General features: G+C 32.9%; 51 protein-coding genes, 1 tRNA gene and 1 pseudogene. 14 read left to right on the forward strand and 39 right to left on the reverse strand.

All coding sequences use genetic code 11. The features are described from left to right. The 19 genes and pseudogenes from PW52_RS17645 to PW52_RS15790 form a co-directional block, all read right to left on the reverse strand. Positions 1 to 228, reverse strand: a pseudogene (locus PW52_RS17645) (esterase family protein); the annotation flags it as partial. Between the two features lie 133 nt (positions 229 to 361). Continuing rightward, a complete protein-coding gene (locus PW52_RS15715; protein ID WP_044633940.1) occupies positions 362 to 937 on the reverse strand; it encodes a hypothetical protein in 576 nt (191 codons plus the stop codon). 281 nt (positions 938 to 1,218) lie between these two features. Further along, positions 1,219 to 2,472 carry an alpha/beta hydrolase-fold protein gene (locus PW52_RS15720; protein WP_044633941.1) on the reverse strand — a complete coding sequence of 418 codons (1,254 nt, stop codon included), beginning with the start codon at positions 2,470 to 2,472 and terminating at the stop codon, positions 1,219 to 1,221. A gap of 132 nt (positions 2,473 to 2,604) precedes the next feature. Then, the gene (locus PW52_RS15725) at positions 2,605 to 2,961 is read right to left on the reverse strand and encodes a cupin domain-containing protein (protein WP_044633979.1); all 357 of its coding nucleotides are present in this window, start codon (positions 2,959 to 2,961) and stop codon (positions 2,605 to 2,607) included. A gap of 148 nt (positions 2,962 to 3,109) precedes the next feature. After that, positions 3,110 to 4,060: an alpha/beta fold hydrolase gene (locus tag PW52_RS15730; protein ID WP_044633980.1), complete on the reverse strand. Its 951-nt coding sequence runs from the start codon at positions 4,058 to 4,060 to the stop codon at positions 3,110 to 3,112. A 1-nt stretch (position 4,061) separates the two neighbouring features. After that, positions 4,062 to 4,922: an alpha/beta hydrolase gene (locus PW52_RS15735; protein ID WP_044633942.1), complete on the reverse strand. Its 861-nt coding sequence runs from the start codon at positions 4,920 to 4,922 to the stop codon at positions 4,062 to 4,064. 46 nt (positions 4,923 to 4,968) lie between these two features. After that, positions 4,969 to 5,535 (reverse strand): hypothetical protein, encoded by a 567-nt coding sequence (locus PW52_RS15740; RefSeq protein ID WP_044633943.1) that lies wholly within the window; start codon positions 5,533 to 5,535, stop codon positions 4,969 to 4,971. 178 nt (positions 5,536 to 5,713) lie between these two features. Continuing rightward, positions 5,714 to 6,316 (reverse strand): hypothetical protein, encoded by a 603-nt coding sequence (locus PW52_RS15745; protein WP_044633981.1) that lies wholly within the window; start codon positions 6,314 to 6,316, stop codon positions 5,714 to 5,716. 65 nt (positions 6,317 to 6,381) lie between these two features. Further along, a complete protein-coding gene (locus PW52_RS17580; protein WP_165586786.1) occupies positions 6,382 to 6,531 on the reverse strand; it encodes a hypothetical protein in 150 nt (49 codons plus the stop codon). A gap of 642 nt (positions 6,532 to 7,173) precedes the next feature. Continuing rightward, entirely contained in the window at positions 7,174 to 7,719 is a 546-nt protein-coding gene (locus PW52_RS15750) for a hypothetical protein (RefSeq protein ID WP_240475201.1), read from the reverse strand. A 190-nt stretch (positions 7,720 to 7,909) separates the two neighbouring features. Then, on the reverse strand, positions 7,910 to 8,383 hold the full coding sequence (locus PW52_RS15755; protein ID WP_240475202.1) for a hypothetical protein: 474 nt from the start codon (positions 8,381 to 8,383) through the stop codon (positions 7,910 to 7,912). A gap of 255 nt (positions 8,384 to 8,638) precedes the next feature. Further along, positions 8,639 to 10,372 (reverse strand): helix-turn-helix domain-containing protein, encoded by a 1,734-nt coding sequence (locus PW52_RS15760; protein WP_044633945.1) that lies wholly within the window; start codon positions 10,370 to 10,372, stop codon positions 8,639 to 8,641. A gap of 301 nt (positions 10,373 to 10,673) precedes the next feature. After that, the gene (locus PW52_RS15765) at positions 10,674 to 11,150 is read right to left on the reverse strand and encodes a thioredoxin family protein (protein WP_044633946.1); all 477 of its coding nucleotides are present in this window, start codon (positions 11,148 to 11,150) and stop codon (positions 10,674 to 10,676) included. A gap of 67 nt (positions 11,151 to 11,217) precedes the next feature. Beyond that, complete coding sequence (locus PW52_RS15770) at positions 11,218 to 11,784, reverse strand: CPBP family intramembrane glutamic endopeptidase (RefSeq protein WP_205618145.1); 567 nt, start codon at positions 11,782 to 11,784, stop codon at positions 11,218 to 11,220. Next, entirely contained in the window at positions 11,706 to 12,071 is a 366-nt protein-coding gene (locus PW52_RS17650; protein ID WP_205618146.1) for a hypothetical protein, read from the reverse strand. Before PW52_RS17650 ends, PW52_RS15770 begins: the two co-directional genes overlap by 79 nt. 64 nt (positions 12,072 to 12,135) lie before the next feature. After that, complete coding sequence (locus PW52_RS15775) at positions 12,136 to 12,897, reverse strand: NAD(P)-dependent oxidoreductase (RefSeq protein ID WP_044633982.1); 762 nt, start codon at positions 12,895 to 12,897, stop codon at positions 12,136 to 12,138. A 100-nt stretch (positions 12,898 to 12,997) separates the two neighbouring features. Further along, positions 12,998 to 13,429 (reverse strand): hypothetical protein, encoded by a 432-nt coding sequence (locus PW52_RS17745; protein WP_240475203.1) that lies wholly within the window; start codon positions 13,427 to 13,429, stop codon positions 12,998 to 13,000. A gap of 113 nt (positions 13,430 to 13,542) precedes the next feature. Then, positions 13,543 to 14,628 (reverse strand): acyltransferase family protein, encoded by a 1,086-nt coding sequence (locus PW52_RS15785; protein ID WP_044633948.1) that lies wholly within the window; start codon positions 14,626 to 14,628, stop codon positions 13,543 to 13,545. A 12-nt stretch (positions 14,629 to 14,640) separates the two neighbouring features. Continuing rightward, positions 14,641 to 15,234, reverse strand: coding sequence for an ankyrin repeat domain-containing protein (locus tag PW52_RS15790; protein WP_044633949.1), 594 nt, complete (start codon positions 15,232 to 15,234; stop codon positions 14,641 to 14,643). 236 nt (positions 15,235 to 15,470) lie between these two features. Here PW52_RS15790 and PW52_RS15795 point away from each other — a divergent pair, with 236 nt between their 5' ends. Then, complete coding sequence (locus PW52_RS15795) at positions 15,471 to 17,585, forward strand: helix-turn-helix domain-containing protein (RefSeq protein ID WP_044633950.1); 2,115 nt, start codon at positions 15,471 to 15,473, stop codon at positions 17,583 to 17,585. A 100-nt stretch (positions 17,586 to 17,685) separates the two neighbouring features. On the opposite strand, the gene PW52_RS15800 is transcribed toward PW52_RS15795, so the two are convergent. The 15 genes from PW52_RS15800 to mraZ all read right to left on the reverse strand — a co-directional run bounded on the left by PW52_RS15800 (position 17,686) and on the right by mraZ (position 34,095). Beyond that, positions 17,686 to 17,759, reverse strand: a tRNA-Arg gene (locus PW52_RS15800). Between the two features lie 11 nt (positions 17,760 to 17,770). Next, positions 17,771 to 18,220 carry a GatB/YqeY domain-containing protein gene (locus PW52_RS15805; protein ID WP_044633951.1) on the reverse strand — a complete coding sequence of 150 codons (450 nt, stop codon included), beginning with the start codon at positions 18,218 to 18,220 and terminating at the stop codon, positions 17,771 to 17,773. Between the two features lie 130 nt (positions 18,221 to 18,350). Next, positions 18,351 to 20,333, reverse strand: a complete 1,983-nt coding sequence (gene ftsZ, locus PW52_RS15810) for a cell division protein FtsZ (RefSeq protein ID WP_044633952.1) — start codon at positions 20,331 to 20,333, stop codon at positions 18,351 to 18,353. 57 nt (positions 20,334 to 20,390) lie between these two features. Further along, complete coding sequence (gene ftsA, locus PW52_RS15815; RefSeq protein ID WP_044633983.1) at positions 20,391 to 21,719, reverse strand: cell division protein FtsA; 1,329 nt, start codon at positions 21,717 to 21,719, stop codon at positions 20,391 to 20,393. A 54-nt stretch (positions 21,720 to 21,773) separates the two neighbouring features. Next, positions 21,774 to 22,466 (reverse strand): cell division protein FtsQ/DivIB, encoded by a 693-nt coding sequence (locus PW52_RS15820; RefSeq protein ID WP_240475204.1) that lies wholly within the window; start codon positions 22,464 to 22,466, stop codon positions 21,774 to 21,776. A 16-nt stretch (positions 22,467 to 22,482) separates the two neighbouring features. Next, the gene (murC, locus tag PW52_RS15825; RefSeq protein WP_044633954.1) at positions 22,483 to 23,829 is read right to left on the reverse strand and encodes a UDP-N-acetylmuramate--L-alanine ligase; all 1,347 of its coding nucleotides are present in this window, start codon (positions 23,827 to 23,829) and stop codon (positions 22,483 to 22,485) included. Continuing rightward, positions 23,829 to 24,932, reverse strand: coding sequence for an undecaprenyldiphospho-muramoylpentapeptide beta-N-acetylglucosaminyltransferase (gene murG, locus PW52_RS15830; RefSeq protein WP_044633955.1), 1,104 nt, complete (start codon positions 24,930 to 24,932; stop codon positions 23,829 to 23,831). Before murG ends, murC begins: the two co-directional genes overlap by 1 nt. A gap of 31 nt (positions 24,933 to 24,963) precedes the next feature. Further along, positions 24,964 to 26,160, reverse strand: coding sequence for an FtsW/RodA/SpoVE family cell cycle protein (locus tag PW52_RS15835; RefSeq protein ID WP_044633956.1), 1,197 nt, complete (start codon positions 26,158 to 26,160; stop codon positions 24,964 to 24,966). A gap of 102 nt (positions 26,161 to 26,262) precedes the next feature. After that, positions 26,263 to 27,600, reverse strand: a complete 1,338-nt coding sequence (murD, locus tag PW52_RS15840) for a UDP-N-acetylmuramoyl-L-alanine--D-glutamate ligase (protein WP_044633957.1) — start codon at positions 27,598 to 27,600, stop codon at positions 26,263 to 26,265. 57 nt (positions 27,601 to 27,657) lie between these two features. Continuing rightward, positions 27,658 to 28,899, reverse strand: coding sequence for a phospho-N-acetylmuramoyl-pentapeptide-transferase (gene mraY / locus PW52_RS15845; RefSeq protein ID WP_044633958.1), 1,242 nt, complete (start codon positions 28,897 to 28,899; stop codon positions 27,658 to 27,660). Between the two features lie 51 nt (positions 28,900 to 28,950). Continuing rightward, positions 28,951 to 30,414: a UDP-N-acetylmuramoyl-L-alanyl-D-glutamate--2,6-diaminopimelate ligase gene (locus PW52_RS15850; protein ID WP_044633959.1), complete on the reverse strand. Its 1,464-nt coding sequence runs from the start codon at positions 30,412 to 30,414 to the stop codon at positions 28,951 to 28,953. Beyond that, positions 30,411 to 32,366, reverse strand: a complete 1,956-nt coding sequence (locus PW52_RS15855) for a penicillin-binding protein (RefSeq protein ID WP_044633960.1) — start codon at positions 32,364 to 32,366, stop codon at positions 30,411 to 30,413. Before PW52_RS15855 ends, PW52_RS15850 begins: the two co-directional genes overlap by 4 nt. 57 nt (positions 32,367 to 32,423) lie before the next feature. After that, a complete protein-coding gene (locus PW52_RS15860; protein WP_044633961.1) occupies positions 32,424 to 32,741 on the reverse strand; it encodes an FtsL-like putative cell division protein in 318 nt (105 codons plus the stop codon). Then, complete coding sequence (rsmH, locus tag PW52_RS15865; protein WP_044633984.1) at positions 32,742 to 33,638, reverse strand: 16S rRNA (cytosine(1402)-N(4))-methyltransferase RsmH; 897 nt, start codon at positions 33,636 to 33,638, stop codon at positions 32,742 to 32,744. Continuing rightward, entirely contained in the window at positions 33,625 to 34,095 is a 471-nt protein-coding gene (gene mraZ / locus PW52_RS15870) for a division/cell wall cluster transcriptional repressor MraZ (RefSeq protein ID WP_044633962.1), read from the reverse strand. The genes rsmH and mraZ overlap by 14 nt, the downstream gene beginning before the upstream one ends. Positions 34,096 to 34,389: 294 nt before the next feature. Here mraZ and PW52_RS15875 point away from each other — a divergent pair, with 294 nt between their 5' ends. Continuing rightward, complete coding sequence (locus tag PW52_RS15875; protein ID WP_044633963.1) at positions 34,390 to 35,154, forward strand: alpha/beta fold hydrolase; 765 nt, start codon at positions 34,390 to 34,392, stop codon at positions 35,152 to 35,154. 44 nt (positions 35,155 to 35,198) lie between these two features. Next, on the forward strand, positions 35,199 to 35,813 hold the full coding sequence (yihA, locus tag PW52_RS15880) for a ribosome biogenesis GTP-binding protein YihA/YsxC (protein ID WP_044633964.1): 615 nt from the start codon (positions 35,199 to 35,201) through the stop codon (positions 35,811 to 35,813). Positions 35,814 to 35,854: 41 nt separating this feature from the next. Here the strand turns inward: yihA and PW52_RS15885 are convergent, their stop codons facing one another. Beyond that, a complete protein-coding gene (locus PW52_RS15885; RefSeq protein ID WP_044633965.1) occupies positions 35,855 to 36,541 on the reverse strand; it encodes a peptidoglycan DD-metalloendopeptidase family protein in 687 nt (228 codons plus the stop codon). 60 nt (positions 36,542 to 36,601) lie between these two features. Further along, positions 36,602 to 37,906, reverse strand: coding sequence for a 30S ribosomal protein S12 methylthiotransferase RimO (gene rimO, locus PW52_RS15890; protein WP_044633966.1), 1,305 nt, complete (start codon positions 37,904 to 37,906; stop codon positions 36,602 to 36,604). Between the two features lie 83 nt (positions 37,907 to 37,989). On the opposite strand from rimO, the gene PW52_RS15895 reads away from it, so the two are divergent. The 11 genes from PW52_RS15895 to PW52_RS15945 all read left to right on the forward strand — a co-directional run bounded on the left by PW52_RS15895 (position 37,990) and on the right by PW52_RS15945 (position 51,514). After that, positions 37,990 to 39,072, forward strand: a complete 1,083-nt coding sequence (locus PW52_RS15895; RefSeq protein WP_044633967.1) for a serine hydrolase domain-containing protein — start codon at positions 37,990 to 37,992, stop codon at positions 39,070 to 39,072. 158 nt (positions 39,073 to 39,230) lie between these two features. Then, a complete protein-coding gene (locus tag PW52_RS15900; protein ID WP_044633968.1) occupies positions 39,231 to 39,677 on the forward strand; it encodes a DUF4870 domain-containing protein in 447 nt (148 codons plus the stop codon). A 290-nt stretch (positions 39,678 to 39,967) separates the two neighbouring features. Continuing rightward, positions 39,968 to 40,312, forward strand: coding sequence for a PadR family transcriptional regulator (locus PW52_RS15905; RefSeq protein WP_044633969.1), 345 nt, complete (start codon positions 39,968 to 39,970; stop codon positions 40,310 to 40,312). Next, positions 40,305 to 42,101 (forward strand): PspC domain-containing protein, encoded by a 1,797-nt coding sequence (locus PW52_RS15910; protein WP_044633970.1) that lies wholly within the window; start codon positions 40,305 to 40,307, stop codon positions 42,099 to 42,101. The genes PW52_RS15905 and PW52_RS15910 overlap by 8 nt, the downstream gene beginning before the upstream one ends. Before the next feature lie 112 nt (positions 42,102 to 42,213). Continuing rightward, complete coding sequence (locus PW52_RS15915; RefSeq protein WP_044633971.1) at positions 42,214 to 42,930, forward strand: head GIN domain-containing protein; 717 nt, start codon at positions 42,214 to 42,216, stop codon at positions 42,928 to 42,930. Between the two features lie 190 nt (positions 42,931 to 43,120). Continuing rightward, the gene (locus tag PW52_RS15920; protein WP_044633972.1) at positions 43,121 to 44,218 is read left to right on the forward strand and encodes a prenyltransferase/squalene oxidase repeat-containing protein; all 1,098 of its coding nucleotides are present in this window, start codon (positions 43,121 to 43,123) and stop codon (positions 44,216 to 44,218) included. A 216-nt stretch (positions 44,219 to 44,434) separates the two neighbouring features. Beyond that, on the forward strand, positions 44,435 to 46,552 hold the full coding sequence (locus PW52_RS17255) for a cytochrome P450 (RefSeq protein ID WP_131454013.1): 2,118 nt from the start codon (positions 44,435 to 44,437) through the stop codon (positions 46,550 to 46,552). 3 nt (positions 46,553 to 46,555) lie between these two features. Then, positions 46,556 to 48,352, forward strand: a complete 1,797-nt coding sequence (locus PW52_RS15930) for an ABC transporter ATP-binding protein (RefSeq protein ID WP_044633973.1) — start codon at positions 46,556 to 46,558, stop codon at positions 48,350 to 48,352. 6 nt (positions 48,353 to 48,358) lie between these two features. Further along, positions 48,359 to 49,540, forward strand: a complete 1,182-nt coding sequence (locus PW52_RS15935) for a glycosyltransferase (RefSeq protein WP_044633974.1) — start codon at positions 48,359 to 48,361, stop codon at positions 49,538 to 49,540. Then, on the forward strand, positions 49,527 to 50,516 hold the full coding sequence (locus PW52_RS17260; RefSeq protein ID WP_052823535.1) for a glycosyltransferase family 2 protein: 990 nt from the start codon (positions 49,527 to 49,529) through the stop codon (positions 50,514 to 50,516). The genes PW52_RS15935 and PW52_RS17260 overlap by 14 nt, the downstream gene beginning before the upstream one ends. After that, positions 50,513 to 51,514, forward strand: a complete 1,002-nt coding sequence (locus PW52_RS15945) for a UbiA family prenyltransferase (protein WP_044633975.1) — start codon at positions 50,513 to 50,515, stop codon at positions 51,512 to 51,514. Before PW52_RS17260 ends, PW52_RS15945 begins: the two co-directional genes overlap by 4 nt. Before the next feature lie 17 nt (positions 51,515 to 51,531). Here the strand turns inward: PW52_RS15945 and PW52_RS15950 are convergent, their stop codons facing one another. From PW52_RS15950 to PW52_RS15960, 3 genes are all read right to left on the reverse strand, one after another. Continuing rightward, positions 51,532 to 51,861 carry an L-rhamnose mutarotase gene (locus PW52_RS15950; protein WP_044633976.1) on the reverse strand — a complete coding sequence of 110 codons (330 nt, stop codon included), beginning with the start codon at positions 51,859 to 51,861 and terminating at the stop codon, positions 51,532 to 51,534. Positions 51,862 to 51,872: 11 nt separating this feature from the next. After that, positions 51,873 to 53,213, reverse strand: a complete 1,341-nt coding sequence (fucP, locus tag PW52_RS15955) for an L-fucose:H+ symporter permease (RefSeq protein ID WP_044633977.1) — start codon at positions 53,211 to 53,213, stop codon at positions 51,873 to 51,875. A gap of 64 nt (positions 53,214 to 53,277) precedes the next feature. Continuing rightward, on the reverse strand, positions 53,278 to 53,550 hold a 273-nt coding region (locus PW52_RS15960; RefSeq protein WP_044633978.1), incomplete at its 5' end, for a fumarylacetoacetate hydrolase family protein.

A 53,550-nucleotide genomic window follows, 5' to 3' on the forward strand; every position in this document is an offset into this window, starting at 1 on the left:
ATGAGTATATCCATCCAATAATATGATAACTGGATATTTTTTATCAACTTCAGATGAATTATTGTATGAATCAGGAAGACTTATTAAACAGGTTCTTTCTTCATCTAAAATATTAGATTTAATAACGAACTTACTTCCTACTATAATATCATCTGTTTCATTCTGTCCAAATGTGGTTTGTACTCCTGAAAGAAGAATATATAAAATTACAAATGTCAAATTTTTCATAGTTTGCTTTATATGTTTGGTAACGGTTATGTATAAGATCATTTGCGTGGTTTAAGCAACTAATTTAGCAGATAAATTACGGGTAGAAAGTCCGCGAGAACTTTCATAAATTGGCTAAAACAAGCAATTAATTTTATACAGTGTCAGCCGTTTTTTTTCTGTTTAATATTTTAATTCCAAGTGTTACTAAGATGACTATTAATGCAATAAAAAATATACTTGTTGAAATGCTTTTTATAACTGAAAATATATTAGTTGTATAAACTGCAGTCTCATTCAATTCGGGATAGTTTTTAAGCATTGTGATAATTCCGATATTTTCCAAATAATCTGCAATTCCAGCAATTATCGGTATTACGCAGAGATAAATATATGGGGAATTTAATTTGTTCAATTTTTTTAAGAAATAACCCAAAAGCAGACAGTAAGAAAGTCCGAATAGCAGTGGGTAAAACATATCAACAGGTATTTGATTGGTTAGATACGTCAAACGTCCATTTTCTCCAAGCGAATTGAATAATTCACTAACATAATTCAAGTCATATCCTGTGGGCATCATATCCAATAATTTAATTCCGTTAGAGAATTCCATTGTTTTGGGAATGGTGACTGTCAGCATAAAAGTGTAAACAAGATTGGTCAAAATAAAAAGACTTAAAACCTTTTTGCCCGAAATATTCTTATCTATGAATTTTAATAATCGTTTCATTTTTTTCTCAAATAAGTGCTAACGATAAATTGGATAGTTAGTGTCAGATTGCTTAGTAGTTTCTTATAAGACTTCTACTTTAGCATTACTTAAATCCGCATTATGAATTAGAAAATCTATTACGAACCAAAAACACTGCAAATCAGCTACTTCGTTTCGTTATCTTCTCTAACCATAGCGATGCTATGCTTTTCAAATTTAACATCCTGATTTATTGTGTTTTTGATTCTCATAACAAAGTTCTAATGCATATTGCGGGTTATACAAAATGTTAGCCTTTGTTATTTGTTTTTTAGTTCTTGAATTCTGTTTTTATAGTATTCGTCATTACTTAATTCAGCAGCTTTTTGCACAAACCTTAGTGCATTAGTAATATCATTTTGAGCTTCATAATAGTCTGCCATTGAATTATAGGCACTTGCGCTGTTGGGGTAATAATCAATATTCGATTTGAAAAACATAAATGCTTTTTCAGGTTGCCCCATTTCTAAATTCATATAGCCATAGCCACTAAACATTTCCTCAATCATTGGAGGGAAGGGATAACCAAAATGCGTTGAATAGATTTCTTCTTGTTTTTCCAATAGCTTAACCAATTCTTCTACTGTCGTTTCAGGATTATTATATTTTTGCGGAGATTTAAACTGGTACCATTTAAAAAGAAAAATCAATCCATCTCTCATCGTTGGGAGCGGAACAGTACCATGTAAATCTTCATTGTACACCTTCCATGAGAAATTTAATCCACTCTGTTTTTGAGAGGTCGCAAAAGTTGAAAAGTCAACGATTGAACGTGCAAACAAAGTGAATTCTGAAGCGTCGTCCATAATATTCTCCATGGTTATTTCTTCATCCCACATGTGTAGCTGTTCTGCTGCTAAAGACACATAAAGAGATTTACCTTTATAACTTTCTGAACTCAGCTTTTCTTTTGCCTCCTTCAATAATTTTTGGTCGTCCCAATCCAAACTTGGATCTATGGCTATATAGTTTTGAAAGAGATGTTTATGATTAACCAACATATTTACCGTAAACAAACCGGCATAAGAATGCCCAATTAAGGTACGATAGGCCGTGGTTGGATATTTATTGTCAATGTATGGGATTAGTTCTTTTTCAATACTTTGGGTGAAGTTTTCCGCACCACCAGTTTCTTTATTCATTGCTTGCCCACGCCTCATTTTAATCTGAGAAGTAGTTAAGTCCCGTATCCTGTTAGTTTTGTTAGAAATTCCAATTAGAATCATATGAGGCAAATAATGTCCCCAATAATTATCATAAATTTCTTCTAAATTTTCTCTCAGAGAAAATCCATCTAACAAATAAACAACAGGATATTTTACACTACTATTTGGGTTATAATTATCAGGGAGTTTAACCCAAAACTTTCGATATTCTTTGAATACCTCTGAATAAACAGAATCAATAATTTCTGTTTGAAATTCACTCGATTGATTCAACTTCGATTGTGCCGATATACCTTGAAAGACAATAATGAGTCCTATTGTCAATACTATTTTTAATCCTTTGCTCATTTTGTTGTTTTTATTAATTGTTGTTTTTTTGTTGGTGGATAAAGTTCTACAGCTATCTATTTTAAAATAGCATGCTTCAGACCTAATATTATTTTAATCCTAAATTGAAATTCTGATGGCACTAGTGTTTCATTATTTTTGATTATTGATTGATTTTGTAATCTCAGAAATCACATTTCCTGTATGCAAAGCTGATTTATTTTCAATAAGCATTAAATGGCATTCCTTTTTAGAACTGACTTTATGATTAATTCCTTTTTTTACAATGAACAAATCCCCCTTTTTCATTGTAAATGGTTCTTGGTTTTCTATTTCAAAAACAAGACTTCCTTTAAGCACATAAAATAATTCATCTTCATTTTTATGGTGATGCCAAGGCACTTTGTTTCCCTGTATTTTTACAAGTTTTATAAAAACATCATTTACTTCACCAATTATTTTAGGAGAATAGTAGTCTTTTATGGTTTTAAGTTGCTCGTTTATATTCATAATATAAAATAATGAAGTTATGTGAAAAGGATATTTATTAATGAGTTTACGCTTATAAAATAGATTCAAAAATTAATGCTTGTTTATAGTCTCTAACAAATTCTGCTTCCTCTCTATAAATTACCATTCTTGTTTCCATTTCTCTTTTTTAGCCATTAAATTCTGCCAACCATTTTAAAATTGATTGATTAGTTTCTTGTGGTAATTCCTGTTGAATGTGATGGCCACAATCTAAACTAATAACATCTAAATTCGGAACGAAATCCTGTAGCCTTTCAAATTTTGGTATCATATCTAGATTGCCATAGATCATAAGAGTAGGCTGTTTGATGATTGGGTTAATATCTGCTAATAAGTGCCAGTTCCGGTCGAGGTTTCTATACCAATTAATAGCGCCATTAAATCCGGAATTGTTAAAGGCCTTTACAAAAACAGACAAATCATCGTCGTTCATAATAGACTCACCAAAAGGCTTTTCTGCTTTTGCAAGGTTCATCATTAACATTCCTGGTTCTGGTGGTGCAAGAGGTACATTCTTACGAAATAAATTACGAAGAAAATTTTCTGTATGGTTCTCTAATACAGCATCTGCAACTCCTGGGTGTTTATTAAAATGAACAAAATAGAAATCGTCTCCAAAAAACGCTTCCATCAACTCAATCCATGGTTTTTTGCCGCGTTCTTGATAAGGTAGTGCAAGATTTATGACTTTATTTACCCGCTCTGGATGTAAGAGTGCAAGGTTCCAAACTACATTTGCACCCCAATCATGACCCACAAAAACAGCATCTTTGTAGTTGTAATAATCAAGTAAAGCTACCATATCACCTGTTAAATGGGTGATATCATATGCTGTTACGTCTTTAGGGCAAGATGAATAACCATATCCTCTTTGATTTGGAACAATGACATGATAACCAGCTTTAGCAAGTGCTGAGATTTGATAACGCCATGAAAAAGCATGTTCGGGAAAACCATGACAAAGTACAATTGGATTGCCAATATTTTCTTTACCTGCTTCAAATACTTCTAACTCAATTCCATTTATTGAAATTATATTTGGACTAGGGAATTCTAAAGATTTTATTTCTGCTATCATTTTAGTATCTGTTTTTATCAATAATTAAATCCTCTATTTTTTTAAAACCTTTTGAATTTGGTACGTGTTTAGTATCTTCAATCAAAACAACGTCTTCTATAGAAGAAAATATTCGTTTGGCTCTTTTAATCAATTTTCTACCAGGAAACATAATATCGTTTTCACAGGCGAAAATGGTAATAGGTGTTTCAATTTGTTGAGCAGATTTTTTAGCTATTACAGGTAATGGTGAAAAGTCCATATTACAATTTTGAAAAGTGGTTCCCATAAACTGGATGGCAAAATTATCAGCATCACTAAAAAGAGCTTTAATGACTTTTTTTAGATAGTTATCATTACCCGTTTTTATAAATTTCTTTAAAGGAATAAACATCTTAAATAATCCTATAAAAGGATTTCCATTTACGATGTAAACTGGCGCTATTAAAAAAACGTTTTTTATGAGTCGTTCGTTAAATTCTAAAGTCTTTAGTGAAATAAGGCCTCCAAAAGAAAATCCTACTAAAGTAACGGCTTTCAATCCTAGTAAAATAATAACTTCCGTTAACCATTCTCCATAATCTAAAGTCTTCATGTCTAACCTGTTTTCAGCACTTTTATTAGGTTGGGCAAGTACGTCTATTGCATAGACACAATATGTTGAAGATAAATTAGGAAATGATTCTAATATTAATGGTGCACAACCGCCTGTGCCATGAATAAGGAGTAATGGAGGGTTTTTTACGTTTCCAGTAATAATAACATTTGTAACGCCAAACTTTGTTTCTACCGATTCTTCGGAATATTCAATATTTAGCTCATTTAACTTCTGGCTATACAGGGATAAGATTTTGTCTTTTCCTTCTTTTGATTTGAAAAACATATACTGTTCGTTTTTTGATTGATGATTGTGATTGGTTTTATCTATGCTAAAATTTATACCCTATTCGCAAGTGCATATTTAATTCCATTTCACTTTTGTTCTTTACATAACCAGCGCGTTTAGCAAATGTGTAACTAAATCCTGCACCAAGACCTGCTTCAAAATCAAAGTGTTTACCTAAATTTCGCCTAATTCCCCAAGTGGGTATAATGGAAAAGTCACTTACTATAGGCGCATCGTCAGTATTGAACAGTGCCAATTCTGGATGATAACCCATCTTTAAAGCAATAAAATTGCCACTATTTCCATCAATTGGTTTTGAGTGCTCTGAGCGTTTTTTGAGGTTGTAATAGAATCTTGGCTCCACAACTATCACAGGTGTGAGTAGAAATGGAGAGTCATAATCATCGTAAAACGTAGATTCCCAAATACCAAAATCAAAACCGAGCTCTGTTCTCAGTGCTATGGTATTTGATAGTTTTGCTTCATTATATGCCCAGATTCCTAGAACTCCAGTTTGTAATCCGAATATTGATTTTTCTACACTTGTGCTTTGAGCTTTGGCGATTAATGTTAGTCCGCACAAAGTCAAGGTAATTAAAGTTTTTTTCATGATAATATTTATTTTAGATACAATTGAACTTGTAAATATGATTTATGTTCAATTTTTTCTCATTACTCAGAACTTACTGTTTATGAAACGTAGCGTATAAATACACACTATATTTCACTTTAGTTCAGAGCTAAATTTTTATATTTTGTCAATAGATAAATTCACTATATATTAAAGTTTATAACCAGCTAAACCCTAATCCTACATTAAAGATTACTGCATCTCTGTGTGCATCTCCATCTAAAGACGCACGACCAAGCACTAATTTAGACTGAACATTAAGCGCAAAGTTTTTCTTTTTGTAAATTTCATAACCTGTACTTGCCATAACGGCGCAACCAAAGTTCCAATCATCATTTACATCATCTTTAATATCATATAGTGCGGGCGAATCTATGGCTAAACCAATTCCGCCATGAATCCACCAGTTGTCTTTTACCCAATATTGTACAGATGGTATAAAACCTCCAAAATTCCTGTCATTACCTTGAAATTCGTATATGTTTCCTGGCATAGCGGCAGTAATGGCAAGATTTTCATTCAACATATAGCCCAACTTTAGATCTGGAAAAACAAACGTTCCTTGAGCTTTATCAAAGGTTTGAATACCTTCACTATCTTCTAAACTGATTAGACCTCCACCTACTGAAAATTCAATAATAAAGCCATCTCGCTGTGTTGAGGTTTCTGGATTTGTGTTTTGAGCGTATGTTATACTTGATACTAATGCAAAGGCTACGCAAGCCATTCTTGATAAGATTTGTTTTTTGATTGTTTTCATTTTAATTAATTTCATAATTGTTCGTTTTTTGATTGATGATTTATTTTGTAATTTGAGTTGTTACATTAAGATTTTTTTGAGTATTCTAACGCGGCACCAATGGCAATTCCAATTGGAAGCCATAAAGCTATGTTTGAGGTTAATAAGCCTACTAATACTCCTGAAAATATGCCTATTGCAAGTCTAATTCCTTTTTTACTTTTAATTGAATTCATAATTGTTCACTTTTTGATTGTTTTTTTTTGATTAGGATAAACTTAAAAAAGGTCTTTAATCAATTAAACTTTATATGATATTCGAATGTTTGTTAATGATAAACTACCTCTTACTAGTTACAAACAGAATTTGTACCTTATAATCATTTGTTAGTACTTATTTTTCCTTAGTTCATCTAATACATAAGTGATTAAATCCATAATAATTAAAAACTTGATTTTCGTTTCTACAAAGATCGATCCAGAAGCAATATGCTTCCTACCCCTTATGAAGCCTTATGTATAAAGTTTGAGGATAGATTGAAAACTATGACGCAGTTATATAAATTATGATGCATATAAGGCTTTCTATCGCATCTTTTATTAATTTTTCTGACTTATATCCATTTTTGGCAGTAATTTATTTTTCAATGACTAAGTTTTCCAAATACCTTAGCGCAGTAGCTACCAAATTCTTTCGATTTATTGCATTTTCATTAAAAGAATCCAAGGTCTCTCTGTCTAGTTTTCGTCCTTTTAATCGCACTGCCGTCAACCTAATTGCTATCAACTTTATTAAATCCGTAGCTCCCATGAAAAAAGAAATATTTACTATTTGGAGTTAAGCTTGGATAGGTTTCGTCAAATTGAGTGTTGTTTTTGCTAAAACCTATATCCTATTCGCAAGTGCATATTTAATTCCATTTCACTTTTGTTCTTTAAGTAGCCAGCGCGTTTAGCAAATGTGTAACTAAATCCTGCGCCAAGACCTGCTTCAAAATCAAAGTGTTTACCTAAATTTCGCCTAATTCCCCAAGTGGGTATAATGGAAAAGTCACTAACTACAGGCGCATCGTCAGTATTGAACAGCGCCAATTCTGGATGATAACCCATCTTTAAAGCAATAAAATTGCCACTATTTCCATCAATTGGTTTTGAGTGCTCTGAGCGTTTTTTGAGGTTGTAATAGAATCTTGGCTCCACAACTATTACAGGTGTAAGTAGAAATGGGGAGTCATAATCATCGTAAAACGTAGATTCCCAAATACCAAAATCAAAACCGAGCTCTGTTCTCAGTGCTATGGTATTTGATAGTTTTGCTTCATTATAAGCCCAGATTCCTAGAACTCCAGTTTGTAATCCGAATGTTGATTTTTCTACACTTGTGTTTTGAGATTTAGAGATTAATGTTAGTCCGCAAAAAATCAAGGTTATTAAAGTTTTTTTCATGATAATATTTTTAGAATTATTTGAATTTGTAAATTCAACCTTATAACCAGCTAAATCCTAAGCCTACATTAAAGATTACTGCATCTCTATCTGCATTTCCATCTAAAGACACACTGCCAAGAACTAGTTTTGACTGCACATTAAGCGCAAAGTTTTTCTTTTTGTAAATCTAATAACCTGTACTTGCCATAACAGCGAAACCAAAGTTCCAATCGTCATTTACATCGTCTTTAATATCATATAGTGCTGGCGAATCTATTGCTAAACCAATTCCACCATGAATCCACCAACGATTTTTTACCCAATATTGTAGCGATGGAATAAAACCTCCAAAATTCCTGTCGTTATCTTGAAATTCATATATATTTCCTGGCATAGCGGCAGTAATGGCAAGATTTTCATTCAACATATAGCCCAACTTTAGATCTGGAAAAACAAACGTTCCTTGAGATTTGTCGAACGTTTGAATACCTTCACTATCTTCTAAACTGATTAGACCTCCACCTACTGAAAATTCAATAATAAAGCCATCTCGCTGTGTTGAGGTTTCTGGATTTGTGTTTTGAGCGTATGTTATACTTGATACTAATGCAAAGGCTACGCAAGCCATTCTTAATAAGATTTGTTTTTTGATAGTTTTCATTATAATTGATTTCATTATTGTTCGTTTTTTGATGGTGCAAATTTGAGGTATAAGAAAACTGTAAACGTCCGAGATTATAATTTCGGACGAATTCAAGTATTAAAATGAAAACTGTTTGAATTTTAAATTTGTTCGGTTAACTCTAGTGGTGTACAAGAGTAAAATAATTTTAAAATCTAAATATTAAGAAAGGATAAGGCATCTAAAAATTAATTTAAATTCTATTAACTGAGATAAAGGACTTGTAACTTTACGTTATTTAGTATTAGATTTTACCCATTTACTAGGTGTAGTGCCCTCTGTTTTTTTGAAGTACGTGTTAAATACGCTTTTAGAATTAAAACCACTGTCATAAGCTAAGCCAAGAATAGTTAAATGTGAGTTTTTTGGATCTATGGCTATTGATTTAAAATGATTTAAGCGATACGAATTCACAAAGTCATTAAAATTAAGATGAAAAGCTTTATTGATTACGTAGGATATTTTATTGGTATTTAATTCAAACACATCAGCCACGAATTTTAAACTTAATTGTGGATTTAAGAAAGGTTCATCCTCTTTAAAATAAGAACCTAATTCCTCTTTTAGCGTTTCTACTTGTTGAGCATCTAAAATGATTGGTGATGATTTTTCTTCGTCTGTTTGATGGCAATCAACGTCTTCAATGGACAAATTAGACTTGTGTAGCTCTGAAAATTCTTTGATATTATGTAACGGTTGTAAAAAAGGTTCTAGCCTATAGTTTATAACCTGCCCACGTCTTTGCTCAATCATTTCTTTTAAGCGTGTAAACCCTTGGTCTGTATAACTTGAATTGCTTAAAATAAACACATCATAGGGAACTGGCATCGTTTCTTCGTTTTGAGATTGTGACCATTTTGTCATCATTTGTTCCGGAACTTCAATATCCTTATTGTTGATAAGTTGAAATAATAGATTTTTCTCCTCTTTCAAGGTAGTATCCTGAATACAATATTGAAACTGTTGGCTTCTGTTTAGCCATATTAAACAGAAACATTTCAAATGATGCGCTAATGCTAAATCAGTATTAAGTGTTAGAGCGTAGTTTACATTTTCTAATGCTTTTTTAAACTTACGTTGGTAGTAGTAAATGCTAGCTAATGTGTAATGGTTATTTGCGGATAGCGGATCTACCTCTAATAATCTATTTGCATACGTTAAAGCCTTATCAAAAAAGCCAAGTGCTATAAAAAGCTCTGTCATAGCTTCTAATCCATCAATATAATTAGGATTCATATCTAAAGCTTTTTCTATATGTATAAATGCATTTTTAAAATCCCATTCACCCCAAAGAAACTTTCCTACAAAAGAGAGTGGATATTCGGGTAATGCTGTTTCTATTTCTTTGGCTATTAATAGATTGCCAACAGCTAAATCCATAGCTTCTTGGTAAGGCATATAACCCCAAACGGCCAATAACCCATAGCATTGTAAATTGGCATAATATGCTTTAGCGTAATTTTTATCTAAGTTAATAGCTTGATTATAGTATGATATGGCTTGATTTAGACTTTCTGGTGTCCATTTTAATTGCAATGAACGCCCTTGTAAAAATAATTGATAAGCCTCGACATTATTTGTAGGTTGTTTAATTAAATGGTCCTGCACTTCAAAATGCCCAAAATTGTTTCGGACTTCATCAGCTATGGCAAGACTCACTACATCTTCCAATTCGAAGATATCTATTAATTCTCTATCGAATTTTTTAGACCAATATTGCGTACCGTATTTTGTATCTATCAATTGCCCTGTTATGCGAATGCTATTGTTTGATTTTCTAACGCTTCCTTCTAAAACAGTAGCCACACCTAATTGATTACCAATATGTCGAACATCAATGTTTTTATTTTTAAATGCAAACGAAGACCGTCTTGCAATCACCTTTAAGCCTTTTATTTTTGATAAGGCATTAATTATTTCTTCTGCAATACCATCACAGAAAGATTCGTTATCAATATCATTACTCATATTGACAAAAGGTAAGACAGCAATAGATTTCTCGTTGATCAAAGTGATGAATTAATCACACAAATGTATAAAATTAAAACTTTAAATTTATGAGAGCCAACGATTGTTGCGCAGTATATTAACTAAGTTTAGAAATAAAAGAAAATAAGACTAAAAACAAATCGATAATTAGGACATTTACTCGTTCTTCTTGATAGGGGATGTTGAGGTATTGTAGTTTTAAAACTTTAGGACTTGTGTTTTTCCATTAAATTGCATGAATTGTTCGTTTTTGTGATTGATTGATGATTTCTGTTTTTAATTAAATGTTAAGAAGCATTTCAAGGAATTTTGATTTCTCCACTTTTCCAACAGCGTAATCAATTACCTCTCCCTTAGGATCAATGAAAATTGTTGTTGGTGTAGCACCAATATTATATTGTTTTACTAGTGCTTTAGAATTTGGGTCATCAATATTAATTTCTAGTGAGACAACTTTAGCATCCATAGCTTTTGTAACCTCATTATCAGCAAAGACTTCACGCTTCATAATGCGACAAGGTGAGCACCATTCCGTGGTAAAGAATACCATAATATTTTTATCAGAATTAAAAGCTAGCTTTTGAGCAGATTCCAAGTTATCTTTCCATGTAATATTATTTGAAGGTGCATAAAATGAGTACCAAGCATACCAAAGCGATACGACAAGAAATGTTAGCCAAAAAAATCGCCAAAAAGGATGGGATTTTCTTTTTATATGCTTTGGAGAATTGTTTGATGTGTTTTCTGAGTTATTCATTTGTATTTGATTTATTTACAGATTGAAAAATTATAATTACTCTGCAAAATCTAAGAGATAAGTTAATTTATATATGTTCCTTCAATCCTTTGTGCCAAAAGTAAATTCCAAAAACACAGGTCACAATTGCAAACATAATTCCGTTTTCACCAAGCCAATGTTCTGTTCCTTCATCTTTTATGGTTAGAGGCGGCATTATTTTTTGAATATACACATTACTGACTGCATGAAAAATGACTGCTGGCCATAGACTTTTAGATTTAAACGTGTAGTAAGTCATAATAAATGACATGGAGACAATTACGATAGTGAAGGTTGCAAATTCTAATAGGACATTGTTACTATAGTAAACTAGCAATGGCCAATGCCAAAAAGACCAAATCAATCCACTAAAAATTGCTACTCCAGTAAAAGACAGTACTTTTCTCAATTCGTAAATAAAAAATCCTCGCCATCCAATTTCTTCTCCCAAGGTGGTTGCAGAAGCTCTTATCACTTCAACAGTGCCTAATAAAAAAACAGCTATGATTGTTATCGCTGTTGGGTTTAAAGTGCCTATGCCAAATAAGCCAAGTTCTTTTCCCCATTCTGTAATGGCTTCGCTTTGGCTAAATTTCCAAAACCTAAAATCCAAATAAGCACATAAGTGATAATACCATATAAGGCAGGAACAACATAAGACCATCGGATATATTTCCAATTTCCCCAATTCCAGTTTAGGGATGATATTTTACGTCCTTTGATTTTTAAGGTTAAAAATGCAGCTATTGCAGGACACCACATGATAGCTCCAACACAGATTCTGGATGGGTATAAATTAACTATTGCATAATGAAATGGTGACGTAAGAGCAATTACCAAACCGAGAAATATAAAGATTGTATTCCAAGTGCTTTTTCCTTCTGTAAATCTTTCTGGCATTTGAGTTTTCATGTTATTATTTTTTGGTAAATGATTATTAAGTCTGCTTGATTTCTATTAAGGTCTAGTTTTTCTTACTTACCTCTATATTTTTTTCAATCAGTGATGATTTATTATAAATTACAGGCATTTGTCCTTTCCAAGTAATCCATAAACTGGCATTACTAATGAGCTTCATCATAAAATGCCCAACATTTATTCTACTTGTTTTTCCTGCATTAAAAATTGCGCTTCTTATTGGAGAAGGATAAATTTCGTAGTCTGAAACTTTATCATCATTAATTAAGCCATCTGGTCTCACTATTACCCATTCAATTTGTTTATTATTTTGCCCTATTTGGGTTCGTAAATAATCGGCTGCTTTTTCATTGTCTACATGAGGTGGTAATACTATGCGAAGTAAACCCACGACACATTTTTCAGCAAATGAAATGGTTTCGTTTAAGTCACGATTACGATTTCCTGTAGTGTTCATTAAAACAAACTTTGTTGGACTTTGAGCATTGTTTGATTTTATGGCATCACATAAGCGTTTCGTAGCATCTGTTACTAATCTTCTTGGTTCCCCATATACACCTTTCCATGTTAAATTGTGACCAAGACAAGATGCCACAGCATTGCAACCACTTGTAATAACACTCATTTCCGTATCGCTTAATTCTAATATACTTGCAGAGATAATTTGTAAGTTTTCATTAGCTTTCCACGATTCTGGTAATTTTTCTGGCGATCTTACAATCACTTTAACTTCGTATTCTTTAATTAAAAGTTGTTCTACTAACTTGCTACCTGTGGCTCCACTGGCACCGACGACTAATACTGTCATTTTGTTTTTATTTTTTATAATTTGCAATACTCAGTTTTCAATAATTTTTAAAAAAGAAATCAAAAGTTAAAGAATGGGTTAACTTATAGTCAAGCATTTTTTAATTTGTATTTCGTAATTCAGCATAAGTATATTTTAGGTTTTTTAATGATTCAATAACCTTACTGTAAGCCTCACGATTTTGCGCAAGCGTTGTCATTCTCGTTAAAACCATATTCTCAAAATAAATGTCTTTTCCGTAAGTGTCTGAAGACGTATCCATTTCCCTAAATTTAACGTTTGGCATCAAAGAATTCTCGTGATAATCTGCAAGGGTTGGTTGATCTGCTAATGAAACGGAGTTTTCATTACAAGATATTAACAATAAGATTAGCACTGGATATAGGCTTTTTATTAATTGAAATACTACTTTTAAATAACTCATAATAAGACTTTTAAAATAATTATAGCACAATGTAAAGCTTATGTCTCTATCACAAAAGGAAAAGTACATGAGCGTAAATAAATCTAATTGTACGTTAGAAAATTTCATAATTGTTCGTTTTTTGATTGATGATTGATTGATGATTGATTGATGAATTATATTTTATTGTTTTGATGTACTGATAACTATTATAAAGTGAAAAGATAAGTTTGAGTTAGATTCTAAATCCTTTTTAATTCTTTCTGTACGACCCTTTTAAATTTCCATTTCAAACCAAATAAAGGTCTCAAGATTGTAATTCTTTTTAAGGTGAATTCATAAATGAGAAAACAGACTATAAACGTAAATACTGTAATTCCTACAAACTCTAGCATAGGATGAAGATCTAATGGCAGAATGAGTAATGCACCTGCATATAAGACAAACATGTGAATAATATAAACTGGATAAACAGCTGCACTCAAATAGCTTAGTAAGGCACTTGGTTTATTAAGGTAACTATAGCCTATTCCAAATAAACCCAATATCCAAGAATTTGATTCTATGGTGGTGATATACATATTTGATAATGACTCAAACCCTGTGAAACGAATCACGAAGAGGATGGCTGCCAAACCGATATATAACCATTTCCACTTTGAAACGGTTTGCCAGAATACTTTACCGCTATATACAAACAGAAATCCAAAAAAGAACCCAAGCAACCCGATAAAAAATCCATGCCAGGTTTTAGCGTATAGTTCAAATAGCTGTGGTTTAACAATACCTATTTCTATCATAAAAAATACGGATATAGATAATGGTCCTAAAGCATAGGTCATCACTTTTGAAATGGCTTTTTTAAATTTTCCATTTCCATTTTTTTTCAAATAGTAAAAAACAGGTGACAACACTACGACATAGACAAAAATGTTTCCTAAAAACCATAGATGTCCCATATGCGGAAAATAACTCAATGGCATATTATAGTAGTTTTGAAAGACTAAAAAGTGTAACGGAGTGATAGCTAAAATACCGAAAACAAAGGGTAAAAGAATTCGTTTACTGCGCTCTATGAATAATTGCTTCCAATTTCTTTTTTTCATTGCAAAATATAAGCCCATTCCCGATACAAAAAACAGTAAGGGTATCCTCCAAACATTGAGCATGGTCATTGGTTTCCAAAGTCCTTCTAAAGCGTCTTCACTTCTTATAAACCCTATAAACATGGCCCAAGGTTGAAATATAATCGCTATATGGTAAATCAGTAATAAACCTATAGCAATGACTCTAAGCCAATCAATATCGTATCTTCTTTCTGTTGTCATCTTGTTTTATGTTTATTGTAGCATCATTGCAACAACAGGACGTGCCTTTTGTAATTCATCAAGATCTAATGTAAATCCCATTGGTTTTAATTGCTGAATTAACATTTCATAGATAGGTTTCATTTGAGCAAAATCTACCATTACTGTTTCCCTTGGTGTAGCTCCATAATTATTACGAACCGTTTTATCAGCTTTTGCATCCATAAGTAATTGTACAATTTCGATTCGCCCGAAGAATGCTGCAGTGTGTAAAGCTGTTCCACCATCATTATTTTTTATAGACAAATCTGCATTTCCATTGATCAATGCTTTCGCTATTTCAGGTTTATTAAAAGTGGCTGCTGACATTAAAGGTGTAGATCCAGACATGGCCTCTTTTTGATTAATATCAGTCCCAGCTTCAATATGTTGCTTAACTGCATCCAAATTTCCCGTTAATACAGCTCCGTGAATATCTATATCAGGTGCGTTTACTGTTTTTGTTGCTTTAGCGGAATCATTTGAACTTGTTTCTTTGTTAGATTGTGCGCATGAACTTGTTAATAAAAGTGCAAAGATTAACATCTGAATTGTCATTCTAATTGAAGTAATTTTAAATGTTTTCATAATTTAATTTATATTGATTAAGAACTTGATTTTTGTTTCTACAAAGATGCGATACTAACTTAGTTGGTTGATAATCCGCATGAAGCCTATTGTGTCAAGTTTGGTGAGAGATTGAAAATTATGACGCAGGAGTATAAATTATGACGCAAAAACTCATTTTTTGATAAAGAACTTTCAACTATAAGCGACATAGTGTTTAAATAAAAATTTCTACTTTTGGAACAGTACAAAGCAACATGTCTAACATCTCACATCAAGAAAAATTTATTGAGCAAGCTCAGTCGCTTATTTTAGAGAATATCTCTAATGAGCAATTTGGAGTTTCAGAATTGGCAGACCTCATGAATATGAGCCGATCAAATTTGTTGCGGAAGATTAAGAAACAAACACAAGGTAGTGCAAGTCAATTTATTCGTGAAGTCCGACTTCAAAAAGGGATGACGATGTTAAAAGAAACGGAGCTTACTATTTCTGAAATTTCTTATGAGGTTGGCTTTAGTAATAATTCTTATTTTATTAAATGCTTTAGAGACTATTATGGGTATTCCCCAGGCGAGGCCAGAAAAAAAATAGGTAAACAAACAGAATTTGAAGATGAATTTAAAGTCGAAGGAGATCACCAAAACACAGAGATTATTGAAGTTGCTGAAAAAACTTTTTTTAAGCCAAACCGTATTCAGATAATAGTAGGAACGGTCTTGGTTATAGTACTAGCACTATTTTTGTTTCTCCCAAAAGAAACAATCAATTCTGAAAAAAATGTCGTCAACCTTAAGAAATCGATTGCAGTATTGCCGTTTATAAATATGAGTAATGACTCTGATAACCTTTATTTTGTAAACGGACTTATGGAGTCAACGTTAAACAATTTACAGAAAATTGAAGATATTCGAGTAATTAGTAGGACCTCTGTAGAAAAATATAGAGATACAGATAAGACAATAACAGAAATCGGTGAAGAACTAGGTGTCAATTACTTGATTGAGGGTAGTGGACAACGCATTGATGGTCAGGTTTTGTTGAATATTCAATTGATTGATGCGTCAAAGGATTCACCTATATGGGCAGAACAGTACAACCATAAAACGGAGGACATTTTTTCTGTACAAAATGAAGTTGCAAAAAAAATTGCAGAAGCCATTGAAGCAAAAGTAACACCAGCGGAGCTACAACAAATAGATAAAAAACCAACGGAAAACGTATTAGCTTATGATTATTATTTAAAAGGACTTGAAGCCTTACAAACAAAGACAAAAGAGGGGTTGCAAGCTGCTATTAATTTATTTGAAAAAGCGATAGAACAAGACTCGGAATTTGCACTCGCCTATGCTCAGATTGCAATTTGTTACTATTACTTAGATGTAAATAAAATTGAAAAGAAATATTTAGCCGAATTAAATGAATATGCAGATAATTCCCTGTTGTTTGATTCTACTTCTGAATTGTCTCTGATTGCAAAAGCACTGTATTATATAAACGCAAACGAATTTAGGTTAGCGATACCTTACTTGGAAAAAGCACTAGATTATAACCCAAATGCTTCTTCTGTAGTACTAATTTTATCTGATATATATGCTAGAGTTGTTCCAGATACAAATAAGTATCTCACTTATGCATTAAAAGGAATAAAATTAAATATTGAAGCTAACGATAGTATTTCTAAAAGCTTTATCTATCTAAACTTGAGTAATGCATTAGTCCAAAACGGGTTTGCTAAAGAGGCTTCAAAATACATTGAAGAATCTCTGAAGTATAATCCTAAAAATCAATATAGTACCTACTTAAAAAATTTTATAGATTATGCGAATAATAAAGATTTAGAATCCTTAAGAAAAAAAATGCTCATAGAGTGGCGTAAAGATACTACTCGCGCTGATATCACTCAAGAATTAGCCAAAACATATTATTTTCAGGAAGATTACGAAAAATCATTGGTTTATTACGAGAAATATATTAGTATACTTACTACTGATAAAATTGACTTGTATCCAGCAGAGAACATAAAAATAGCCTACACCTATAAAAAATTGGGTCTTCCTAATAAAGCAGAAAAATATATTCAGAAATATAAAGATTATTTGGAAGAAGATGAGTCAATTTACAGAGAGGCAAGTTTAGCTATGCTGTATCTTTATGAAAATATGCCAGATAAAGCTATAGAAGCCTACGATAAATTTAGTTCACAAGATGGTTTCCAATATTGGGTGCTTTTATTTATGAAGGAAGACCCTCTATTGAACCAGTTGCAGAATCATCCAAGATACGACGAAACTATTGAGAAAATAGAAGTGCAATTTTGGGAAAAACATAAAATACTTAAAGAAACTTTAAAAAAGGAAAAACTATTATAGATCGTTGGAATTTAATTATCCATACTATTCAAAATATTGGTTGAGGTTGAGTAATAGTTAAATTTTAGCGCAATCAACTCAATTTCATATAACTTAAGAGTGACCGCGAAGGGATTCGAACCCCCAACCCTCAGAGCCGAAATCTGATATTCTATCCAGTTGAACTACGCAGCCATTATTTTAATTTAAGCTAATTTTGCTTTAACTATGCTAGATATAGTTTTACCATCGGCTTGTCCTGCAAGTTCTTTGCTAACAATACCCATAACTTTACCCATATCTTTCATTCCTAATGCTCCAACTTGCTCTATAGTTGCAACAACAACTTTTTCAATTTCTTCTTCACTTAACGCTTCTGGTAAAAATTGCTCTATTACTTTAGCTTCTGCTAATTCTGGTTCTGCTAAATCCTCACGACCTTGCTCTGTAAAAACTGCTGCACTATCGCGACGTTGTTTTACCTGCTTTTGTAATATTTTTAGTTCTTGCTCTTCCGTTAACTCTTCTTTAGCTCCACTCTCAGTTTGTGCCAACAAAATTGCAGACTTTACAGCTCTTAATGCTGTTAAAGCTGTTTGATCTTTAGATTTCATAGCGTTCTTTAAAGCTGCCATCACTTGTTGCTGTAAACTCATTATAATTAATTTTTAGGAATGCGAATATACTAAGATTCTGAGCTTTTAAGAAATAATAGTGTAAAGAAAAAAACCCGAAATGGTGAGAGAAACATTTCGGGTTAACAATTAACATAATCAGCTTCAAAAATTAATCCACATTATCATGTAAAAAAGAATTATTTTTTCGTATTTGAATATCGTCATTATCATTTAAACCAACGCTTGTTCGAGACATATTGCTTTCGGATGAATGCTTAGTAGCATCTAAATCAATACCTTGACGCTTGTAAGCAGGAACTTTTTCTATATCATCAATTTTTCCATTGTGGAACTTATGATTAAAATCTTTCATTTTACGTCGTCTCTCCGCTGCTCTATCTTTTAAAACTTCAGAAATTGGTGTATTCATTGGATCAACCTCTTCGGTTTTTGGAGCATCAATAGGTTCGTTAACTACCTTTTTCTCAAAAATCATATCTTTATCAACAACCTCAACAGCTTCAGTTTTTGGGCTTACCTTAGACATTGAAACTTGCTCGTCTTCTTTATAATCTTCAAGGGTGTATCGAATATTTCCTTTTGCATCTTCATTTACAACTGGAACTATTTCTTCATACTCTTCAACTTCAATATTGTTAACTTCTTCTTCATTTAATTGATGAGCTATAATTGAATTTTCAAATGCAGGTTCTTCTTCTTTTTTATCGAATAAAGGTAAATCGAAAGTAAGTGTAAATTGCTTTTCTTCTTCGTCTTCAACAACAGGCTGTACGCTTTCTTCCTGCATCGTAGTTACAGGTTTAATAATAAAATCTTCGTCCTCGAAATTAGCTTGAACTTCATCATAAACTACATCGATATTTTTAATTAAACTTGAAGTTGGAATTATGTCGAAATCTTCCTCTATCTCTTCAACAGGCTCTACAAGCTGTTGTTTGCTAATCATTCGTTTTTCAAATTCACTTAAATCATCCGGCTCTTCGTCCAAGTTTAAAGTGTGACGTACAACGGGTGGTTCTTTTTTCTTCTCAAGCTCGATAACTGGAGCTATAATTACAGGTTCTGCTTCTTTAGTTTCTATGTCGGCACTTGCTCCTAAATTGTGTATAACGCGCTTGGTTTCTGTATTAGAAATTTCGTCTTGTTGCTCTACATCAAAACCTGTTGCAATAATAGTCACTGCAATAGATTCTTCTAAAGTTTCATCTTCGCCAACCCCCATAATAATGTTAGCACCATGACCTGCTTCGTTTTGAATATGATCATTAATTTCACCTATTTCATCAATTGTAATTTCGTGTGAACCAGAAACTATAAGTAACAATACGTTTTTAGCACCTCGGATTTTATTATCGTTTAATAATGGGGAATCTAATGCTTTTCGAATGGCATCTTGAGCACGGTTTTGACCAGAAGCCAAAGACGACCCCATAATCGCTGTTCCACTGTTACTTAATACAGTTTTAGCATCGCGTAAATCAATATTTTGTGTGTAGTGGTGTGTAATTACTTCGGCAATACCACGAGCAGCTGTGGCTAATACTTCGTCGGCTTTAGAGAATCCGGCTTTAAAACCTAAGTTTCCATAAACTTCACGTAATTTATTATTATTTATTACAATTAAAGAATCTACTACATCTCGTAATTTCTCGATACCTTTTTGCGATTGTTCTATACGCATTCTTCCTTCAAATTGAAAGGGCATAGTTACAATACCAACCGTTAAAATATCTAAATCTTTAGCCATTTTAGCTATAATTGGTGCTGCACCTGTACCCGTACCACCGCCCATACCTGCTGTAATAAATACCATTTTTGTATTAGTATCTAGCATGGTTGTAATATCATCAAAACTTTCAATAGCCGCTTGCTCACCAATTTCTGGATTTGCACCAGCACCTAAACCTTCGGTAAGATTTACACCTAATTGAATTTTGTTAGGAACACCACTGTTTTGAAGGGCTTGCGAATCAGTATTACAAATGTAAAAATCAACACCTTTAATACCTTGCTGGAACATGTGGTTAATAGCGTTGCTACCTCCACCACCAACTCCAATCACCTTAATAACGTTGGATTGGTTTTTTGGCAAATCGAATGAAATGCTTTCGAATTCTTTGTTACTGCTCATAAAATTCTATTTTCTGGGGTTTTGTACTTTATATTATAATTCTTTGGATTAATTTTATTACTCGGCATTATCTAGAAAATCTTTAACACGTTGCGTTAACTTATCCAGAAAGGAAAGCCGCTCCTTTGCTTGTTGAGCCTGTTCTTCCTCTTCTTGATTTTCTTCAAGTTCCTCAATATTTTCTTCCTTTACTATTTCGTTTTGGCGAAACTCATTCTTTTTTCTTTCTTGTCGTTTTAAACCATCTAAAACCAAACCTACAGCTGTAGCGTAAAGCGGGCTTGTTAAATCGTCTTCACTATCACCTGCCAAATGCTCATTAGGATACCCTATTCTGGTATCCATTCCTGTAATATATTCTACTAATTGTTTTAAATGTTTAAGTTGGCTACCGCCACCTGTTAACACAATACCTGCAATTAACTTTTTCTTTTGTACCTCGTGACCGTAATTTTTAATTTCGGCAAAAACTTGTTCTACAATTTCTACCATTCTGGCATTAATAATTTTAGACAAATTTTTTAATGTAATTTCTTTTGGTTCTCTTCCACTTAATCCTGGAATAGATACAATTTCGTTATCCTTATTCTCACCAGGCCATGCAGAACCAAACTTAATTTTTAATAATTCGGCTTGTTTTTCAATAATTGAACAACCTTCTTTTATATCTTCTGTAATAACATTTCCTCCAAATGGAATTACAGCTGTATGACGAATAATACCGTCTCTAAAAATGGCTAAATCGGTAGTACCTCCACCTATATCTATTAAAGCCACACCAGCTTCTTTTTCTTCTTGACTCAACACTGCATTTGCTGATGCTAAAGGTTCTAAAGTGATACCTTCAAGGTTTAAACCAGCACTTTGCACACAACGACCAATATTTCTAATAGACGAAACCTGCCCTACAACTACATGAAAATTAGCTTCTAACCTACCACCATACATACCAATTGGCTCACGAATTTCTCCTTGACCATCCACTTTATATTCCTGCGGAAGCACGTGTATAATTTCTTCACCAGGCAGCATCACTAATTTGTGCACTTGGTTAATTAGCCTATCAATATCATCATCATCGATAACCGTATCGCTAGTAGTACGCGTAATATAATCGCTATGTTGCAGGCTTCTAATATGCTGTCCTGCAATACCAACAGTTACATCATCAATTTTAACTTCGGCCGCAGCCTCAGCTTGTTGTACCGCTTGTTGAATAGACTGTATAGTTTGTGTAATATTGTTTACCACACCACGATGTACTCCTAAACTTTTAGACTTACCAATGCCTAAAATTTCAAGTTTACCATATTCGTTTTTACGACCAATCATGGCTACAATTTTTGTGGTTCCTATATCTAATCCAACGGCAACATTTTGCTCCATTTCAATATGAGTTTCTCCTTTATTTAATCCAGCTGTTTGATAATTTTCCATGGCTTAAATTTTGGTACAAATTACTTGATTTTCAAACTGCAAATTCACAACACTATACTGGTTAAGTGTTTTTTCCTTTGAGCTTTTTTTATAAAATGCTTTTAGGTTATTTATTTTTCTTTCTATAAAATTTATATCTCCCAATTTTACCATAAAATCACATTGGCGTAGTTTTAGATAAAGTTTATGGTTTTGATCTTGATGAATTTCGAAAACATGTGTTTTTAAAAAATCATCGTTCATTACTTTTTGGGCAACCGTATGGACGCCTTTTAAATTATTTTTTTCTACATAACCAGTAACAAATGGAACTCTTGCCGAAAAATTACTTGATAATGGCATGTATTCACCATCCGTATCGATGTAATATGATACATTTGTATTTACCCTCGCAATTGGCGTTTTTTGCTCAACATTAGCTTTAAGCGTACCATTTACAGCCAAATACACTTCGGCACTTTTTATCATGGCATTAGATTTGAGGGTGTTTTCTAACACATTCAAATCTAAAGTTTCTTTAGGTACATTTTCAAGCCCTACGTAATTTTGTATTAACAATTTACTAACATTTTCACTCGTTATAAAGAGGTTATTTTCTCCTAAAAATTTTATTTTTGGTTTCACAATATTGCGCTTTGCATTACGCCCCGAGGCAAAGGCACACAAAAAGGTAACTAAACCTAATAACAAAATCATTTTTATTTGATACCACTTAATTTGCAATCTGTAACGCGTTTTTAATATGTTCAACTTCTGCTCCAATATCTCCAGCTCCAATAGTTAACACTACATCTGCTTGAATTGATTTGATTTCGTTTATTAACTTTTCTTTACTAACTAGTTTTTTATTGTTGTTATCTATTTTACTTAATAACCAACTTGAGTTTACACCTTTAATAGACAACTCTCTTGCCGGATAAATATCCAACAATAACAAAGCATCAAATTTTGCTAAACTAATTGCAAATTCATTTGCAAAATCCTGGGTTCTACTAAACAAATGTGGCTGAAAAATTGCCAAAACCTTTTTGTTAGGATACATTTCTCTTACCGCTTGATGTACCGCATTTATTTCTTCTGGGTGATGTGCATAATCGTCTATAAAAACCAAATGGTCCGTTTTTATATGATATGAAAATCTACGCTTAACCCCTTTGTAAGATGCTAATGCTTTGGCGAGCTGCTGGTGAGGGCAACCATACTCTACAGACATCGCCAAGGCTATTAATGCATTCGACAAATTATGTCTCCCAGGCAGGTTAAAGTGTAAGTTTTCAAGTACTGTTTCAGGTGTTTTAACATCAAAAACATAAGTACCATTTTCTATTTTTATATTTTTTACAGAATAGTCAGCATCATCTTCAATTCCGTATGTTATTCCCTTTAAAGGCAAACCATTCTTTACAAATAATTTACCATTAGGTTTTAATTGTTTTGTAAAATCTTCAAACGATTTTGTTAACTCATCTTTACTTCCATAAATATCTAAATGATCTGCATCCATAGAAGTTATACAAGCCAAATTTGGAGAAAGGGTTAAAAAGGATCTGTCGAACTCATCGGCTTCAACTACCGAAACTTCATTGCCTTTTAAAATTAAATTTGAGTTGTAATTCTCTGTAATTCCACCTAAAAACGCTGTTAAAGGCACATTACATTCGTTCATTAAATGTCCTAAAATACTGGTTGTTGTTGTTTTACCATGTGTTCCTGCTACAGCTAAACAAAACGTATTTTTGGTGATTATACCTAACACTTCAGAACGTTTTAAAACCTGAAATTCATTATCAAAAAAATAATTTAATTCTCCATGAGTTTTAGGAATAGCAGGCGTGTAGACTACTAAGGTGTCTTCATTTTTAAATGATGATGCATAAAATACATCGTCGTTATAGTGAACTTTTACACCTAAAGCTTCTAAACTTTTAGTTATTTCGGTTTCAGTTTTATCGTAACCTACAACTTGTTTATTATTAGCTTGAAAATAGCGCGCTAAAGCACTCATGCCTATACCGCCAATGCCAACAAAATAAATAGTATGTATATTACTTAAATTCATTATTTTTTTAATAGGTTTTCAACCTCTTTTACAATATCGTTAGTTGCATTTACCAATGCTAATTTTTTAATATTTGCCCCCAAAGCTTTTTGTTTTTCTGAAGATGACACCAATTGTGAAAATTTATTTTGAAAATCGGCATCTAAATCTTCTTCTTTAATTAATAACGCGGCATCCTTCTCTACAATCGCCATAGCATTTTTAGTTTGATGGTCTTCCGCCACATTTGGAGACGGTATAAATATCACCGGCTTACCAACAATACACAATTCGGAAACAGAACTTGCTCCTGCACGAGACACTATAATATCTGCAGCAGCGTAAGCAAAATCCATATTATTTAAAAACTCGTAAACTTGCACGTTTTTTGTATTGTTATAAATTTTATACTGCTGATAGTATAACTTACCACATTGCCAAATAATTTGGACATTTTGCATGTCTAGAAAATCTAATTCCTTTTCAATTAATTGATTAATACGTCTTGACCCAAGACTTCCGCCTATAACTAAAAGTGTATTTTTACCATGTTTTAAATTGAAGAAGTTTTTAGCTTCAACAGTTTTATCCTCTATATTTAAAAGCCCCTTACGAACCGGGTTTCCTGTTTTTACAATTTTATCTTTTGGAAAAAAACGTTCTAAACCATCATAGGCTACACATATTTTATTAACTTTTTTAGCTAACAATTTATTAGTGATTCCTGGAAATGAATTTTGTTCTTGTATTAAAGTTGGAATACCCTTTGAAGCTGCCACGTGAAGTAGCGGACCACTCGCAAAACCACCTGTACCAATGGCAAAGTCAGGTTTAAAGGCACTTACAATTTTACGAGCTTTCCACAAACTACTAATCAATTTTATTGGGAACATGGCATTCTTCAATGTCAACTTACGCTGAATTCCAGAAATCCACAAGCCTTCTATATTATATCCCGCTTGTGGCACTTTTTCCATTTCCATTCTATCCTTGGCGCCTACAAACAAAAATTCAGCATTTGGGTAACGTGATTTTAACTCGTTAGCAATGGCTACAGCAGGATAAATATGCCCCCCTGTACCACCTCCGGATAAAATAATTTTATATGTTTCTTTTTTTGCCACTAATTCGTGATTATTTACGCTTTTAAAAACTTTAATCGAGCGCTTCGCTCAAAACCTCCAAAGGGTTATCTTCTATATTTTCTTGTTCTTTAATTTCTTCTCTTTTAGCACTAACGCTTAAAATAATACCAAGCGCTAAACAAGTCATCCAAATTGACGTACCGCCACTACTTATTAACGGCAAGGTTTGCCCCGTAACCGGAAATAACTCTACTGCAACAGCCATATTTATTAAGGCTTGAAATACAATGGGCAGCCCTACGCCGAGGGCTAGCAACTTACCAAAAATGGTATCTGATTTCTGTGCCACTATAACCACTCTAAACAATAACCACAAATACAAAATCATGATTGTAAAGCCACCTATTAAACCATATTCTTCAATAATAATGGCAAAAATGAAATCGGACGACGACTGTGGTAAAAAGTTTTTTTGCATGCTCTTTCCAGGACCAACACCTTGTATACCTCCTGTTGCTATAGCTATTTTAGCTTTCTCTATTTGGTAATCTGACTCTGTATCTTCTGGATTTGCAAAACTTTCAATCCGCCCCATCCAAGTATCAACACGATTAGGCATGGCATCGGGAAATGCTTTTGCAGCTAACACAAACAACATTAATACCAAAACACCCGAACCAACGATAACAACTAAATATTTTATTGGATACCCGCCTAAAAACACTAACATTAAAACCATTAAAAACATGATTGCTGCTGTTGAAAAGTTAGCCGGTAAAATTAAAATAAGCACCATAAACACAACTGTCCAAAGCGGTAAAATAGACTCTTTAAAAGTTACTTTTTTATCTTTAATTTTAGACATATACCTTGAAACATATACCATTAAAACAACCGATGCCAGTGTTGACGTTTGAAACGACATACCTACAAATGGTATTTGAATCCATCGACTGGCATTTGCGCCATCAATAGTCGTTCCCTGAAGCATAGTAATAGCTAAAAGCACTAAGACTACTGGAATCATTATCAAAGATAACCCTCTAAAATATCGATATGGTATTTTATGCACACCAAACATTATAACAAAACCAAAAATTAAATGCATAAAATGTTTTACAAAAAAAGTAAACGTATTCCCGCCACCACTTTTGTAAGCCAAATTACTAGCCGCACTATACACCGGTAAAAACGATAAAATAGCCAACAGAGCAACAATTGCCCATATTAGTCTATCTCCCTTTATGTTTTTAAATAGTGCTTGCATTCTTTATTTTTTAACTTCTTAAAAAGAACTTTTATTTAATGTATCCTTATTTGTATTTTCCAATCTAAGTATACTTCGACCACGCTCAACATCACTGATTTTTTATAAATTTCGAACAGCGTTTTTAAATTGACGCCCTCTATCTTCATAATTTTCAAACAAATCAAAACTTGCACATGCTGGCGACAACAATACATTATCTCCAGATTCTGCCACTTTATAAGCAATCTTTACTGCTTCGCTCATAAATTCTGTTTCAACAATAATATCAACCATATTACCAAAAGCCTCAAACAACTTTTTATTATCTACACCTAAACAAATAATAGCCTTTACCTTTTCATTCACAAATCGAAATAACTCTTCGTAATTATTTCCTTTATCTACACCTCCAACAATCCAAACGGTTGGTGCATCCATACTTTCTAAAGCAAAATATGTTGCATTTACATTGGTTGCCTTAGAGTCGTTAATGTATTTTACTTTGTTAATTTTTAGTACTTCCTCTAAGCGATGCTCGACTCCTTGAAAATTCTCTAAACTCTCACGAATAGTTTGTTTTCTAATTTTTAATAAATGAGCAACTGTTGAAGACGCCATAGCGTTCTTTACGTTGTGCTTCCCTTCTAATGTCAAGTTTGATGTCGGCATAATTATCTGGCTTTTTTCTATTGTTATTATTATGTTATCGTTCTTTAAATACGCGCCGTTCTCTATAGTTTTAGTTAATGAAAATGGCAATAATGTTGATTGAACTGGATTGTTTTTTAAATGATTAGTAATAACTTCATCATCGGCATCATAAACCAAATAATCATCTTTTGTTTGATTCATTGCTATTTTAAATTTTGAAGCAATGTAATTTTCAAACTTATAATCATATCGATCTAAATGATCGGGTGTTATATTGGTTATCACAGCAATTTTCGGCTTAAAATCTTTGATATCATCTAACTGAAAACTACTTATTTCCAGCACGTAATTATCAAAATCCTTCTCTAAAATTTGTTTAGCAAAACTGTCGCCAATATTTCCAGCAAGCCCCACATTTAATTCTTGTTTTAAAATATGATGCGTTAAACTTGCCGTGGTAGTTTTACCGTTACTTCCGGTAATTCCAACAATTGTGGCATTTGTACATTTTGATGCAAATTCAATTTCTGAAACCACAGGTATTCCCTTTTCACGAATTTGTTTTACCAAAGCCACTTTATCTGGAATTCCTGGGCTTTTCATAACCACATCGGCATCTAAAATTTTAGATTCGCTATGCTGCTCATCTTCCCATTCAATCTCATTATGTATAAGAACTTCTTTATAGTTTTCTTTAATTTTTCCTTTATCTGAAACAAAAACATCGTAACCTTTTGCCTTTCCTAAAAGTGCAGTTCCAACTCCACTTTCTCCACCTCCAAGAATTACAAGCCTTTGTTTTTTCATTTAATTTTTACATTTTTAATACTTGAAACACTTCGATTGCACTCAGCACTAACTTCTTTATCTAATTTTTAAGGTTACTATTGAAAGAATAGCTAACAAAATGCCTACAATCCAAAATCGTGTTACTATTTTACTTTCGTGATATCCTAATTTTTGATAATGATGATGCAAAGGCGACATTTTGAAAATGCGACGACCTTCTCCATATTTTTTCTTGGTATATTTAAACCAACTTACCTGCATAACCACAGATAAATTTTCAGCTAAAAAGATGCCACACAACACAGGAATTAACCATTCCTTACGAACTGCAATAGCTATTACAGCAATAATACCACCTATGGTTAAACTACCTGTATCTCCCATAAATACTTGCGCCGGATAAGTATTGTACCATAAAAATCCGATTAAAGCTCCAACAAAAGCTGTGGTATAAATGGTGATTTCTTCCACCCTTGGTATGTACATTATATTTAAGTACTCTGAAAATATGATGTTACTAGAAATCCAAGCAAAAATGCCTAGTACTAGAACTATTATTGCAGAAGTTCCTGCGGCTAAACCATCAATACCATCGGTTAGGTTTGCGCCGTTTGAAACAGCCGTAATTATAAAAATGGCAACTATTATAAAAATGACCCAAGCGTATTTTTCAAGATTTGGACTAATCCATGTAATTAAATCGGCATAATCAAACTCATTTCCTTTAAAAAATGGAATTGTAGTTTTTGTTGATTTTTCTTCTGGCTTAAATAATTTTGATGGTGCGATTTCAGGGTTTTCTGCCAACAGCACTTGTTGTTGTTCTACAGGCAACTTTTCTTTCATAGTAACTGCAGGACTAAAGTATAATGTAGCTCCTACAATTACACCGAGACCAACTTGCCCCATTACTTTAAACTTACCTTTTAAGCCTTCTTTATCATTTTTAAACTTTTTAATATAATCGTCTACAAAACCAATTACTCCCATCCAGAGCGTAGTAACAATTAATAGAATGATGTATACATTCTCAAGTTTTGCAATAAGCAATACCGGTATTAAAGTGGCAATTATAATAATGATTCCACCCATGGTTGGCGTACCTGCCTTTTCTGCTTGACCCGCTAAACCTAAATCGCGAATGGTTTCTCCCATTTGCTTTTTTTGTAAAAAACCAATGATGCGTTTACCATAGATAGTTGATATTAATAAAGACAATATCATAGCTAAAGCCGCTCTGAAGGTTAAAAACCCAAAAAGCGTGGCTCCAGGAAACTGAAACTGTTTTTCTAAATATTCAAATAAGTAGTATAACATTCTTTATTTTTTGATTTTTTAATTACGCTTCGACTGCGCTCAGCGTGACCATTATTTTTCTAGTTTTACTAATAACTCTTTTACAATTTTAAAGTCATCGAAATCGAAACGCTCACCGTTTATCTCTTGATAGTTCTCATGACCTTTACCCGCTATTAAAACAATATCGTTTGGTTGCGCCATTTGGCAAGCTGTTTTTATAGCCTGTTTTCTATCTGCAATCGTTAAAACCTTTTTAAAATTTTGAGGTTCTACACCATTTTCAATTTCATTTAAAATATCTTGCGCGTTTTCTGTTCGAGGGTTATCATTTGTAAAAATCACTTTGGTACTTAATGCAGAGGCAATATGTCCCATTTTCGGCCGCTTTGTTTTATCGCGATCGCCACCACAACCTACAACCGTTATTAACTCTTCGTTTTTTGTACGAATGCTATTTATAGTTTCCAACACATTTTTTAAAGCATCTGGTGTATGCGCGTAATCTACAATAGCAGTGATTTTTGTATCTGAAATTAAATACTGAAAACGTCCGCTTACACTTTGCAAATCGCTTATCAACCTTAAAACTTCCACTTTTTCAAGTCCTAATAATTCCGCTGTAGCGAAAATCGCCAACACATTATAGGCGTTGAAATTACCAATAAGTCTTGTCCAAACTTCGCTATCGTTAACCTTTAGCAGCAAACCAGTAAGTTGATTTTCTAGAATTTGCGCTTTATAATCAGCATACTCTTTTAATGCGTAAGTGTATTTTTTAGCTTTGGTATTTTGCAGCATTACCATGCCATTTTTATCGTCGATATTGACTAATGCAAATGATTTTGGCGATAACTCATCAAAAAACTTCTTTTTAACATCTCGGTATTCAGCAAACGTTTTATGATAATCTAAATGATCGTGAGACAGATTAGTAAATATACCACCTTCAAAATGCAATCCTTCGGTACGATACTGATGAATACCGTGCGAACTTACTTCCATAAAACAAAACTCCACACCAGCAGCACTCATTTCAGTTAAATACTTATTTATAGTCAACGAGTCTGGCGTAGTGTGCGTTGCTTTATACTCAACATTATCAACCATTATTTTTACAGTAGACAACAACCCAACCTTGTAACCAGCATTTTTAAACAGCTGATACAACAAACTTGCAACCGTAGTTTTTCCGTTAGTTCCTGTTACGCCAACTAACTTTAAGTTTTCAGACGGATTTTCGTAATAATTTGAAGCTATTATTGCCAAAGCTTTGTTCGAGTTATCTACCTCAACATAAGTCACGCCATCTACCAAAACTTCAGGAATACGCTCACAAACAATACTTTTCGCGCCATTTTTTATAGCCACATCGATAAACTCATGACCATCAACCGTAACGCCATTAATAGCTACAAACAAATCGTTTGCAGTAATTTTTCTAGAATCGAAATTTACTGCATGCACCTTTGTAAGCGTACTACCTACAACAGCATTTATAGCTACCTTATATAATATGTCTTTTAAAACCATCATGATGCTGTTAATACTACGGTTTGATTATTTTTTAACTTGGTATTCTTATTTACCGACTGTGCTTTTACAACACCATTCCCGTTAAGTTTAACCTTAACATCAACTTGCATATTTTCCAACAGAACTACCGCATCCATAGCAGGAACGCCAACCAAATCTGGCATAATAGTTTTGTGTTTTTGAGCCGTATTATAAAATTTTTCGTATTCCTTTTCTACTGAAGCCTTCTGCACATTTAAAGTTTCAACTTCATCAACATTAGGCGTATCGATATATATTTTTTGAGCTACTTTTTTAAATACAGGCCCCGTAACATCGGCACCATAATACCCCTTTTTCACACTTGGTTTATGAATAACCACAATACATGAATACTTTGGGTTTTCGGCCGGAAAATAACCTGCGAACGACGAAATGTAACGACGGTTTTTCTTCCAATCTTTCATCCAATATTCAGTCTGTGCTGTTCCAGTTTTACCAGCCATTGAGAAATAATCGAGATACAAGGAGCGCCCAGTACCGCGAACCACAACATTTTTAAGTATGGTTTGCATTGATTTTAAAGTTTTTTCGGAGCAAATTTTTTCATTCACCACTTCTTCATCAAAACTTTCAACAACTCTATCCAACTCACGTACCGATTGAATAAATCGCGGCTTTACCATAACACCGTTATTAGCAATAGCATTATAAAATGTAAGCGTTTGTAACGGCGTCAACTTTAAATTATACCCATAAGCCATAGAAGGCAATGCGTTTTTACTCCAAATTTTATCTCCTGGCTCTGGAATCACTGGAGTTCCCTCTCCAATAAGAGACAAACCAATTGGCTTATTTAGCCCCCAAGATTTTAATCGATTAATAAATTTTTTAGGATTTGAAGCATACCCCTCATCTATTATTGACGCAAGTCCAATATTAGAGGACACCTCTAATACTCTTGCCGCAGAAATTTTACCATGACCATGCGTGTCGTAAATAGCTCGCCCATAAAACTGCTTATAACCCGCCTTTGTATCTATAACCGCAGACGTATCAACAACCTTATCTTCTAAAGCAGCCATTAAAGCCATTACCTTAAATGTAGAACCTGGCTCATGACTTTCACCAACCGCATAATTTAAGCGCTCAATATATTTTCCGTTTTTATTTCTTCCCAAATTTGAAATAGCACGAATTTCACCAGTTTTTGTTTCCATTACAACAACACAACCATGATCCGCCTCATAATACTCTAATTGCTCCAACAAAGCATGATGTGCAATATCCTGAATATTAACATCTATAGTAGTATAAACATCATACCCATCTTGTGGCTCAATTTCGTTTGCATCATGCAATGGCTTCCATTGCTTATTCCCAATTAATTGTTTTTTACGCTTCCCATCAACACCGCGCAAATATTTAATTCCGAAAGCTCCATCAATTCCAGGCCGTGTCACATTTCCCTCCTCATCAAAACGCTCATAACCAATAGTCCTATGCGCAATATCCCCCATGGGATGTTCTCGCATTGTAGTTTGCTCAACTATTAACCCACCTTTATAAGCCCCTTTCTCTAATAGTGGAAAATTACGCATGCGCACATAATCGGAATACCCAATATTTTTTGCTAGTAGATAATATCTATTTTTATTAGCTCTAGCCTTTCTTAACTGCTTTTCAAAATAATTTGACGACCTATTTTTAAAAAAACGAGACAATGAATCACTCAACGGCTTCACATTCTCTTCGAATGTTGAATTTCTAGATGTTACCGCATCAATACGAATAGTATATTTAGGGACTGAAGTAGCCAACAAATTTCCATTAACAGAATACACATTACCTCTATTAGCAGGAATAACAACATCTTTAACCACCTCTTTAGTAGCCAAAGACCTGTATTTATCCCCTTGAAAAAACTGAATACTTACCAATTTAAACACCACAGCCAAACCAAAGACAAACATACAGCCTGCCACAAAATACAATCGATTTAATATGTTTTTTTCGCTAACCGCCACGTTTTATTCTTTCGATTTTACTTTTATTTTTTTAGGGGGTATAACAGATATTTTTAAACCCTTTTTATTCATTTCCTTTACAACAGCAGATTCCATTTTAAGCTTCATTAAACGAGAGCGCCCATCAACAAATTCTGACCTCAACTCCTTTACTTGCTCTTTCATTTTTGCAATCTCATACACTTTTTTATCAGCACTATGCGAACTAGCAATCATTACAATTGCCAAAAAAGACACAAACAAAATGAAGCGCCAGTTTTTAAACGCATCATCACTTACTAAAAACGTTCCTTTTAATATGTTATAAATATTTTTCTTCACTTAAACCTTTTCAGCAATTCGAAGCTTTGCACTTCTTGCTCTATTATTTATTTTAACCTCTTCTTTTGTTGGCACAATTAAACCACCTACTTTTTTTAGCGGAACTTCAAAATTTCCGAATACATCACGCTCCGGCTCACCTTCAAACATGCCGTTTCTAATAAAACGCTTTACCAACCTATCTTCAAGCGAATGGTATGAAATAAAACTCAACCTTCCTCTTTCATTTAAAATCTCTGGCGTTTGCAACAAAAACTCTTTAAGCACTTCTATTTCCTGATTCACCTCTATACGGATAGCCTGATAGATTTGAGCCAATACTTTATTCTCATGTTTTGGAGGCAAAAACTTTTTTAGAACAGATTTTAATTGCTCGCTTGTTACGATAGACTCTGTTTGTCGACACTCAACAATTAATCGAGCCATTGCCGGAGCCGATCTCAACTCACCATACTGCAACAACACTTGCCTTATTTGCTCTTCACTATATTCGTTAACTACATGAAATGCCGATAAGCTATCATCTTGATTCATGCGCATATCTAACTTCGCCTCAAATCGAGTTGAAAAACCACGCTCAGCAACATCAAATTGATGTGACGACACTCCAAAATCTGCCAAAATACCATCCACTTCTTTCACCCCATAAAACCTTAAAAATCGTTTTACAAACCTGAAATTCTCATGAATTAAAGTAAATCGAGGATCGTCAATAGTATTTTCAAGTGCATCTTTATCCTGATCAAAAGCAAAGAGCCTACCACCTTCACCAAGTCGTTTTAAAATCTCTTTACTATGCCCACCACCGCCAAATGTAACATCAACATAAACACCATCTGGTTTCACATTTAAACCATCAACAGTTTCTTTCAATAATACTGGATTATGATATTCCATGATCATCATCGTCTTGTCCCATAACCTCTTCAGCTAAATCTGCAAAATCTAAAGCTGCATCATCTATGGCTTGTTCATACAAATCCTTATCCCAAATTTCAATAATATTTATAGCCGAAGCCACCACAATATCTTTAGAAATGTCAGCAAAAACAGTTAAATCTTTTGGTATCAGCAACCTTCCGCTCGCATCCACTTCAACTATTTTTGCCCCCGCCGTAAAACGTCTTATAAAATCATTATTTTTTTTCTTGAACTTATTTAGCTTATTCATTTTCTGCATTAAAGCCTGCCACTCGCTCATTGGATACAGTTCCAAACATTTTTGAAACACAGAACGACGCAACACAAAACCATTTTGCAACACAGCAGACAACTGTTTTTTGATTGCAACTGGCATCATTAACCTGCCTTTTGCATCAACCTTACAATCGTATGTCCCTGTGATTAAATCCAATATGAAATTTTATAGCTATAACGTTTACATCTCAAAGATATTGAAAATTTTACCACATTTTACCACTTTATACCACTTTGTTGATAAATTTTACTATTTTCAAGTATATCAAGACGCTAAAAAACCTGAAAACCCTTTATTATCCAAGCCTCATAAACCACATCAATATCTCATTTTCTCAATTAGAGTTATCAACATTTACATTTTCTATTTTTTTTTGTGATAAAATTGATATTAATAGGAAATAAGAATGAAATACCTATATTTGTTTTTAAAGCAATGACGAACTAATTAATGGCGCACAGATTAAAAAAAGAAGGCATTTACAGTTACTTTGAAGAAGGAGAAGGCACACCAATTATTGTTTTACACGGTTTAATGGGTGGATTGAGTAATTTTAGTGCTGTATCGGATTTTTTTAGTAAAAAAGACTACAAAATAATTATTCCCGAGCTCCCTATTTACACAATGTCTTTAATAAAAACTAACGTAAAAAGTTTTGCGAAATATTTACATGATTTTATTGATTTTAAAGGACTTAAAGAGGTTATATTACTAGGAAATTCACTTGGCGGACACATTGGATTATACCACACAAAACTTTTTCCGGAAAGCGTAAAAGCTTTAATTATTACCGGTAGCTCTGGACTTTATGAAAGCGCTATGGGAAGCGGTTACACCAAACGAAGTGATTATGAGGTTATCAAAAAGAAAGCTCAAGATGTATTTTACAATCCTGAAGTTGCTACAAAAGAAATTGTAGATGAAGTTTATGCTACGGTCAACGACCGCAACAAACTGGTAAAAACACTTGCCATTGCAAAAAGTGCCATTCGCCACAATATGGCAAAAGATTTACCACATATGAATGTACCTACTTGTATAATTTGGGGAAAAAACGACAGTGTTACACCACCCGAAGTCGCCGAAGAATTCAACGATTTACTTCCAGATTCTGAGCTATTTTGGATTGACAAATGTGGACATGCAGCCATGATGGAACATCCTAATGAGTTTAATAATATTTTAGATTCTTGGCTTCAAAAACGAGGATTTTAATATAATTGTATTGAAATTAATTTAGCTAACGCCGAAAAAAGAACATGGTTATAAAACACGCCGAATTTGTTGTTAGTAATTCCGATGTTAGTAAATGTCCAAAAAGCAGACTACCTGAATATGCATTCATAGGAAGAAGTAACGTTGGCAAATCTTCACTTATAAACATGCTAACCAACCGTAAAAGTTTGGCAAAAACATCTGGAAAGCCGGGAAAAACACAACTTATAAACCATTTTTTAATTAATAAAAACTGGCATCTTGTAGATTTACCGGGTTATGGTTATGCACGAGTTTCGAAGAGTGCAAAAAAGGTTTTTCAAAAATTTATTACTCAATATTTTAGCCTTCGCGAACAGCTAGTTACTGCCTTTATTTTAGTTGATATTAGACACAAACCCCAGCCAATTGACTTAGAATTTATGCAATGGTTAGGAGATAATGGTATACCGTTTTCAATAATTTTCACAAAAGCCGACAAGCTTAAGCCAAAAGCCATAGAGAACCACATTGAAGATTACAAAAATATTATGCTAGAAACTTGGGAAGCTATGCCGAATTATTTTGTTACCTCATCGACAAAAAATATTGGACAAACCGAGCTTTTAAATTACATTGAAGGGTTAAACGAAAATATGAATCTTGACAGCAGTGAATAACTATTATTGCATTGCAGTTGCGCACTATACTTTTTAATCCTTTATAAACCAAATAACAACTTAGGATCTGGGCAATTGGATTTATAGAACTCAACATCTGCTTTACTTGAAACCCCAGGATAATCGCCCACACAACCTTGAATATCTTTTATAATTTGAAAGTGAAGATGTGGCGGATAATCACCATTCACAGACGCATCGCCCAAAACAGCCATAAGCTCACCTTTTACAACAGGCATTCCTACTTTTAAATTAGCAATAGATTGTAAGCTTAAATGTCCATAAAGCGTGTAAAACACTTCGCTTTTATAGCAATGTTTTAAAATTATTGTTGGGCCGTAATCGCCAAAATTCGTATTATTTTTAAAACTATGCACTTCTCCATTTAAAGGTGAGAATATGCTAGTCTCTGCATCGCACCACAAATCTAAACCTATATGAATATTTCGTTCGGTTAAAGCTTGGCTATTAAAATGCTTACTTCGTTTGTAAATATTTCTAACTTCTAAATAACCTCCATAAGCTACTTTCCCATTCTGGTTTTGAATATGGTTAGATACAAATTCGGACAGTTTTGCCGAAGAAGAAACATCTACACTATTTAAAAAAGTATTTGTTTCAGATAAATTAATTGTTACAAAATCATCTTTAGAAAAAGAATCTCCTAAAACTGGAAAAGCATCATTTGCAAGTGACTTAATAAACTTTGAAAACGAATTAAAATCCATAACCTACTCTTTTTCAACCAAAATAAGTTCTTTTTGAAAACTTTAAAACGTGATTTTAAACTAATTTACCACGTCGGCATATAAATCGAAATCTTCAGCTTCAGTAATTTTAACAGTGGTGTATTCTCCAGTTTTTAAATAGGTTTTAGTTGCATCTATTAAAACTTCGTTATCCACATCGGGAGAATCGAACTCGGTTCTACCAATAAAATAATTCCCCTCTTTTCTGTCGATAATCACTTTAAATTCTTGTCCAATTTTAGCTTGGTTAAGTTCCCAAGATATTTGCGATTGCAATTCCATAATTTGGTTTGCTCGATCTATTTTAACATCTTCTGGCACATCATCTTCTAAATTATAAGCATGTGTGTTTTCTTCATGAGAATATGTAAAACAACCTAAACGCTCGAAACGCATATCTTTAACCCATTGCTTAAGTGTTTGAAAATCTTCTTCTGTTTCACCCGGATATCCAACAATTAAAGTGGTTCGAATAGTCATTTCTGGCACTTTTGCTCTAAATTCGTGTAAAAGCTTAGTTGTTTTAGCTTGCGTTGTACCACGACGCATACTCTTTAAAATAGCATCGGAAATATGTTGTAAAGGAATATCAAGATAATTACAAATTTTAGGTTCGCGATTCATAACATCTAACACATCCATTGGAAAACCAGTTGGAAATGCATAATGCAAACGAATCCACTCGATACCTTCAACCTTCACCAAAGCTTCTAAAAGTTCGGCTAAGTTTCGTTTTTTGTATAAATCGAGTCCGTAATAAGTTAAATCTTGAGCTATTAAAATTAATTCCTTAACGCCATTTGTAGCAAGTTTTTCTGCTTCAGTTACTAAATCTTCAATTGGTGTACTGCGGTGTTTACCGCGCATTATTGGTATAGCACAGAAACTACACGGCCGATCGCAACCTTCAGCAATTTTTAAATAAGCGTAATTTTTAGGTGTTGTTGTTAAACGCTCTCCAATAAGTTCATGTTTATAATCGGCACCTAAAGCTTTTAGCAATCCTGGTAATTCGGTTGTACCAAAATATTGATCTACGTCCGGAATTTCTTTTTCTAAATCTGGCTTGTAACGCTCCGAAAGACATCCTGTTACAAAAACCTTATCAACATCTCCGGCTTCCTTTTTTTGCATATACTCTAAAATGGTATTTACACTTTCTTCTTTGGCATTATTAATAAAACCACAAGTGTTAATTACCACAATATTGCCCTCTTGTTCGTGCACTACGTCTTTACCACTAGCTTTAAGCTGACCCATAAGCACTTCGCTATCGTAAACATTTTTACTACAACCTAAGGTTACAACGTTAATTCTGTTCTTTTTAAGAGTTTTAGTACGCATACTTTTCTATAAATCAGGGCGCAAAGATACAACTAAATTAAACCTTTTATATATTTGAGGGTCTTAAAATTAAAATCTACCTCATGAAAACTGCTATTAACCTAATTATTTGTCCTTTATTCGTCTTACTTTTTTTCGGTTGCTCAGGTAACGACACAGATACCGAGCCAGAAAATGAAGATATAGAAACAACTATTTATTTCCCACTGATTGATAACGATACTTGGGAAAGCACGTCTGTTACAGATTTAGATTGGAATGAAGCCGAGCTTCAAAATTTATATGATTTTTTAGAAGAGAACAACAGCAAAAGTTTCATGATACTTTATAATGGGAAAATTGTAGTTGAAAAATATTTTAACGATCATGATGAAGACACAAACTGGTATTGGGCAAGTGCAGGAAAAACATTAACCACCGCTATTACAGGAATTGCACAAGAAGAAGGTTATTTAAATATAAACGATAAAGTTTCCGATTATATAGGAACAGGTTGGACAAGCGCTACAACAGAACAAGAAGCATTAATTACCAACAAACATTTACTTACCATGACTTCTGGTTTAGATGATAGTGATGACGATATTGCTCCTGAAGACCTAACCTACCTCGCCGATGCAGGAACACGTTGGGCATACCATGGTGTTTTTTTAAAACTACAAGACGTTGTGGCAACAGCTACAGGCAGCACTTGGAATTCCTATTTTAATAGCAAACTAAAAGACGAAATAGGAATGAATGGGTTTTGGTTTCCTTTTGAGAGCACCAATGTGTATTGGAGCAATACCCGAAGTATGGCACGTTTTGGTTTGCTAATGTATGCCAATGGCAAATGGGAAGATTCCCAAATTATTCCTGAAGGTTTTTTAAATGAAGCTATTAATACTTCGCAAACCATTAATGAAGCTTACGGTTACATGTGGTGGCTAAACGGAAAAGAAAGTTACCATTTACCACAAACACAATTTGAATTTAACGGCGAACTTATTCCTAACGCACCAAACGATATGTATGCTGGTTTAGGTAAAAACGACCAAAAACTTTACGTTATACCTAGCAAAAAATTAGTAATTATTAGAATGGGAGATGCCGCCAGTGAAGAGAATTTTGCCCTCTCTACTTTTGATAATGATTTATGGGAAAAAATTAACAATCTTATCGACTAACCAATAAAACACTACAAAACAACCCGTTACAAATAAACAAACACGACTCTATTTGTTAATGTTTTGTTAATTTTTAGTACTATGCGTAACAAAGTACCTTCTTTTAGACATATATTTGTATAAGAAACTATTATATGTTTTAATCAATCGAAAAAATCATGGTAACAACGCATCAAAAAAACATCGCTACATTTATTCACTTATCTACATTTAGCCGGTTCTTTATTCCGTTTGGAAATTTTGTAGGCCCACTAGTATTATGGTCCATAAACAAAGAGAAAAGTAATTTTATAGATACGCATGGTAAACAGGCTATTAATTTTCAAATAAGTATTTTATTGTATGCCGTTATTCTGGGTACACTTTCTATTCCGTTTTTTATTTTCAAATTATTTAATGGTTTAGATGTTATAGATTTTCATGGCTTTAGTAATTTTCATATTAACGTTGGTAAGCCTTCTCCTCTACTTTATTTAGGTGGTTTTTTAGGTGCAGTTGCTGTTATTGCCTTTATTATTGAACTGATATTAATTGTAGTTGCAAGTTTAAAAGCTAGAGATGGCGAGTTGTATGAATATCCTTTAACTATTAATTTTATAAAATAAGAAATAACACACCCCTTACTCCTTTCTTTTTAAAGGGGACACTCAAACCGAATACTAAAACTTATAATTAACTAAAAGTTTATAAAAACTATGAAGCGCGTTAGGGATTGTAGCGGCATCCTTTTTTGAGGGACGAGAAAAAGATATAGCGGAAAGCCCGACCCCGAAGTTTCGAGGGTAACGCCAAAAAAAATAAATTTCATCAAAATCAATCAATCAATCAATCAATCAATCAATCAATCAATCAATCAAAAAATGAACAGTTTTAAAAACATTAAACGCATGACCTTATGAAGATAGAGAACACCAAAGCACAGATGCGAAAAGGCGTTTTAGAATTCTGCATACTTTCGGTTTTAAAAGACGAAGATGCTTATGTTGCAGAAATTTTAGACACCCTAAAAAATGCTAAGTTGCTGGTAGTTGAAGGCACTATTTACCCTTTACTTACACGACTTAAAAATGCGGGATTATTAAGCTACCGCTGGGAAGAATCGACCTCGGGACCGCCTAGAAAGTATTACGGATTAACCGAAACGGGAAAACTATTTTTAAAAGAATTAAACACAACGTGGAGCGAATTGCACAACGCTGTAACTATTGTAACTAGCCAAAAAACAACCAAAAATGAATAAAACAGTCAACATAAATTTAGCAGGTATATTTTTTCATATAGATGAGGATGCTTACCTAAAATTACAACGCTATTTGGAGGCTATTAAACGTTCGTTTACAGACTCGCAAGGGCGATCTGAAATTATAGCCGATATTGAAGCGCGTATTGCCGAACTTTTTAACGAGCGTGTACAAAACGACAAGCAAGTTATTGGTATTAAACAGGTAGATGATGTTATTGCCATTATGGGGCAACCGGAAGATTATATTGTAGACGACGAGATTTTTGAAGACGAGCCACAACCCGTTCGTCCTAAAAAAACAGGAAAGAAACAAAAGCTTTTTAGAGATCCAGACAATGCCTATGTTGGTGGTGTTTCGTCTGGTTTAGCACACTATTTTGGCATTGATGCTATTTGGATTCGTTTAGCTTGGATATTATTAATTTTTGGACTAGGAACTGGGGTTTTATTATACATTTTACTTTGGATTTTAGTACCTGAAGCCAAAACGACTGCCGAAAAAATTATGATGACCGGCGAACCGGTGAACATAAGTAACATTGAAAAAAAAATTAAAGATGGTTTTGAAAACGTAACAGAAACAGTTGGTAAAGCAGCGAAAAATGTTACCGATTCTGTTACTAATGCGGCTAAAAACGTAGATTTAAAAAAGCAATCGAATAACATAAAATCGTCTTCGCAAACTTTTTTTGATGCGGTTAGTAACTTTATCATGTTTTTTGTAAAGCTTTTTGCCAAATTTATAGGTATACTCTTAATTTTTGTTGGTGCTGCTACTTTAATTACACTAATTATCGGACTTTTATCGGTTGGGGTAGTAGATATTATTCATATCCCGGGTTTAGATATGGTTGAAATTGCAAACACAGGAAACACGCCTATTTGGTTGGTATCTATTTTTACCTTTTTTGCAGTTGGTATTCCGTTTTTCTTCCTGTTTTATTTAGGTTTGAAAATTTTAATAACCAACTTAAAATCTATTGGTAATTTTGCAAAATTCACGCTACTAGGCTTATGGTTAATTTCTGTAATTGCTCTTGTTGTAATTGGGGTTAGACAAGCAAGCGAACATGCTTACGACGAAAGTTTTAATCAAAAAGTTGAGCTTCCTGTTACCGCAAACGATACACTTACCGTAAAAATGGTTAGTTCAGATAGTTTTCACTCTAGTTTTAACCGCAATAACGGTTTTAAAATTAAGCATAACGAGGCCGGAGAAAAAGTAATTTACTCTACAGATATTAATATTAGAGTAAAATCTACCACCGAAAATACTGCAAAACTAATTATTGAAAAACATGCCGATGGCAGCGATTACGATATTGCTTTACAACGTGCAAAAAACATTGTTTATACTTACGAGTTTAGAAATAACACTTTATACCTTAACGACCATTTAACCACTCATGTTAAAAACAAATTTAGCGACCAAGAGGTTTATGTTTACTTGTATTTACCAGAAAATGCCGTGGTTTATTTTAGCCAAAGCACAAAATCGTTTTTATCGTATTACCGTAATAGCAATAACTTGGTGTCTCGCGAACTTACAAACCATTATATAAAAATTAATGCTGAAGAATCTGAATGTTTAGATTGCCCTGAAGAAGATGATTTTGAAATTGAAGTACACACGCCAAAATTAAAAATAAATGATGATGGTATTGAAATTACAACCGATGGCAACGAAATTAAAATTGATGATGAAGGTGTTAAAGCAACCTCTGAAACCGTTAGAGTTAACATTAATTCTGATGGCATTGAAATAGATTCTGATGAGAATAATTAAAAACAATACAATTCATCCTGAATAATTTACAATTCGGAAATCAAAATTATAAAACACATCAATCAATCAATATTTTTGACTCACAAATAAATCAATTAAAAAACGAACAATCATGACCACTCTAATCAAAATCATTGTTGCTGCTGTACTAAGCTTAAGCCTATTTTCCTGTAAATTTGATATGGGCGAGCGCGGTAACGGCAATGTTGTAACCAGTAATAGACCCATAACCGAAAGTTTTAATACCATTAAAGCTACCGAAGGTTTAGATGTGCATTTAACACAAAGCAATACCGAAAGTATTATTGTAGAAGCCGACGAAAATTTACAAAACCTAATTTTAACCGATATTGAAGATGGTGTTTTAAAAATACATTGTAAAGAAAGTATTGGTTACTCTACCACTTTAAAAGTTAATATTAATTTTAAAGACGTTCATAGCATTATATCTACAAGTGGTAGCGATGTTTTTTCAAAAACACCAATTGTTGCAGAACATTTAAACTTAAAATCTAGTAGCGGAAGTGATATAAAACTAGAAGTAAACACCAACAGCCTAAATTGCAAAGCAAGCAGTGGTAGCGATATACGCTTAAGCGGAAGCACACAAAAACTAACAGCCCAAGCCTCTAGCGGTAGCGATATTAGAGCTGCAGATTTAATAACAAAAAGCAGCGAAGTAAAGGCTTCTAGCGGTGCAGAAATAACAGTTAACACAACCGAAACACTAATTGCAAAAGCTTCTAGTGGTGCAGATGTAAATTATTATGGAAACCCAAAAACTGTTGATAAAAGCGATAGTTCGTCTGGGAGTGTGCAGCAACGATAGGTACTTTAGTAAATAAATAAAAAAACAAAACAGGCTTCGATTAATTATTGAAGCCTGTTTTTGTTATACTAAAATATTCGCCAAAATTATACTCATAATACTAATTTGTATTTATTAATTGCCTTGTTTAATTACAAATCTCCAAAAAATCGAAACAAAACTTATTCGCCCTTAAGTTTTCGGAAATTTTATGCTAATTTTAATTATATTTTTACTTAAAATGAAAATGCACCCCAAAACGGAAGTTACTTTAGAAGGACTGGAAAATTCGATTAATCGGGGTATAGATTATTTACACGATCACCAATTACCTAACGGAGAGTTTATAGTTTATTTATCTGGAGATGATGCTATGCAATCTTGGACGCTCCCAGAAAGTTGTATTTTTCCTGCTTCATTAATAGGTCATTCTTTACTCACTCTTAAGGAAGACAAAAGGGTAAAAGAAATTCTAGACAAGACTGCAGCTTTTTTAATTTACCAAATGGATATAGGCGCAACTTGGAACCATTACACTATTCTTCACAGATATAGAAAAGTTTGCCCACAAGACTTAGACGACACAGCATGTGTATCTCATTTTTTAAGAGCTATGAACGCTGATTTTTCTTCTGAAATTAATAAAAAATTAATTCTGGATAATAAGAGAAAAGATGGTCTATTTTATACTTGGATTACGTTTCGATTAAAATTAAATTTTAATAAATTATATTGGAAATTATCTTTTAGAGAACTTAAAGTTCCTGTTAAATCATTACTATTTTGGAGATCGGCCGATTGCAAACGAAACGACGTTGATGCCGTTGTTAATGCAAACATTTTATATTATTTAGGAAACAGTAATGAAACAAAGCCAATCGTAAATTATTTAATTAAAATAATAAAAGAAAACAAGGAAAATGATTGCGATGCTTGGTACAGAAACCCCATAACGGTATATTATTTTATTTCAAGAAATTTTACCCATTGCAATAATCTTAATACCATAAAAAAAGATTTGATAAGTAAAGTATTAAAACATCAAAATAAAGATGGTAGTTTTAGTAAATCCAGTTTAGAAACGGCGCTAGCAATTAGTACATTATTAAACCTAAATTATATGGAAAGCGAAGTGTTTTTAGCTGCTAAACACCTAATATCTAACCAAAAACAAAGAGGCAATTGGAACCGCTGGACATTGTACTATTCAGGACGCAGAAAACGCGGGACATTTGGTTCTGAAGAAATAACAACGGGGTATTGTTTAGAAGCATTGGCTAAATTAAAACCGCTCCTATTACCCACTTAATCAGATGTTATAACCAATTTATCTATTTTTTTACAATCTAAACATACACTAAACTATATTTACCCTATAATATCCCAAAACCTTATAAAACTTCAATTTAACCTAATATTTGTGAAAAGCGTCCTTATTAAATTAATTAATTCTAATAGAATTTTTTTTAATATATTCTACAAGTTTCAAAAAATAAAACAGCGAATTCTTCCCCAAAAGAAGAACTTGCTTTTTATATTTAGTGGGCGTTCTGAATACAATTTAAATATGGGTTTAGAGCTTTTTGAAAACGAAAGTGTCTTTAAATCATCTATTTTAGAATCTAATGAAATAATAACTCAACTAGGAGGAACCAGCATTTTACCAAATTTTTCGAAAACTGCACCAAACAACTTTTTCGAAACTGAAACTAATATATACAATACAATAGCTGCCATTCAAATAGCAACTTTTGATTTATTAAAAAATAAAAAAACTTCACCTAACGCAATTCTTGGTTTAAGCATGGGAGAGGTGTCTGGTTTGTATGCTTCTGGAGCAATACCAAAACTAGAAGTTTTTAAAATTTTGCAAGCCATGGAGGTTACTAGCTCCCATGAAAGCCAATCGTACGTTTCTATTTTAATAAATGAAAGTATTGAGGTTTTAAACTATACTGCAAATGACGATCTAAATATAATTCATCCCGTTTACGAAAATACACCAAAATCAACAATTGCTTTAGTAGATGAAGCTAACATTGCTCTTCTAAAAGAATATTGTAAGAAAAACGAATTAACATATAGAGTTATTTCAAAAAACAACCTATTTCCTTATCATACATCAAAAATTGAAGATTTTAAAGCTGAAGTAAAAGAATGTTTTAAAGACTTAAATTTTTCACCCTTAACAACCGATTATTACTCAGGGTCTGCAGGAACTGTTATTCCTAAAGGTACAATTTTAAATGAAGACTTTTTTTACCATTGTTTAAGGCATGTAGTTCTAGCCAATTCAGTTTTCATTAAAATAAAAGAAACTAACGAACTGTTTGACCTCGTTCAAATTGGCCCAAATATTTTTGGAATTAATCACTTAAAAGGAATATTATCGAACAATATTGTTCCAACAATTTTTCAAACGTTTTCCAAATCAAACAACTATATTCTATTCAAAAACACATTTAAAGCTATTCATAAAATTGGAAAGCAAAATTATAGCTTAATATCGAAAGAAGAACCTTTTACTTCGTTTATTGAAAATTTCAACATTAGTGATAAGTATTATAAAAACAAACCAATACCCTATTGGTCGTATTTAAAAACAAAAGGAAACATCCATTTTTTACCAAGTTGTCAAACTTGGCTAGTTATAGATCACAACACGATTAGTGATATTCTAAAAACTCCAGAAGTATTCTCAAGTAAACCTTATAAAGATTTCGATCCCTATTTGGTTGGAGCAGATGCTCCTTCTCATGAGAAAATGAGAGGGCTATTACAATCTGTTTTTTCTAGCAAATCACTAAACCGACTTGAGCATTTTGCTACTAAAAAAGCGGAAAAATTAATACAAAATTTCCCGAAAAATTGTCCAATAAACTTTGTTGATTATTTTTCATTACAATTATCTCGATCTGTAACTTTTTGTTTATTAGGTTTAGATGAAATTCAAGCGGATAAAGTTAATAGCATTATAGGTGTTAATAACTTTGACACAAATGACCTACTAATTGGATTGTTTCGTGATTTATTGGCATCGAATTATAAATTTGATGATGATTCGGCGATGGCGTACTTAAAAGAACAGATAACACTTAAAACAATGTCGTTAGAGGCAGCATCAAGTATAGCCAGATTATTGTTTACGGCAGGCGTATTAACAACTACAATGCTTTTAACCAATTCATTTTTAGAGTTAATGAAATCCCCGAACATCGTCGACACTTTGGAAAAATCTCCTAAATTAAAAAACAGATTTATTGATGAAATTTTAAGACTTCATCCACCCGAAACAATCCTGTTTAGGCAAATAACCAAAAATATTCATCTAAACGATGTGCATATTCCACAAAATGCTATGATTGCTTTAGATATAAGATCGGCGAACCTTGACAAAAAAGTTTATGCCGATCCGTTTACTATAAACTTAGAAAGAAGCAATACAAAACACCTTTCGTTTGGCGCCGGCGCTCATGTTTGTATTGGTATAGGACTTGCCAAACTGGAAGCAAAAATTGCTTTAAATTATTATTTCGATATTATTAAAAAAATGAACCCCATATTAACTGACGACATTACTTATTTTGATTCTAGCCACTTATACGGACCAAAAATTGTAAACGTACAATTCAAAAAAGCTTAATTTATGCTAAAAGATTTCAAATTAAAGCTTGACAAGTTCAAAAACAGCTTAAACCTTAAAAGGTCAATAAAACTAATTTGGACAATTACCGAAGGAAAAGTATTGAATACATTAATTATAATGTTTTTCGAGAGTTTATTCTTTATGGGTAGTTTGTATATATTTAAAAAATTAATAGACATTGTTGCTGCTTCTAATTTAGAAGAAAAAGAAACTCTAGTGATAACATATTTAAGTGTTGCTGGATTATCTACTTTATGCTACTTAATCCTAAGATCATTTTCAACTTATTACACCCAAAAACAATCTGCAGTAATAAGTGAATATATTGATGATAAAATACATAGCAAAGCTATAAAATTAGACTATTCATTTTACGAAAGTCCTGCTTATTTTAACACACTCGAAAGAGCCAAAAATGCCGGTCCAGAACGGCCAGCTGCTATATTAACTGATTTAGTTAATCTTTCAAAAAACACCATCATGCTTGGCGTTTTAGGATTTTCGTTAATATATATTAGTTGGTTGTTGTTACCATTATTAGCATTATTTGTTTTTCCAACACTTTATGTACGTTTACAATTTGCAAACAAGCTTTTTGAATGGCAAATGCAAAAAACACCTTTAGAACGTAAATCTTATTACTTAGGTAATTTAATTACAGGAGAAGTAGCCGTAAAAGAAATTAAAACATTTAATCTTGGGGCATACCTAAAATCTAATTACCTAAAAATTCGTCTCAATTTACTAAACGAGAACTTCCGAATTACAAAAAAGGCTACTATTAACGAAACAACCACCAATATTCTAGCTGCTCTAGGTATGTATAGTTGCGTTGCTTTTATTTGTATAAGCACTTTAAATGGCACCACATCAATTGGAGATATTGCTTTATTTTTAGTTGTATTTCCACAACTTTTTAGTGTTATGCAATCGCTTTCAAATGGTATATCATCCCTATATCAAAACAATATTTTCTTAAGCTATTTATTCGATTTATTGGATTTAGAACCGGCGATGACAGACAAACCCAACACACTTAAAATCCCTTACAACAACCCAGATTTAGTTATAAAAAATGTAAACTTTAAATACCCACACGCCGAAAAAACAACTCTTAAAAATATAAGTTTAAAAATACCAGCAGGAAAAGTAGTTGCATTAGTAGGACTTAATGGTTCTGGTAAAACAACACTTATAAAATTACTTAGTAGACTTTACGATCCTACCTCCGGAACCGTTGAACTTGGTGGCGAAAACATTAAAAACTTTAAAATAGACGACTTTAGAAATCAAATTAGTGTGGTTTTTCAAGATTTCGTAAAATATAATTTAAGTGCAGCCGAAAACATTAAATTTGGTAATATCGATGCCGAATTAGATGAAGCATTAATGGTTGAATCTGCAAAAAAATCTGGAGCACACGATTTTATTAAAACTTTCCCCGAAAAATATGACACCACCATGGGAAGAATTTTTGAAAATGGTAAAGAAGTAAGTATAGGTCAATGGCAAAAAATTGCAATAGCCAGGGCCTTTTATAGTAAATCTCAATTTATAATATTTGATGAAGCCACCAGCGCATTAGATGCAAAGTCCGAGCAAGAATTATTTGATGACTTAAGAGCTAATATTGGCAATCGTGGCATTTTAGTTATAAGCCATAGAGTTTCTGCTGTAAAGCATGCCGATTACATATATGTTTTATCTAAAGGTGAAATTGCGCAAGAAGGCACTCACGAAAAACTTATTTCTTTAGATGGAGATTATGCCAAGTTATTTAAAAGAAAAACAAAATAAAACAACATGAATCCCAAAAAAAACAACATGTTGACAAATAATCACATCGCCATACTTTCTACCTGCGAAGACGATTGGGGCGGAAGCGAAGAGCTTTGGGCATTAAGCATTCCTTTTTTACAAGCCAAAAACTGTGCAATTACTTTGGTAAAGGACACCATTAATCAAAAACACCGTAGAATAGCCGAACTAAAAGCTAGAAATGTGCAGTTTAAAGAATTAACCAATAAACCTCCTCGAGGCCTAGGCAGATTCTACAACGCATATAACATGCTTACGCAACAGTATCATAAACTAGCATATAATAATTTTGAAGCTTTTTTAAAGAAAGAAAGCCCTACGTTGGTTGTAATTTCTCAAGGTATAAATTTTGATGCCCTTTATTATGGTTACTTATGCTTAAAACACCATATTGATTATGTTATAATTTCTCAAAAAGCAGTCGAATTTTATTGGCCTGCAAAAGATGATAGAGATTATATGATTGAAACATTAAAACATGCAAAAAAATGTTTTTTTGTCTCGAAACACAATCAAAACTTAACTGAAGAACAATTTGGTTTTCGGTTTAAAAATGCTCATATCATTTATAATCCCAATAAACTAGACAATATTGAACCTATTCCGTACCCGGCTACAGATAATGGATTTAAACTCGCTTTAATTGGCAGATTATTAATTATAGACAAAGGTCAAGATATTATTTTAAGAGTATTATCTCAAGAAAAATGGAAGGCCCGAAATTTAAGTGTTTCGATTATTGGTAGTGGTCCAGATGAAAAAGCCCTTAAAGATTTAGCTAAGTTATTAGATATTAAAAATATAGATTTTTTAGGTTTTAAAAATAATATTGAAGATATTTGGCATAACCATCATACATTACTACTCCCCTCAAGAAGTGAAGGTCTGCCCTTAGTTGTTATTGAAGCTATGGCTGCTGGTCGTCCAGTTATAGCCACTAATGCCGGTGGTACCAACGAAATTATCCAAGATAATAAAACTGGATTTATAGGATATGCTAATGAGGCTAGTTTAGATGAGACCCTAGAAACAGCATGGAATTCAAGAAACTCTTGGAAAAAAATGGGCATTGAAGCTGCAAAAACGATAAAAAATAAACTCCCAAATAAACCAGAACAAGAATTTGCTAACATTGTTATAGCACTAATGTATCATGAAAAAAATTGAAACACCATTAGTATCGGTAATAATCCCTACCTACAATAGGGTGAAAATGTTAGGGAATGCTATTAATAGCGCCCTAAACCAAACATACAAAAACTATGAGATCATTATTGTTGACGATGGCTCTACCGATGGAACAGAAGAATTTATAAAACAAAACTTCTCTAATTTAAAATACATAAAAAAAGAAAATGGCGGACAAGCTTCTGCGAGAAATGCCGGTCTTGAACACGTCAATGGAAAATATATTGCTTCGTTAGATTCTGATGATTGTTGGCACGAAAACTTCTTAGAAAAATTAGTAGAAAAATTAGAAAACGATAATTTCGATTTTGTTTTTGCCAACTGGAGCCAAGAACAGAAAGATGGTAAATTTATTGATTACTTATTAAAACAATATATACATCTTCCTGAAGATCATCCAAAAGAAACTAATGTTTGGATTGAACTCGACTATGATGATTTGAGAAGCATTTACATTGCAGGATGCCCTTCTCCATCAACATCTCTTCTTATTAAAGCAGAATTACTTAAAAAATTAGGTTGGAATGAAGAAATGAGTATTGGAGATGATTGGTGCATGTTACTAGACATTATTTTTAATAATAAAATTAAAGGAGCCTATACAACAGAACAACTTTGGAAAAAGCATATAAATGCAAATAATATTTACGACGGCCGAAACAGAATGGAAGTTTTAAAACTTTTACATATTAAAGACAAATCTGCCATATTAAATAGATATAAGCATTTAATGACACCTAGTGAAATTGGCCATATGCAAAATGAATATGTAACTAACTTAATATTAATCTCAAAAGAATCTTTAAAAATACATAAAAACGTTAAAGATTTTACCTTGTATTTCTTTAAGGCTTTAGCAAATTATCCTAAGCTTGCTTTAAAATTAATGTTTAAAGGCGGAGTTAGAAAGATAATAGCCCGAAACTCTAATAAAAACGTTGTTGTTAACAAATGAAAGTTCCTTCAATTTTTAGGTCTACCGACTGGTGGGATTACAAAATTGTTCCTCTTTTAACTATAGGCTATTTAACAATTATGTTAAACAGCTTTAATTTAGTACAACATATTGCTTGGTTACTTTTTTTAATTCTTGCAATTGCAGTAGGCGCTATTTATGTTAGCATTATTAACGATTATACCGATGTTAAATTTGATTTAGATAGCGGAAAATCGAACAGATTAGCAAAGTTTACGCCATTTAAAAGAGGTTTAATCTTAGCTTTTTCTATACTAATAAGCCTTTGTTTTTGTATATATTTTAGCTCCGATTTATTAAGCTTTACCTTTTATTTTTCTGCCTACATAATGTTTAGCTTGTACTCTATTCCTCCTTTTAGATTTAAAAACCGAGGTATATTAGGTGTAATTGCAGATGCTAGTGGCGCTCATTTATTCCCTAGCTTATTCGTGTATGCCGCCATGGTTTATAAACTCGAACTAGAAATTAACTATTACTTATTAATACTTATTACAATTTGGTCTTTAGCCTGCGGACTAAGAGGCAATATGTGGCATCAATTTTGGGATCGTGAAAACGATTTATCAATTAACCATAAAACTTTTGCTACATCAATTAGTAACATAAATTCTATAAAACCTTTTGAAATTATTATTTCAATTATAGAAGTTGTAAGTCTATTTTTAATTTTAGTGAAACTGGGTTTTATACTACCAATACTAGGCTTATTGTTTTATGCCATTTTACTTTTAGGATATAAAAAAATCAAATACAAAATAATAGTTATCCTATCCGGTAATCCGCCGTGGCATATTTTTATGAGTGATTTTTACGAAGTTATATTGCCTTTTACTTTAATATTCACTTGCACCATTTATTATCCTTGGAGTGCAACTCTATTACTAGTTCACTTTATTCTGTTTCCTAAAAAACCACTAATACTATTAAAAAATATTAAAATGATGCTAAAATCTGTTTTAAAGAAAATAGATTAAAATTACATTTTAGCCTTTTATAACTCAAAAATCTTTTCCATTAACATCCATTTTTCACCAGGTTTGGCAGTAGGTAAAGCTTGCTGATATTTCCACATTAACGTTTCCCATTCTTGCACCTTAGCATTGTTTAAATCCATTTCATTTTTCTTCTCAAACGAAAACGTATCGTTTACTTCCATAATCATAAACAATCTATTTGCTACCAAATAAATATCTAAAACTTCTATTCCCGAATCTTTTATACTGGCAATAATTTCTGGCCAAACGTTTTTATGATAATCTTTATAAGCCTCTATTAAAGCTGCATCATCCTTTAAATCGAGAGCAAAACAATGTTTTTTCATAATATTTAGTTTTAAATAGTTTTACCCTCGTGCTTGTTAAACACATGAAAACCATACCAAGCAATGTAAACAAAGCAGATTAATGGTAATATAAAGGAGAAATTAACCTCGGCAACACCCATAATTAAAGTATCGGCTACACCAGAGCCACCAGCATCAATTATCATACCTTGTAACATTGGTAACAAAGCACCACCAACAATAGCCATAACTAAACCAGCAGAACCTACTTTTGATTCTTCCTCGTTTAAATCGTTTAATGCAATACCATAAATGGTTGGGAACATTAACGACATACAAAATGAAATACCAACAACACAATACAACCCTATAGTTCCCGTTACAAAAATGGCTCCCGCAACAAAAGCTCCTGCTAAAACAGCAAAAAACATTAATAATTTACCAGGGCTCATTACACGCAACATGGCTGTACCAACTACACGACCAACAGCAAATAAAATGAAAGCCACAAATTGGTAGGCAAAAACGTCTATTTTTTCGTAACCAGCTACATCGGCATTTGCTAAGTCAATAGCTTCGGCATATTGGTAAATATATGTCCATGTCATTATTTGCGCGCCGACATAAAGAATCTGCGCAAAAACACCTAAAACATATTTAGAATTTTTAAATAATCCTTTGAACGTTGCGCCTAAACTTGGCATGCTACCTTCGGCTTTACTTTGCGGCATTTTATTAACTAAAAATAACACAAATACACCCAAAATAACCAAACCTAAAACCACATAAGGATCGCGTATCACTGCTAAATCGGCAACTCTAACCATAGCTCTTTTAGTTTCGCTTAACGCGGAAAAATCGGCAATATCATCAGATTGCAATTTATCGTAAACAAAATACTTTGCCACTAATAAACCAGCAATTAAACCTACCGGATTAAATGATTGTGCTAAATTTAAACGTTGTGTAGCCGTTTCTTTTGCGCCCATGGCAAGAATGTAAGGGTTTGCTGCAGTTTCTAAAAAAGCCAAACCAAAGGTTAAAATATATAAACCTAAACAAAAAAACCAAAACATTTCTGTAGTGGCAGCAGGATAAAACAACAATGCGCCGCTAGCATAAAGCCCCAACCCTATTAATACCCCAACTTTATACGAATATTTTCGCATAAATAAAGCCGCTGGTAAAGCCATACAAAAATAGCCGCCGTAAAATGCCATTTGCACCCAAGAAGCTTGTGTGTTAGTTAACTCTAAAACCTTTTTAAAAGCATTTACCATTGGGTCGGTAACGGCGTTTGCAAACCCCCAAAGGGCAAAAAGTGAAGTTACCAATATAAAGGGTAAAATTATTTTTTTAGATACCACTGGGGTCTTTACTATATTATTCATAAAATATCTTTGTTTAAATCTGTATTTTAATTTAGTTGAATTAATAAATTAAGGGAAATTAATACTATTTTTTATAAGCTTTTACGTTTTGTTTTGAAACCCCTAAACCTTCAATACCTAACTCCATAACATCGCCTTCTTTTAAGTACATTGGTGGATTTAAACCTAAACCAACACCAAATGGTGTTCCTGTTGAAATGATATCGCCTGGTAAAAGCGTCATAAATTGGCTAATGTGGCTTACTACGTGTTGTACGTTAAAAATAAAATCGGAAGTGGTGCTGTTTTGCATGACTTCGCCATTTAATTTTAACCATAAGTTTAAGTTATTCGGATC

Origin of the sequence: Neotamlana sedimentorum (assembly GCF_000943565.1) — a bacterium.
GTDB classification, from domain to species: Bacteria; Bacteroidota; Bacteroidia; order Flavobacteriales; family Flavobacteriaceae; genus Neotamlana; species Neotamlana sedimentorum.

Bases quoted from the DNA above. Each gene is read 5' to 3' on its own strand.
- PW52_RS15910 (WP_044633970.1), top strand. From the start codon at position 40,305: ATGAATAAAACAGTCAACATAAATTTAGCAGGTATATTTTTTCATATA.
- PW52_RS15895 (WP_044633967.1), top strand. From the start codon at position 37,990: ATGAAAACTGCTATTAACCTAATTATTTGTCCTTTATTCGTCTTACTT.
- mraY (WP_044633958.1), bottom strand. From the start codon at position 28,899: ATGTTATACTACTTATTTGAATATTTAGAAAAACAGTTTCAGTTTCCT.
- PW52_RS17580 (WP_165586786.1), bottom strand. From the start codon at position 6,531: ATGAATTCAATTAAAAGTAAAAAAGGAATTAGACTTGCAATAGGCATA.
- PW52_RS15945 (WP_044633975.1), top strand. From the start codon at position 50,513: ATGAAAGTTCCTTCAATTTTTAGGTCTACCGACTGGTGGGATTACAAA.
- PW52_RS15730 (WP_044633980.1), bottom strand. From the start codon at position 4,060: ATGATAGCAGAAATAAAATCTTTAGAATTCCCTAGTCCAAATATAATT.
- PW52_RS15935 (WP_044633974.1), top strand. From the start codon at position 48,359: ATGAATCCCAAAAAAAACAACATGTTGACAAATAATCACATCGCCATA.
- PW52_RS15850 (WP_044633959.1), bottom strand. From the start codon at position 30,414: ATGATGGTTTTAAAAGACATATTATATAAGGTAGCTATAAATGCTGTT.
- murC (WP_044633954.1), bottom strand. From the start codon at position 23,829: ATGAATTTAAGTAATATACATACTATTTATTTTGTTGGCATTGGCGGT.
- murD (WP_044633957.1), bottom strand. From the start codon at position 27,600: ATGAAAAAACAAAGGCTTGTAATTCTTGGAGGTGGAGAAAGTGGAGTT.
- yihA (WP_044633964.1), top strand. From the start codon at position 35,199: ATGGTTATAAAACACGCCGAATTTGTTGTTAGTAATTCCGATGTTAGT.
- PW52_RS15725 (WP_044633979.1), bottom strand. From the start codon at position 2,961: ATGAATATAAACGAGCAACTTAAAACCATAAAAGACTACTATTCTCCT.
- PW52_RS15745 (WP_044633981.1), bottom strand. From the start codon at position 6,316: ATGAAAACAATCAAAAAACAAATCTTATCAAGAATGGCTTGCGTAGCC.
- PW52_RS15875 (WP_044633963.1), top strand. From the start codon at position 34,390: ATGGCGCACAGATTAAAAAAAGAAGGCATTTACAGTTACTTTGAAGAA.
- PW52_RS15920 (WP_044633972.1), top strand. From the start codon at position 43,121: ATGCTAATTTTAATTATATTTTTACTTAAAATGAAAATGCACCCCAAA.
- PW52_RS15715 (WP_044633940.1), bottom strand. From the start codon at position 937: ATGAAACGATTATTAAAATTCATAGATAAGAATATTTCGGGCAAAAAG.
- PW52_RS15915 (WP_044633971.1), top strand. From the start codon at position 42,214: ATGACCACTCTAATCAAAATCATTGTTGCTGCTGTACTAAGCTTAAGC.
- PW52_RS17745 (WP_240475203.1), bottom strand. From the start codon at position 13,429: ATGAAATTTTCTAACGTACAATTAGATTTATTTACGCTCATGTACTTT.
- PW52_RS15790 (WP_044633949.1), bottom strand. From the start codon at position 15,234: ATGAAAACATTTAAAATTACTTCAATTAGAATGACAATTCAGATGTTA.
- PW52_RS15795 (WP_044633950.1), top strand. From the start codon at position 15,471: ATGTCTAACATCTCACATCAAGAAAAATTTATTGAGCAAGCTCAGTCG.
- PW52_RS15805 (WP_044633951.1), bottom strand. From the start codon at position 18,220: ATGAGTTTACAGCAACAAGTGATGGCAGCTTTAAAGAACGCTATGAAA.
- fucP (WP_044633977.1), bottom strand. From the start codon at position 53,213: ATGAATAATATAGTAAAGACCCCAGTGGTATCTAAAAAAATAATTTTA.
- rsmH (WP_044633984.1), bottom strand. From the start codon at position 33,638: ATGGAATATCATAATCCAGTATTATTGAAAGAAACTGTTGATGGTTTA.
- PW52_RS17260 (WP_052823535.1), top strand. From the start codon at position 49,527: ATGAAAAAAATTGAAACACCATTAGTATCGGTAATAATCCCTACCTAC.
- PW52_RS15735 (WP_044633942.1), bottom strand. From the start codon at position 4,922: ATGTTTTTCAAATCAAAAGAAGGAAAAGACAAAATCTTATCCCTGTAT.
- PW52_RS15930 (WP_044633973.1), top strand. From the start codon at position 46,556: ATGCTAAAAGATTTCAAATTAAAGCTTGACAAGTTCAAAAACAGCTTA.
- PW52_RS15755 (WP_240475202.1), bottom strand. From the start codon at position 8,383: ATGAAAACTATCAAAAAACAAATCTTATTAAGAATGGCTTGCGTAGCC.
- PW52_RS15950 (WP_044633976.1), bottom strand. From the start codon at position 51,861: ATGAAAAAACATTGTTTTGCTCTCGATTTAAAGGATGATGCAGCTTTA.
- PW52_RS15820 (WP_240475204.1), bottom strand. From the start codon at position 22,466: ATGATTTTGTTATTAGGTTTAGTTACCTTTTTGTGTGCCTTTGCCTCG.
- PW52_RS15740 (WP_044633943.1), bottom strand. From the start codon at position 5,535: ATGAAAAAAACTTTAATTACCTTGACTTTGTGCGGACTAACATTAATC.
- PW52_RS15900 (WP_044633968.1), top strand. From the start codon at position 39,231: ATGGTAACAACGCATCAAAAAAACATCGCTACATTTATTCACTTATCT.
- PW52_RS15785 (WP_044633948.1), bottom strand. From the start codon at position 14,628: ATGACAACAGAAAGAAGATACGATATTGATTGGCTTAGAGTCATTGCT.
- PW52_RS15720 (WP_044633941.1), bottom strand. From the start codon at position 2,472: ATGAGCAAAGGATTAAAAATAGTATTGACAATAGGACTCATTATTGTC.
- PW52_RS15855 (WP_044633960.1), bottom strand. From the start codon at position 32,366: ATGTTTGTCTTTGGTTTGGCTGTGGTGTTTAAATTGGTAAGTATTCAG.
- PW52_RS15885 (WP_044633965.1), bottom strand. From the start codon at position 36,541: ATGGATTTTAATTCGTTTTCAAAGTTTATTAAGTCACTTGCAAATGAT.
- ftsZ (WP_044633952.1), bottom strand. From the start codon at position 20,333: ATGAGCAGTAACAAAGAATTCGAAAGCATTTCATTCGATTTGCCAAAA.
- ftsA (WP_044633983.1), bottom strand. From the start codon at position 21,719: ATGGAGCAAAATGTTGCCGTTGGATTAGATATAGGAACCACAAAAATT.
- PW52_RS15765 (WP_044633946.1), bottom strand. From the start codon at position 11,150: ATGAATAACTCAGAAAACACATCAAACAATTCTCCAAAGCATATAAAA.
- rimO (WP_044633966.1), bottom strand. From the start codon at position 37,906: ATGCGTACTAAAACTCTTAAAAAGAACAGAATTAACGTTGTAACCTTA.
- PW52_RS15760 (WP_044633945.1), bottom strand. From the start codon at position 10,372: ATGAGTAATGATATTGATAACGAATCTTTCTGTGATGGTATTGCAGAA.
- PW52_RS15905 (WP_044633969.1), top strand. From the start codon at position 39,968: ATGAAGATAGAGAACACCAAAGCACAGATGCGAAAAGGCGTTTTAGAA.
- PW52_RS15835 (WP_044633956.1), bottom strand. From the start codon at position 26,160: ATGCAAGCACTATTTAAAAACATAAAGGGAGATAGACTAATATGGGCA.
- PW52_RS15775 (WP_044633982.1), bottom strand. From the start codon at position 12,897: ATGACAGTATTAGTCGTCGGTGCCAGTGGAGCCACAGGTAGCAAGTTA.
- PW52_RS17650 (WP_205618146.1), bottom strand. From the start codon at position 12,071: ATGCCAGAAAGATTTACAGAAGGAAAAAGCACTTGGAATACAATCTTT.